The 54,968-nt window shown below is 68.0% G+C and carries 58 protein-coding genes (2 of these 58 running past the window's edge); 46 read left to right on the top strand and 12 right to left on the bottom strand.

The window, feature by feature from the left end; genetic code table 11:
* On the top strand, positions 1–4 hold the 3' portion of the coding sequence (locus ABL312_RS10010) for a hypothetical protein (RefSeq protein ID WP_349361246.1). 824 nt of this gene lie to the left of the window's left edge; the window shows 4 of its 828 coding nt (coding positions 825–828); its start codon lies beyond the left edge, outside the window; it ends in the stop codon at positions 2–4.
* Entirely contained in the window at positions 1–1,284 is a 1,284-nt protein-coding gene (locus ABL312_RS10005) for an AAA family ATPase (RefSeq protein WP_349361245.1), read from the top strand. The genes ABL312_RS10010 and ABL312_RS10005 overlap by 4 nt, the downstream gene beginning before the upstream one ends.
* Before the next feature lie 91 nt (positions 1,285–1,375).
* A complete protein-coding gene (locus tag ABL312_RS10000; protein ID WP_349361244.1) occupies positions 1,376–4,207 on the top strand; it encodes a toprim domain-containing protein in 2,832 nt (943 codons plus the stop codon).
* A gap of 56 nt (positions 4,208–4,263) precedes the next feature.
* Positions 4,264–4,782 (top strand): hypothetical protein, encoded by a 519-nt coding sequence (locus ABL312_RS09995; RefSeq protein ID WP_349361243.1) that lies wholly within the window; start codon positions 4,264–4,266, stop codon positions 4,780–4,782.
* Positions 4,779–4,988, top strand: a complete 210-nt coding sequence (locus ABL312_RS09990; protein WP_241094982.1) for a hypothetical protein — start codon at positions 4,779–4,781, stop codon at positions 4,986–4,988. The genes ABL312_RS09995 and ABL312_RS09990 overlap by 4 nt, the downstream gene beginning before the upstream one ends.
* Positions 4,981–5,427: a DUF6362 family protein gene (locus ABL312_RS09985; RefSeq protein WP_349361242.1), complete on the top strand. Its 447-nt coding sequence runs from the start codon at positions 4,981–4,983 to the stop codon at positions 5,425–5,427. The genes ABL312_RS09990 and ABL312_RS09985 overlap by 8 nt, the downstream gene beginning before the upstream one ends.
* A 414-nt stretch (positions 5,428–5,841) precedes the next feature.
* Positions 5,842–7,179 carry a DNA methyltransferase gene (locus tag ABL312_RS09980; RefSeq protein ID WP_349361241.1) on the top strand — a complete coding sequence of 446 codons (1,338 nt, stop codon included), beginning with the start codon at positions 5,842–5,844 and terminating at the stop codon, positions 7,177–7,179.
* A 34-nt stretch (positions 7,180–7,213) separates the two neighbouring features.
* On the top strand, positions 7,214–8,092 hold the full coding sequence (locus ABL312_RS09975) for a DNA cytosine methyltransferase (protein ID WP_349361240.1): 879 nt from the start codon (positions 7,214–7,216) through the stop codon (positions 8,090–8,092).
* 9 nt (positions 8,093–8,101) lie between these two features.
* Positions 8,102–8,326: a hypothetical protein gene (locus ABL312_RS09970; RefSeq protein WP_349361239.1), complete on the top strand. Its 225-nt coding sequence runs from the start codon at positions 8,102–8,104 to the stop codon at positions 8,324–8,326.
* Positions 8,327–8,380: 54 nt separating this feature from the next.
* Here the strand turns inward: ABL312_RS09970 and ABL312_RS09965 are convergent, their stop codons facing one another.
* A complete protein-coding gene (locus ABL312_RS09965; protein ID WP_349361238.1) occupies positions 8,381–8,968 on the bottom strand; it encodes a DUF3489 domain-containing protein in 588 nt (195 codons plus the stop codon).
* 95 nt (positions 8,969–9,063) lie between these two features.
* Positions 9,064–9,336, bottom strand: a complete 273-nt coding sequence (locus tag ABL312_RS09960; protein ID WP_349361237.1) for a hypothetical protein — start codon at positions 9,334–9,336, stop codon at positions 9,064–9,066.
* 120 nt (positions 9,337–9,456) lie between these two features.
* Here ABL312_RS09960 and ABL312_RS09955 point away from each other — a divergent pair, with 120 nt between their 5' ends.
* The 4 genes from ABL312_RS09955 to ABL312_RS09940 are packed head-to-tail and all read left to right on the top strand — an operon-like array spanning position 9,457 to position 13,676.
* Positions 9,457–10,005 (top strand): hypothetical protein, encoded by a 549-nt coding sequence (locus tag ABL312_RS09955; RefSeq protein WP_349361236.1) that lies wholly within the window; start codon positions 9,457–9,459, stop codon positions 10,003–10,005.
* Positions 9,956–11,950 (top strand): phage terminase large subunit family protein, encoded by a 1,995-nt coding sequence (locus tag ABL312_RS09950; protein ID WP_349361235.1) that lies wholly within the window; start codon positions 9,956–9,958, stop codon positions 11,948–11,950. The genes ABL312_RS09955 and ABL312_RS09950 overlap by 50 nt, the downstream gene beginning before the upstream one ends.
* A gap of 2 nt (positions 11,951–11,952) precedes the next feature.
* Complete coding sequence (locus tag ABL312_RS09945; RefSeq protein ID WP_349361234.1) at positions 11,953–12,159, top strand: phage head-tail joining protein; 207 nt, start codon at positions 11,953–11,955, stop codon at positions 12,157–12,159.
* Entirely contained in the window at positions 12,159–13,676 is a 1,518-nt protein-coding gene (locus ABL312_RS09940) for a phage portal protein (protein ID WP_349361233.1), read from the top strand. Before ABL312_RS09945 ends, ABL312_RS09940 begins: the two co-directional genes overlap by 1 nt.
* Here ABL312_RS09940 and ABL312_RS09935 read toward each other — a convergent pair.
* Positions 13,660–14,880, bottom strand: coding sequence for a ParA family protein (locus ABL312_RS09935; protein ID WP_349361232.1), 1,221 nt, complete (start codon positions 14,878–14,880; stop codon positions 13,660–13,662). The genes ABL312_RS09940 and ABL312_RS09935 overlap by 17 nt on opposite strands.
* A 77-nt stretch (positions 14,881–14,957) precedes the next feature.
* On the opposite strand from ABL312_RS09935, the gene ABL312_RS09930 reads away from it, so the two are divergent.
* The 4 genes from ABL312_RS09930 to ABL312_RS09915 all read left to right on the top strand — a co-directional run bounded on the left by ABL312_RS09930 (position 14,958) and on the right by ABL312_RS09915 (position 17,235).
* Positions 14,958–15,869, top strand: coding sequence for a Mu-like prophage major head subunit gpT family protein (locus ABL312_RS09930; protein WP_349361231.1), 912 nt, complete (start codon positions 14,958–14,960; stop codon positions 15,867–15,869).
* Between the two features lie 84 nt (positions 15,870–15,953).
* Entirely contained in the window at positions 15,954–16,289 is a 336-nt protein-coding gene (locus ABL312_RS09925) for a DUF2190 family protein (protein WP_349361230.1), read from the top strand.
* Complete coding sequence (locus tag ABL312_RS09920; RefSeq protein ID WP_349361229.1) at positions 16,289–16,600, top strand: hypothetical protein; 312 nt, start codon at positions 16,289–16,291, stop codon at positions 16,598–16,600. The genes ABL312_RS09925 and ABL312_RS09920 overlap by 1 nt, the downstream gene beginning before the upstream one ends.
* A 5-nt stretch (positions 16,601–16,605) precedes the next feature.
* Complete coding sequence (locus tag ABL312_RS09915; protein ID WP_349361227.1) at positions 16,606–17,235, top strand: DUF6441 family protein; 630 nt, start codon at positions 16,606–16,608, stop codon at positions 17,233–17,235.
* A 265-nt stretch (positions 17,236–17,500) separates the two neighbouring features.
* Here the strand turns inward: ABL312_RS09915 and ABL312_RS09910 are convergent, their stop codons facing one another.
* Positions 17,501–18,571 carry a serine/threonine-protein kinase gene (locus tag ABL312_RS09910; protein ID WP_349361226.1) on the bottom strand — a complete coding sequence of 357 codons (1,071 nt, stop codon included), beginning with the start codon at positions 18,569–18,571 and terminating at the stop codon, positions 17,501–17,503.
* Complete coding sequence (locus ABL312_RS09905; RefSeq protein ID WP_349361225.1) at positions 18,531–18,986, bottom strand: hypothetical protein; 456 nt, start codon at positions 18,984–18,986, stop codon at positions 18,531–18,533. The genes ABL312_RS09910 and ABL312_RS09905 overlap by 41 nt, the downstream gene beginning before the upstream one ends.
* A 207-nt stretch (positions 18,987–19,193) precedes the next feature.
* Here ABL312_RS09905 and ABL312_RS09900 point away from each other — a divergent pair, with 207 nt between their 5' ends.
* The 14 genes from ABL312_RS09900 (at position 19,194) to ABL312_RS09835 (ending at position 32,600) form a co-directional block, all read left to right on the top strand.
* Positions 19,194–19,613 carry a hypothetical protein gene (locus tag ABL312_RS09900; RefSeq protein WP_349361224.1) on the top strand — a complete coding sequence of 140 codons (420 nt, stop codon included), beginning with the start codon at positions 19,194–19,196 and terminating at the stop codon, positions 19,611–19,613.
* Positions 19,614–19,725: 112 nt separating this feature from the next.
* Positions 19,726–20,667 carry a phage tail tube protein gene (locus tag ABL312_RS09895; RefSeq protein ID WP_349361223.1) on the top strand — a complete coding sequence of 314 codons (942 nt, stop codon included), beginning with the start codon at positions 19,726–19,728 and terminating at the stop codon, positions 20,665–20,667.
* The gene (locus ABL312_RS09890) at positions 20,667–21,104 is read left to right on the top strand and encodes a hypothetical protein (RefSeq protein ID WP_349361221.1); all 438 of its coding nucleotides are present in this window, start codon (positions 20,667–20,669) and stop codon (positions 21,102–21,104) included. The genes ABL312_RS09895 and ABL312_RS09890 overlap by 1 nt, the downstream gene beginning before the upstream one ends.
* 83 nt (positions 21,105–21,187) lie before the next feature.
* Entirely contained in the window at positions 21,188–21,343 is a 156-nt protein-coding gene (locus ABL312_RS09885) for a hypothetical protein (RefSeq protein WP_155064687.1), read from the top strand.
* Positions 21,324–23,732: a phage tail tape measure C-terminal domain-containing protein gene (locus ABL312_RS09880; protein ID WP_349361220.1), complete on the top strand. Its 2,409-nt coding sequence runs from the start codon at positions 21,324–21,326 to the stop codon at positions 23,730–23,732. Before ABL312_RS09885 ends, ABL312_RS09880 begins: the two co-directional genes overlap by 20 nt.
* Positions 23,733–23,793: 61 nt before the next feature.
* On the top strand, positions 23,794–24,420 hold the full coding sequence (locus tag ABL312_RS09875; protein ID WP_349361219.1) for a DUF2460 domain-containing protein: 627 nt from the start codon (positions 23,794–23,796) through the stop codon (positions 24,418–24,420).
* Positions 24,417–25,301: a DUF2163 domain-containing protein gene (locus ABL312_RS09870; protein WP_349361218.1), complete on the top strand. Its 885-nt coding sequence runs from the start codon at positions 24,417–24,419 to the stop codon at positions 25,299–25,301. The genes ABL312_RS09875 and ABL312_RS09870 overlap by 4 nt, the downstream gene beginning before the upstream one ends.
* Positions 25,298–25,732, top strand: coding sequence for an NlpC/P60 family protein (locus ABL312_RS09865; protein ID WP_349361217.1), 435 nt, complete (start codon positions 25,298–25,300; stop codon positions 25,730–25,732). The genes ABL312_RS09870 and ABL312_RS09865 overlap by 4 nt, the downstream gene beginning before the upstream one ends.
* A 9-nt stretch (positions 25,733–25,741) precedes the next feature.
* Positions 25,742–29,710 (top strand): glycoside hydrolase/phage tail family protein, encoded by a 3,969-nt coding sequence (locus tag ABL312_RS09860; RefSeq protein WP_349361216.1) that lies wholly within the window; start codon positions 25,742–25,744, stop codon positions 29,708–29,710.
* Positions 29,711–29,763: 53 nt separating this feature from the next.
* On the top strand, positions 29,764–30,144 hold the full coding sequence (locus tag ABL312_RS09855; RefSeq protein WP_349361215.1) for a hypothetical protein: 381 nt from the start codon (positions 29,764–29,766) through the stop codon (positions 30,142–30,144).
* Between the two features lie 75 nt (positions 30,145–30,219).
* Entirely contained in the window at positions 30,220–31,296 is a 1,077-nt protein-coding gene (locus ABL312_RS09850; RefSeq protein ID WP_349361214.1) for a DUF2793 domain-containing protein, read from the top strand.
* Positions 31,297–31,308: 12 nt separating this feature from the next.
* Positions 31,309–31,599 (top strand): DUF6127 family protein, encoded by a 291-nt coding sequence (locus ABL312_RS09845; protein WP_349361213.1) that lies wholly within the window; start codon positions 31,309–31,311, stop codon positions 31,597–31,599.
* Positions 31,600–31,671: 72 nt separating this feature from the next.
* Positions 31,672–32,346 carry a D-Ala-D-Ala carboxypeptidase family metallohydrolase gene (locus ABL312_RS09840; protein ID WP_349361212.1) on the top strand — a complete coding sequence of 225 codons (675 nt, stop codon included), beginning with the start codon at positions 31,672–31,674 and terminating at the stop codon, positions 32,344–32,346.
* Entirely contained in the window at positions 32,343–32,600 is a 258-nt protein-coding gene (locus ABL312_RS09835) for a hypothetical protein (protein WP_349361211.1), read from the top strand. The genes ABL312_RS09840 and ABL312_RS09835 overlap by 4 nt, the downstream gene beginning before the upstream one ends.
* Before the next feature lie 178 nt (positions 32,601–32,778).
* On the opposite strand, the gene ABL312_RS09830 is transcribed toward ABL312_RS09835, so the two are convergent.
* Together ABL312_RS09830 and ABL312_RS09825 are read right to left on the bottom strand one after the other, a co-directional pair.
* Positions 32,779–34,137 carry an ATP-binding protein gene (locus ABL312_RS09830; RefSeq protein WP_349361210.1) on the bottom strand — a complete coding sequence of 453 codons (1,359 nt, stop codon included), beginning with the start codon at positions 34,135–34,137 and terminating at the stop codon, positions 32,779–32,781.
* Positions 34,134–34,793 (bottom strand): response regulator transcription factor, encoded by a 660-nt coding sequence (locus ABL312_RS09825; RefSeq protein WP_349361209.1) that lies wholly within the window; start codon positions 34,791–34,793, stop codon positions 34,134–34,136. The genes ABL312_RS09830 and ABL312_RS09825 overlap by 4 nt, the downstream gene beginning before the upstream one ends.
* Positions 34,794–34,937: 144 nt before the next feature.
* On the opposite strand from ABL312_RS09825, the gene ABL312_RS09820 reads away from it, so the two are divergent.
* The 8 genes from ABL312_RS09820 (at position 34,938) to ABL312_RS09785 (ending at position 42,773) form a co-directional block, all read left to right on the top strand.
* Positions 34,938–35,258 (top strand): PepSY domain-containing protein, encoded by a 321-nt coding sequence (locus tag ABL312_RS09820; protein ID WP_349361208.1) that lies wholly within the window; start codon positions 34,938–34,940, stop codon positions 35,256–35,258.
* Positions 35,251–35,928 (top strand): cytochrome b/b6 domain-containing protein, encoded by a 678-nt coding sequence (locus ABL312_RS09815; protein WP_349361207.1) that lies wholly within the window; start codon positions 35,251–35,253, stop codon positions 35,926–35,928. Before ABL312_RS09820 ends, ABL312_RS09815 begins: the two co-directional genes overlap by 8 nt.
* A gap of 185 nt (positions 35,929–36,113) precedes the next feature.
* A complete protein-coding gene (locus ABL312_RS09810; RefSeq protein WP_349361206.1) occupies positions 36,114–36,473 on the top strand; it encodes a hypothetical protein in 360 nt (119 codons plus the stop codon).
* Between the two features lie 38 nt (positions 36,474–36,511).
* On the top strand, positions 36,512–36,982 hold the full coding sequence (locus tag ABL312_RS09805; protein WP_152367699.1) for a DUF2271 domain-containing protein: 471 nt from the start codon (positions 36,512–36,514) through the stop codon (positions 36,980–36,982).
* A gap of 11 nt (positions 36,983–36,993) precedes the next feature.
* Positions 36,994–39,201: a PepSY domain-containing protein gene (locus ABL312_RS09800; RefSeq protein WP_349361205.1), complete on the top strand. Its 2,208-nt coding sequence runs from the start codon at positions 36,994–36,996 to the stop codon at positions 39,199–39,201.
* Positions 39,182–40,162: an FAD:protein FMN transferase gene (locus tag ABL312_RS09795; protein ID WP_349361204.1), complete on the top strand. Its 981-nt coding sequence runs from the start codon at positions 39,182–39,184 to the stop codon at positions 40,160–40,162. The genes ABL312_RS09800 and ABL312_RS09795 overlap by 20 nt, the downstream gene beginning before the upstream one ends.
* A 5-nt stretch (positions 40,163–40,167) precedes the next feature.
* Complete coding sequence (locus ABL312_RS09790; RefSeq protein WP_349361203.1) at positions 40,168–42,075, top strand: heavy metal translocating P-type ATPase; 1,908 nt, start codon at positions 40,168–40,170, stop codon at positions 42,073–42,075.
* Positions 42,072–42,773, top strand: coding sequence for a VIT family protein (locus ABL312_RS09785; protein WP_349361202.1), 702 nt, complete (start codon positions 42,072–42,074; stop codon positions 42,771–42,773). Before ABL312_RS09790 ends, ABL312_RS09785 begins: the two co-directional genes overlap by 4 nt.
* Before the next feature lie 179 nt (positions 42,774–42,952).
* Here the strand turns inward: ABL312_RS09785 and ABL312_RS09780 are convergent, their stop codons facing one another.
* Complete coding sequence (locus tag ABL312_RS09780) at positions 42,953–43,765, bottom strand: SDR family oxidoreductase (RefSeq protein WP_349361201.1); 813 nt, start codon at positions 43,763–43,765, stop codon at positions 42,953–42,955.
* Between the two features lie 10 nt (positions 43,766–43,775).
* Positions 43,776–44,645, bottom strand: a complete 870-nt coding sequence (locus tag ABL312_RS09775; protein WP_349361200.1) for an SDR family NAD(P)-dependent oxidoreductase — start codon at positions 44,643–44,645, stop codon at positions 43,776–43,778.
* A gap of 155 nt (positions 44,646–44,800) precedes the next feature.
* On the opposite strand from ABL312_RS09775, the gene ABL312_RS09770 reads away from it, so the two are divergent.
* Positions 44,801–45,691, top strand: a complete 891-nt coding sequence (locus tag ABL312_RS09770; RefSeq protein ID WP_349361199.1) for an AraC family transcriptional regulator — start codon at positions 44,801–44,803, stop codon at positions 45,689–45,691.
* Positions 45,692–46,318: 627 nt separating this feature from the next.
* Here the strand turns inward: ABL312_RS09770 and ABL312_RS09765 are convergent.
* Genes ABL312_RS09765 through ABL312_RS09755 form a run of 3 tightly spaced genes read right to left on the bottom strand, consistent with a single transcriptional unit; the run spans position 46,319 to position 48,282 of the window.
* The gene (locus ABL312_RS09765; protein ID WP_349361198.1) at positions 46,319–47,419 is read right to left on the bottom strand and encodes an AbrB family transcriptional regulator; all 1,101 of its coding nucleotides are present in this window, start codon (positions 47,417–47,419) and stop codon (positions 46,319–46,321) included.
* Between the two features lie 3 nt (positions 47,420–47,422).
* Positions 47,423–47,995 (bottom strand): UbiX family flavin prenyltransferase, encoded by a 573-nt coding sequence (locus ABL312_RS09760; RefSeq protein ID WP_349361197.1) that lies wholly within the window; start codon positions 47,993–47,995, stop codon positions 47,423–47,425.
* On the bottom strand, positions 47,992–48,282 hold the full coding sequence (locus ABL312_RS09755) for a hypothetical protein (RefSeq protein WP_349361196.1): 291 nt from the start codon (positions 48,280–48,282) through the stop codon (positions 47,992–47,994). The genes ABL312_RS09760 and ABL312_RS09755 overlap by 4 nt, the downstream gene beginning before the upstream one ends.
* Before the next feature lie 229 nt (positions 48,283–48,511).
* Here ABL312_RS09755 and ABL312_RS09750 point away from each other — a divergent pair, with 229 nt between their 5' ends.
* From ABL312_RS09750 to ABL312_RS09725, 6 genes are all read left to right on the top strand, one after another.
* On the top strand, positions 48,512–48,838 hold the full coding sequence (locus ABL312_RS09750; protein ID WP_349361195.1) for a hypothetical protein: 327 nt from the start codon (positions 48,512–48,514) through the stop codon (positions 48,836–48,838).
* Positions 48,835–50,253 carry an amidase gene (locus tag ABL312_RS09745; RefSeq protein WP_349361194.1) on the top strand — a complete coding sequence of 473 codons (1,419 nt, stop codon included), beginning with the start codon at positions 48,835–48,837 and terminating at the stop codon, positions 50,251–50,253. The genes ABL312_RS09750 and ABL312_RS09745 overlap by 4 nt, the downstream gene beginning before the upstream one ends.
* Positions 50,254–50,764: 511 nt before the next feature.
* Entirely contained in the window at positions 50,765–52,264 is a 1,500-nt protein-coding gene (locus ABL312_RS09740) for an aldehyde dehydrogenase (RefSeq protein ID WP_349361193.1), read from the top strand.
* Positions 52,265–52,384: 120 nt separating this feature from the next.
* On the top strand, positions 52,385–53,194 hold the full coding sequence (locus tag ABL312_RS09735; RefSeq protein ID WP_349361192.1) for an NAD(P)-dependent oxidoreductase: 810 nt from the start codon (positions 52,385–52,387) through the stop codon (positions 53,192–53,194).
* A gap of 277 nt (positions 53,195–53,471) precedes the next feature.
* A complete protein-coding gene (locus tag ABL312_RS09730; RefSeq protein WP_349361191.1) occupies positions 53,472–54,692 on the top strand; it encodes an FAD-dependent oxidoreductase in 1,221 nt (406 codons plus the stop codon).
* Positions 54,689–54,968: the start of a hypothetical protein gene (locus tag ABL312_RS09725; RefSeq protein WP_349361190.1), read on the top strand. It continues 482 nt past the right edge of the window; only the first 280 of its 762 coding nucleotides appear in the window; it begins with the start codon at positions 54,689–54,691; its stop codon lies off the right edge, out of view. Before ABL312_RS09730 ends, ABL312_RS09725 begins: the two co-directional genes overlap by 4 nt.

The following is a 54,968-nucleotide window of genomic DNA, read 5'->3' as shown; positions in this document are numbered from 1 at the left end:
ATGACCGTCACGCTTTCCGAAATGCAGAGCCGCGCCATCGCGGCCATCCGCGACTGGTACGAGACCCGCCGCCACGAGCAGCAGGTGTTCCGGGTGTTCGGCTATGCCGGCACCGGCAAGACCACGACCACCGCGCAGGCGATCGAGGCGCTGGGGCTGGCGCCGATGACCCCCGGCGCCCCGGGCGGCGTGCTTTTCGGCGCCTTCACCGGCAAGGCCGCGCTCGTCATGACGCGCAAGGGCACGCCCGCGCAGACCATCCATAGCCTGATCTACCGCGTCTCCGAGGCGACGCCGGAAGAGATCGAGCGGGTGACCGAGGACCTGGCGGAGTTGCGTCGCGAGCTGCCGCGCATGGGGCCGGCCGAGCGAGACTTCGCCATGAAGCGGATCGCCCAGCTCGAGATGCGGCTCGAGGACATCCACCAGCCCAAGTTCCTGATCAACGAGCAGTCCATCCTGCGCGACGCGGACCTCCTCGTCCTCGACGAGGTGTCGATGGTGGGCGAGGATTTGGGGCGCGACCTTCTCGCTTTCGGCAAGCCCATCCTCGTGCTGGGCGATCCGGGCCAGCTGCCGCCTGTGAAGGGCGCCGGGTTCTTCACCGAGGCCGCGCCGGACGTGATGCTGACCGAAGTGCATCGGCAGGCCGAGGACAGCGCCATCCTGCGGCTTGCTACGCTGGCGCGGCAGGGCACGCCGATCCCGATGGGCGCGCATGACGACAATGTCTGGAAGATGTCGCGCCACGAGGTCGGCCCGGCGCAGATGCTGCGCGGCGGCCAGGTGCTCTGCGGCACCAACGCGACGCGGCGCTGGCTGAACACCGCCATGAAGCGCGCGGCGGGGTTCGAGGCCGACTATCCGACCGGCAACGGCGAGAAGATCATCTGCCTCAAGAACCGTCACGATCTCGGGCTGATCAACGGCATGTTCCTGACGCTGAGCGATGTGCGCCAGGATCCTGACGACGCCTTCGCCTTCAGCGCCATGGTCGAGACCGAGGACGGCGAGAGTATCGCCGGGCGGCAGAGCTTCTGGCGTGGCGAGTATGCCGACCATATCGCCTACGACCCCGAGCGCGGGCGCCGCGAATGGCAGATCAAGCGCGGCCTGATCGAGAGCAGCTGGGGCTACGCGATCACCTGCCACAAGGCGCAGGGTTCGCAATGGGAGAACGTGGTCGTCTTCGACGATGGCTTCGGCCGCTCGGCGGCCGACAGGAACCGCTGGCTCTATACCGCGATCACGCGGGCCGAGCGGGGGCTGGTGATCCTTGCTTGACCTCAATGACGCCCTCCCGCCCATCACAGACGCGCCGCGCTACGATCTCGACCTGATCGTCGAGCGTCTGCGCGAGGCAGCCGCGCACTGGGTGCCCGACCTCTTTCCCCGCGGCCGCCGCTCCGGCGACGAGTGGCGGCTCGCCAACATCCGGGGCGACGCGCCCCGGAACACCGGCTCCTGCGTCATCACGCTGCGCGGACTGCATGCCGGCGACTGGATCGACTTCGACGGCAACCATGGCGGCGGGCCGATCAGCGCGATAGAGGAGGCGACCGGGCTCGATGGCCGCGCGCTGATCGTGCGAGCGGCAGAGATCGCCGGCGTTACCCCGGGCGCACCCGAGCGGCGGGCGCCGGCGACAACGCCGTCGCCGAAGCGCGACGCCACCCGGGAGATCGCGCATATCCTGTCCTCGGCGCAGCCGATCGCGGGCACGCCGGCTGCGGACTACCTCGCGGGCCGCGGTCTGGATGTCCCTGCCGAGGCCGATCTGCTCTTCCATCCCGACCTGGCGCATTACGAGACGAAGACCGGCTATCCGGCCCTCGTGGGTCAGGTGCGCGACCGGAACTGTGACGTCATCGGTCTGCATCGGACCTGGCTCGCGGCGGGCCCCGACGGCAGCACCCGCAAGGCGCCGCTCGACAAGGCCAAGAAGATGCTCGGCCGCGTTGCCGGCGGCGCCGTGCGGCTCGCGCCCCTCGGCGACGGCGACAGGCTGGCGCTCTCGGAGGGGATCGAGACCGGCCTCGCGGCCATGACTGCCTGCCCAGATCTGCCGGTCTGGGCCACGCTCTCGACCTCCGGCCTCGAACAGGTCGAGTTGCCGCCGGCCGCGCGGCGCATCGTGATCCTCGCCGACAGCGACGCCTCGGGCGCAGGCCTGCGCGCCGCGGATGCCGCCGCGCGTCGGCTGCGCGCGCAGGGGCGCGACGTCGCCATCGCCGTGCCGCCCGGGGAAGGCCAGGACTTCAACGATCTCCTGCTGAGCGACGGCGCAGAAGCCGTGGCGCGCGTCATCGCCGCCGCGGAGAGCGTCGTCGAGGCCGAGACGGTGATGCAGATCGGGCAGCACCGTCCGCTCAACTACCAGGGCTCCGGAGACACGGTCCCGACGCTGCGCGCCGACGAGGGCGATCTGGCGCGGGCGAACGAGCAGGTCTGGAGCCTGCTCATGGCCTCGAACCGCTGCCCCTGGCTCTTCCGCCTCGCTGGCCAGCCCACATGGGTCGTGCCCGACGACGAGGGCCGGCCCGTCGCCACCGCGCTCAACGAGGAGAAGCTCCGCCACATGCTGGCGCGGCTCGCCCGCTGGGTGCGGGTGAACGCCAAGGGCGAGCCTATCCCGGCGCCGCCGCCCTTGCCGGTGGTCAAATCGGTCCTCGCCACGCCCGATCCCGCGCTGCCCGTGCTGACCGGCATCGTGAACACGCCGGTCTTCGGCCGAAACGGCACGCTCCTCACCACGCCCGGCTATCATCCCGACGCGCGGCTCCTCTACGTTCCGGCGCCGGGCTTCGCCGTGCCGGACATTCCCGCCAGGCCCACACCGGCCGAGGTCGCCGCGGCGCGCACGATGATCTGCGACGACCTGCTCGGGGACTTCCCCTTCACCGGCGATGCGGAGCGGTCCCACGTCGTGGCGCTCCTGCTGCTGGGCTTCCTGCGCGGCATGATCGACGGGCCGACTCCACTGCACCTGATCGAGAAGCCCGCGCCCGGCACCGGCGCCACGCTGATGGTCGACGCCATCACGGGCATCCTGACCGGCGCAGGCGCCAGCGTCATGACCGAGGGGCGCGACGACGAAGAATGGCGCAAGCGCGTGACCGCAAAGCTCCGCCAGATCCCCTCCATCGTGCTGATCGACAACCTGCGCGCCACGCTCGACAGCTCGGCCCTCGCCGCCGCGCTCACGGCGCCCTTCTGGGAGGACCGCATCCTCGGTCATTCCGAGATGGCGCGGCTGCCGATCCGCTGTCTGTGGATCGCCACCGGCAACAACCCGGAGTTCTCGAACGAGTTGGCCCGGCGTCTCGTGCGCATCCGGCTCGATCCGCATACCGACCGCCCGTGGCAGCGCTCGGACTTCCGCCACCCCGACCTGATGAGCTGGGTGCGCGCCAACCGGGCGCGGCTGGTCGCGGCCTGCCTGACGCTCTGCCAGGCATGGATCGCAGCCGGCCGCCCGCGCGGCGGGCGCAGCATCGGCTCCTTCGAGAACTGGGCCCATGTGCTCGGCGGCGTGCTCGAGGTCGCAGGTATCCCCGCCTTCCTCGGCAATCTCGAGGAGATGATGGAGTCATCCGACAGCGAGGGCGCCGCCTGGAACGCCTTCATCGGCGCCTGGTGGGACCGCTTCGGCACTGCCGAGGTGACGGCCGCCGAGGTCTACGACATCGCGCTCTTCTGCGATCCGCCGCCGCCGATGAGCGGCGCCAACGAGCAGGCCCGCAAGACTAGCTTCGGGATGTCGATCGGGCGCATGCGGGACCGGGTGTTCCGGCTGGGCGATCTCCGGGTCCGGCTGGTGAAGGCCGGCACGTACCGGCGCGCCACGAAGTGGCAGCTGAAGGTGACTGAGGAGGAAAAGGCCTCCGGAGCGGCCCGCCGCAGCGCCGATGCGTGTGAGCCTCGGGCCGGTCGTGTGAGCCTCGAAAACGAAGGCTCACACGCGCAAGGCCCTGATACCAAACCGAAATGTGTACCTTGTGAGCCTTGTGAACCTTTTTCCACCCTTACGCGTGCGTGCACGCGCGTGCGCACGAAAGGAGATGCCGGAAAAGGTTCACAACCCTCACAAGGCTCACAAAGCGACGTCGTTTCAAAGGGTTGCGGGTGTGAGCCTCCGTGTGAGCCTTCCGCGGCAGGCTCACAGGCCTCACCACGCCCGGATTGGCTGCGGGAGCTCGACCGATGAGCCCCGCGCGCCGCCCCCATTCCTCCATCGAGCAGCAGACAGGAAAGGAGCCCCCGATGGCCCATGCATCTCTCACCCCGTCGCCCGCGATTTCGCCTGTGGGCGGCACGCCGGTCCTTCTCGCCCTCGACCTCGGCACGACAACGGGCTGGGCACTCCGCGCCGCGGACGGGCTGATCACCAGCGGCACGGTGTCGTTCCGGCCAAGCCGCTACGACGGCGGCGGCATGCGCTATGTCCGCTTTCGCGCCTGGCTGGAGCGGCTGGCCGCGGATGCCGGTCCCATCGGCGCAATCCACTTCGAAGAGGTACGCCGGCATGTCGGGACCGACGCGGCCCACGTCTTCGGCGGCCTGCTCGCCACCCTGACCGCATGGGCCGAGACGGCGGACGTGCCCTATCAGGGCGTCCCGGTGGGCACGATCAAGCGCCACGCCACGGGCAAGGGCAACGCGCCGAAGGAGGCCATGATCGCGGCGGCCCGCGCCCGCGGCTTCAGCCCCGCGGATGACAACGAGGCTGACGCCATTGCCATCCTGTTCTGGGCGATCGAGACGGCGGGAGGCGTGGCATGAGCAGGATGCGCTACACGCCCAAGGGCTATGGCGGCCGGCGCCGCGATCCCGAGCAGGTCAAGCGCGAGGGCTGGCACGAACAGCGGATGCTGGCGGTCTCGCTGGACGACCAGCGGCTCACATGGCCGGAGCGGGAGTTGATCCGCCAGCTCGGGGACAAGCTCTATGGCAAGCCGCCCGCTGTACGCGAGGTGCGCCATGACTGACTGGACCACCGCACAGGTGCAGGACCGCTTGGAACTCGCCGCCGACGTCTTCGCGCAGCTGCCCGGCGTGAAGCCGCAGGGCTACTTCAACGCCTGGCCCGAGTACTTCCACAGCTTCGCCGATCAGGTCGGCCAGGAGCCGCAGATGCGCCGGCCCCGGCCGAGCCCGCGCCAGATCACGGAGGCCGAGGAAGCGATGCTGTGGCTGCGCTGGCTTGAGAAGGACGACGCGCAGATCGTGTGGCTGCGAGCGAACCGCAAGCCATGGAAACCGATCTGCTGGCAGTTCGGGCTGTCGCGCACCGCGGCGACGAAGCGCTGGCAATACGGCATCGCCATCATCGTCTGGCGTCTGAACGGTCGCGTGCCATCCCGGCGCCGGTCGCAGCAGTTCGTCATCGAAAACGCGGATCGGCTGTCAAGAAAAATCATCCTTTGAGACAATTTTCCGGTGTACATCGCAGCGCCTTACAGGATCGGCGAATAAAGCTACAAAGACGGCATACTCGGGAGAGGAGCGCGCGGGACACCGCAGCCGCTGGCTTCCGGGGTCCACCGAGGGGTCCAGCCGGGGTCCATGCCGCCAACCCATTGAATTCAATGGTTCCTTCCTGGCGACTATGTATGCTGGCGGGCTTGGCGCGATATTTCGCCAGCGACAGGGCCGGATTTTTGGGAAGCCACCGGAGTCCAGCGTCCAGCCGCGACGCCTGAAACCCTCGTAAAATCAAATATCTGACGGGCCGCGCGGGGTGGATACCCCGCGGATGCCGGAGTCCGGCCGGAAGCCGGTGGAACCGTCCGTGCCGGAGTCCACCCGGCGGATGCCGATCGACCATCGACAGGAACCTGCATGACCCTCGCTTTCGCCCCCGAGCGGATCGAGACCTGGCCGCTTGCGCGCCTGCAGCCCTACGCGAAGAACGCGAAGGTGCACGGGCCCGACCAGGTCGCGAAGATCGCCGCCAGCATGGCCGAGTTCGGCTGGACCGTGCCGTGCCTCGTCGGTGAGGACGGCGAACTGATCGCGGGCCATGGGCGCGTGCTGGCCGCGACGCAGCTCGGACTGACCGAGGCGCCTGTGATCGTGCTCGGCCACCTGACCGAGGCGCAGCGCCGCGCCTATCGGATCGCGGACAACAAGCTGACGGAACTGGGCAGCTGGGACGAGGCCCTGCTGTCGGCCGAGCTGCAGGACCTGCTTGCGGACGACTACGACCTCTCGCTGGTCGGCTTCTCCGACGGCGAACTGGACAAGCTGCTGGCTTTCGATCCGGACGGGGGCGGTGAAGAAGAAGGTGGCGCCCGGGGCTCAGTGCCGCCGGTGACCATCCCCGAGCCGCCGCGCAATCCCGCCTCGCGGACCGGCGATCTCTGGATCCTTGGCGATCACCGGCTGCTTTGCGGCGACTCGACCTCGCACGACGATGTCCGCCGCCTGATGAATGGCGAACGAGCGATCCTCTTCGCCACCGACCCGCCGTATCTCGTCGATTACGACGGATCGAACCACCCGACGCGGAACAAGGATTGGTCGCAATCCTACGGCGTCACCTGGGATGACAGCAGCCAGGGGGCCGACCTCTACGACGGCTTCATCGCCGCGGCCGTGGCGGAGGCGATTACGGACGACGCCGCCTGGTACTGCTGGCACGCCTCGCGCCGCCAGGCGATGCTGGAGGCCTGCTGGGAAAAGGCGGGCGCCTTCGTGCACCAACAGATCATCTGGGTGAAGGACCGCGGCGTCCTGACCCGGTCGCATTACCTGTGGAAGCACGAGCCCTGCTTCATGGGCTGGCGCCGCCCGAACCGCCCGCCGAAGGTGGCGGAGGAGACGCTGCCGTCCACTTGGGAAATGCCGTCATTTGCGAAGGACGAGCGTCCCGACCACCCGACGCCGAAACCGCTCGACGCCTTCGGAATCCCGATGCGCCAGCATGTGGCGCGGGGCGGCCTCTGCTACGAGCCGTTCTCGGGCTCCGGCTCGCAGATCATGGCGGGCGAGGCCAACGGTCGCCGCGTCTTCGCGATGGAGATCAGCCCCGCCTATGTCGATGTGGCCGTCGAGCGCTGGCAGGCCGAGACCGGCAGGGACGCGACCCTCGACGGCGACGGCCGGACTTTCGCTGAGGTGAAGGCCGAGCGGCTGGGCGAGACCCCGGCCGCGGCCGAGGGGGCCCACGCGGCCTGACGTCGTGCATGGCGTGGCTCTACCTGCCTCCGGCATGCATGCCGGTGCCGGCGACGCGTGCCTGTTCGGCCTCTCGCTCTGCTCCGGCGCCGGCGGTCTCGACCTCGGGCTGCTCCTGGCGCTCCCCGGATATCGCACTGTGGGTCATGTCGAGCGGGACGCCTACGCCGCGGCCATCCTCGTGGCGCGGATGGAAGACGCGGCCCTGGATTGCGCACCTGTCTGGGACGACGTTGCCACCTTCGACGGCCGCCTGTGGCGCGGCGCGGTGGACATCGTCACTGCGGGCTATCCGTGCCAGCCGTTCTCCGTCGCGGGAAAGCGCCGTGGTACTAACGACCCGCGCCATCTCTGGCCGCATGTCGCCCGCATCGTCGGCGAGGTCGAGCCGCCCTTCGTGTTCCTCGAGAACGTCGCCCATCATCTCCGCCTCGGCTTCCCCGAGGTCGCCGGAGGACTGGTCGGCATGGGCTACCGCCTTGCGGCAGGCCTCTTCACGGCGGCGGAAGTCGGCGCGCCCCACAGGTGCGAGCGGCTCTTCATCCTCGCCATCCGCGAGGGGGAGGAGCTGGCCGACCCCGCGCGCCTGCTCTGGGACGCGCTCGAGCGGTGGCAACCGGACCGAGATGATGCGGATCTGGATGACGCCGACGGCGCGGGATCACAAGGACGGGGCAACGAGCCTCGCGAACACGCCGGTGAACGGTCTGCTTGGCCGCCAGGTCCTGGTGACGCCGACGGCTGGCGGGCGTTCCTGCGACACGCCCCGAACCTTGAACCCGCTGTTCGTCGAGGCGCTGATGGGCTGGCCCACCGGGTGGACCAGCTTCGGCTCTGTGGCAACGGAGTGGTCCCGCTGGTCGCGGCGCATGCGCTCCGAACTCTCGCAGCTGAACTGCTGGCCGATGGATGAGGGCGCGCGATGAGGCAGAGCCGGGCCATGTCGCTGTTGGAGGCTATCGCCAACGTGGCGGTCGGCTACGGGGTCGCCGTCGTGACGCAGATCCTGATCTTCCCGGTCTTCGGGCTGCACACGACGCTGGCGCAGAACCTGAAGATGGGCGCGGTGTTCACGGTGGTGAGCATCGCGCGCTCCTTCGCCCTGCGGCGGCTGTTCGAGGCGATCCGGGTGCGCGGAGCACGATGAGATACCGCCGCCCCTTGCGGGACGGCGGCCTTGGGACCGTCGTTTTGTGCGGTGTCAGTCGCTCGGCAGGCTGTAGACCCGACCGCGGCCCTCGACCTTCTCCGAGGTGACTTCGAGCCCGAGCTTCTTCTTGAGCGCGCCGGCGAATGCCCCGCGCACCGTGTGCGGCTGCCATCCCGTTTCGGCGACGATCTCGTCGATGGTCGCGCCGCCGTCGCTGCGGAGCATCTCGATCAGTTTCGCCTGCTTCGTGCCCGTGCGCGGTGTGCGCGCCTTGGGCGCGGGAGCGGCGTCGGCGGGAGCGTCCTGCGAGGCCTCCGCGCTCGGCGCTTCGTCGGCGCCCGTGGGCGCGCAGTCGCCGCCCTCCGGCTCAATGCCGATGGCGGCGAGGCCTGCATCCGTGATGTGCAGAAGAATGGCGTTGCCGTCCGCGTCGTTGCGCCAGAACCGGTTGAGCGCTGCGTCGGCCTTGGTCTGGCTGTCCGTCGTTGTCTCGGTGATCAGGCCGCGGGAGAGCAGCGCGCCGACCACCTTGGCGGCGGCACCACCGCGGAGCGAGCCGGGAAGCGGCAGGACGTTGCGGTCCTCGCGTTGCGCGGCCGCGCTGAGGATCACGAGCTGGGTGTCGGAAAGCTTGGTCATGGGGTCGTCTCCGTGTTCGGGCCCGCGACATGCGGCGCCTTCTACGACCCCGAGCCGCGCAGGGCGCGCGGCGGGAGTTCCGGCTGGGCCGGAGATCATTCGGCGTGTTCGCCCTCGCCGAAGGCGCTGTCGGTGATGCGCTTCAGGAGGCTGGCGTATTGTTCGAGGGTGCCGACGTCGGCCCAGTTCACTTCGTCGGGGTGGGCGTTGAAGTGGTCGTCGCTGAGCGCCTGCAGCCGGGCGAGCATCTCGTCGATCTCGGCCTTCTTGCCGATGAAGGCGTTCAGGGCGGCCTCGCGGTTGCGCCGGGCCTTCTCGGCGCGGAGTTCGTGGCGCGGGGTGGTGATCGGGTTCAGGCGGGTGTTCATCGTGGTGGCTCCGGGTGAGTTGCATCGTCCTTGTGGGATGGACGTTCGCTCCACGCGTCCGGCGTATCAACTCGATAAGCGCCTGACTTTGAATGATAATCGGGGCTGGCGATGCAGGGCATGAGCGAGCGCCAGTACGCCGCCCATGTCGGGCTGTCGCGCGGCGCGATCCAGAAGGCGAAGACCGCCGGCCGGCTGGTCCTCCACGAAGACGGCAGCATCGACGCCGCAGCCTCGGACCGGCTGCGGGCGGAGGCGACTGACCCGTCCAAGACCAGGAAAGCGCCGGCGACCAAGATGAAGCCTGTGCCCGAGGCGGCGGTTTCCGCCGTCGGCGACACCCTCAAGGAACAGGGTCTCGCGGCCCCCGTAACGGGCGGCGGCACGACGTTCCTGCAGGCGAAGACGGCGCACGAGGTGCTGAAGGCGCAGGAGCGGCGCATCCGGCTCGCCAAGCTCAAGGGCGAGTTGGTCGACCGCGACCGCGCCACGGCGTTGGTCTTCCGGCTCGCGCGCGAGGAACGCGACGCGTGGGTGAACTGGCCGGCGCGGGTGGCTGCGCTGATGGCGGCGGAGTTGGGAACGGAGACGGCGGCCATGCAGAAGGTTCTGGAGGCCCATGTCCGCGCCCATCTCGAGGAACTCGCCCAGCCCCGGATCGCCCTCTGAGGACATCGCCCAGTTCGACGGGGCGGAGGCGCTGCTCCGGGCCTGGGGTCGCGGCCTCACGCCCGATCCTTGGCTGACCGTCTCGGAATGGTCGGACACGCATCGCTGGCTGAGCTCGCGCGCGAGCGCCGAGCCCGGCCGGTATCGCACCGAGCGGACGCCCTACATGCGCGCGATCATGGATGCGCTCTCGCCCGGCGATCCCACCCAGCGGGTGGTGTTCATGAAGGCCGCGCAGGTCGGCGCGACGGAGGCGGGCAACAACTGGATCGGCTTCGTGATCCACCACGCGCCCGGGCCGATGCTGGCGGTCCAGCCGACGGTGGAGCTGGCCAAGCGCAACTCGCGCCAGCGGATCGACCCGCTGATCGAGGAGAGCCCGGCGCTGAAGGAACGGGTCCGTCCGGCGCGGGCGCGCGACAGCGGCAACACGCAGCTGTCGAAGGACTTCCCCGGTGGCGTGCTGGTGATGACCGGCGCCAACTCGGCGGTTGGGCTGCGCTCGATGCCGGCGCGCTACGTCTTCCTCGACGAGGTCGACGCCTATCCGGCCTCGGCCGACGAGGAAGGCGACCCGGTCGGCCTCGCCGAGGCGCGCTCGCTGACCTTCGCACACCGGCGCAAGGTCTTCCTGGTCTCGACGCCCACGATCCGCGGCGTCAGCCGGATCGAGCGGGAATACGAGGCGAGCGACCAGCGGCGGTTCTTCGTTCCGTGCCCGCATTGCGGGGCGATGCAGTGGCTGCGGTTCGAGCGGCTGCGCTGGGAAAAGGGCAAACCGGCGACGGCGGCGTACACCTGCGATGCCTGCGACGAGCCGATCGAGGAGCACCACAAGCCGGCGATGCTGGCGGCGGGCGAATGGCGGGCGACCGCCGAGCCGCGCGACGCGCGGACGGTGGGGTTTCATCTCTCGGCGCTCTATTCGCCGCCGGGGTGGAAGAGCTGGGCCGACATCGCGCGGGACAAGGAGACGGCGGCGGGGTCCGACGAGGCCGAACGGGTGTTCCGCAATACGGTGCTCGGCGAAACCTGGATCGAGACCGGCGACGCCCCGGACTGGCAGCGGATCGCCGAGCGGCGCGAGGACTGGCCGGCGGGGACCGTTCCCGCGGGCGGGCTGTTCCTGACCGCCGGCGCGGATGTGCAGAAGGACCGGATCGAGGTCGATGTCTGGGCCTGGGGCCGCGGGCTGGAAAGCTGGCTCGTCGATCATGTCGTGATCGAGGGCGGCCCCGCGCGCCCGGAGAGCTGGGAGGCGCTGACCGATCTGCTTAGCCGCAACTGGCGGCATGCCGGCGGCGCGGAACTGGGCCTCGCACGGCTCGCCATCGACACGGGCTACGAGACGGCCGCGGTCTATGGCTGGGCGCGCTCGGTCGGCTTCGCACAAGTGGCGCCGGTGAAGGGCCTCGAGGGCTTCAACCGAGCGAGCCCGGTGTCGGGGCCGACCTTCGTCGACGCTACCGCGGGCGGGAAGCGCCTGCGCCGGGGCGCGCGGCTCTGGACCGTGGCCACCTCGACCTTCAAGGCCGAGACCTACCGCTTCCTGCGGCTGGCGCGACCGACGCCCGAGGAGCTGGCGGAAGGCGCGGCGTTCCCGCCCGGCACGGTGCATCTGCCCGGCTGGGCCGATTCCGAGTGGATCCGGCAGCTGACGGCCGAGCAGCTGGTGACGGTCCGCAACCGGCGCGGCTTCGCGAAGCTCGAATGGCAGAAGCTCCGCGAGCGCAATGAGGCGCTGGACTGCCGGATCTACGCCCGCGCCGCCGCCTGGATCGCGGGGGCAGATCGCTGGCCCGAGGCGACATGGGCCGATCTCGAAGCGCAGCTCGGCGTCCCGAGCGGCATGGACAGCCCGGCCGGTCTGATCGGGCGGCCCGACGCGGGAACGCAAGGCAAGCGCCGCTCCGACTGGCTCGGACGGCGGGAAGGATGGTTCTGACAATGGCGGACTGGACGGAAGCGGAACTCGCGGCGCTCCGGCGCGCCTATGCGAGCGGGACGACGCGGGTGAGCTACGACGGCAAGACGGTGGACTACGGCTCGGCCGAGGACCTGCTCGGGCGCATCCGCACCATCGAACGCCAGATCGCCGGGGAGACGGCACGCCCCATCGCTGGCTTCGCCGGCTTCTCGCGCGGGGATCGCTGATGGTCTCCTGGCTCGACAGGGCCATCGCGAGCGTGGCGCCTCGCGCGGCCACGCGTCGCGTGCTTGCGCGGCAGGCCTTCGAGGGGCTCGCGCGCTCCTACGAGGGTGCGGCCCGCGGTCGGCGCACGGATGGCTGGCATGCGCCGGGATCCTCGGCCGACGCCGAGATCGGCCGGGCCGGGGCGCTGCTGCGCGACCGGATGCGGGACCTGGTGCGGAACAATCCGCATGCCGCGAAGGCGGTCTCGGTGCTGGTGAACAACATCGTCGGCGCCGGGATCATGCCGCGCGCCGCCAGCGGCGATGCCGCGCTCGACCGCGAGGTGGACCGGCTCTTCGAGATCTGGGCGCGGGGCTGCGACGCGGACGGCCAGCTCGACTTCTACGGGCTGCAGACGCTCGCCTGCCGCGAGATGGTCGAGGCCGGCGAGGTTCTGGTCCGCCGCCGCCCGCGTCGCCCCGGCGACGGCGTGATGCCGCCGGTCCAGCTGCAGCTGCTCGAGGCCGACTTTCTCGATGCCACCCGCAACGGCGCGTTCGGCGCGGGCCAGGCGGTGCAGGGGATCGAGTTCGACGCGCTCGGCCGGCGCCGGGCCTACTGGCTCTTCGGCGCGCATCCGGGCGACGCGAGCCTCAGTCTGACGGGTGGGCTCGCCAGCCGCGCGGTCCCCGCGACCGAGATCGCCCATGTCTACGAGAAGCAGCGCACGCAGGCGCGCGGCGTGCCCTGGGGGGCGCCCGTCATCCGCGCCCTGCGCGATCTCGACGACTACGAGGTGGCCGAGATCGTGCGCAAGAAGACCGAGGCCTGCGTCACCGCCATCGTCTTCGGCGACGAGGAGGCGCAGCAGGGCATCGCGCCCGCTGTGGTCGACGCGGACGGCAACCGGGTAGAGCAGTTCGAGCCGGGCCTCATCGCCTATGCCCGCGGCGGCAAGGACATCCGGTTCAACCAGCCCGCCGCGACCGGCGGCTACGGCGAGTACAAGCGGGCGAGCCTGCACACCATCTCGGCCGGCTTCCGGGTGCCCTACGAGTTGCTGACCGGGGACTTGTCTCAGGTGAACTATTCGTCGATCCGCGCCGGCCTCGTGGAGTTCCGGCGGATGATCGACGCGGTCCAGTGGCAGCTCTTCATCCCGATGTTCTGCGCGCCAGTCTGGCGCTGGTTCACGGAGGCTGCATGGGCGGCGGGGCGCATCCCGACGCCAGACGTGCCGGTGGAATGGTCGCCGCCGAAGTTCGAGGCGGTCGATCCGCAGAAGGACGCGATGGCCGATCTCTTGGCCATCCGCTCCGGCACCATGACGCTCGCCGAGGCCATCGCCCGGCAGGGCCGCAACCCCGACGCGGTGCTGGCCGAGATCGCGGCCACGAACGCCAAGCTCGACGAGTTGGGCCTCGTGCTCGACAGCGACCCGCGCCGCGTCACGAAGACCGGCAGTGCGCAGGCCAATGCGCCAGCCGACCCCGCGAGCGATTCGAAACTCGTCGCCTCAGTCAAACGAAGTTTTTGATCACATATTCTGCAAGCTTATCGTACTCGGCGTCGATTTTCTTCATGAGATCAATCTGATTGGGAGCCCAACGTCCCTTCGCATAGTTTTCTCGAGTCGGTTTCACATTGGGAAGAAATTTTATTGGAACGTTTTGCTGAAGGCTGTCGGGAGCCATGACGTTCATGTCCTCCACTTCAGCACAAGGATTTTCATTTACAAAGTTTGGCACGGCCTCGTAGAGGCTGATGTCTTTCTTCAGTGGCGCAATCAAATGGTTCTCGACCGAATTTTTCACCTGTTCGAATTGAGCCTGATCTGCGCCAAGCTTCTTGCCTTTTCTTGTATCGAATCCGTTAAAGATCCAGCCGCCAAACTTTGGCTGACCTTTTGTGTCAACATATGTGTCTCCTGAGTTTGTGCGTTTATACCTCTTAAGCCCTTGATCCCAATCGTCTGCAAAAATCGGCAGAACCTCGCCAATGAGACCTACACAATACGCTGAGAATCTGTCTGCCGTACACGGGACAACAAAGTAATCAGACGAATATAGGGCTGATCTCACAATTGAGCCGAACGATGGGGGCAAGTCAATTAAGACATAGTCATAAGGGGTGTCGTCTTGGCCATTACCGGCATCCGCAACCAAGCTCGGTGTAAGAAACCTATAGAGACCCGACCCACCAATAACGTCGGTGCCCACGTTGAGAATATCAGAAAACGCGTTCAGCCAGAAATCACCAGGAACGAGGTCGAAGGAATTCCCGTCCTGGCATTTTGGGGAGGCAATATAGGGCGTTCCCTGTCTACTTTGCTGAATGAACGGGAGAACAAATGATCGTATTGTTGAACCAAACTGCCGGCCTGCGGTTGGCTTCAGGAGTTTCTCGAATTCCTCGCTCCCCAGCGCAGCAATTGAGAGGTTGCACTGTGGGTCAAAGTCGATTAGCAGTACCCGCTTTCCTTTGTTTGCAAGGCTTACTGCGAGGTTCCATACAGTCGTAGTCTTTCCAACGCCGCCCTTGTTATTAAATAGCGAAATTGTGATCGTCATTATTCCAGCCCTCTTTTTAAGCCATTGCTCTATGGTTTTGCGGTGGAATACCGGTCCCGCGGACAAGTCCTCAACGGGTGCCGGGAAGTCAGCGAAACGCCGTCTCCAGTTGCCAACCGCTGAAGTCGACACGTTTGCAATCCTTGCGATCTCAGCGATGCCAATCAGCACGTACGTCACCTTTCACTTTTTCTCTTTGTGCGTGATGCGCACAGGCGCGTCAAGTCCTCTGTGCGTTTTGTGCACAGATGCTTTCGCGCGACGAGGTGGCGACGCGCGCGCTGCACTCGACCTCGGACTTTCCCGAGATCCTCGCCGCCGTTACCAACAAGACGCTGCGCCAGGCCTACGAGGCCTATCCGCGGACCTTCCCGCTCTTCTGCCGGCAGGTTCTGGCAACCGACTTCAAGGCCATGCACCGCGTCCAGCTGGGCGAGGCGCCGCAACTCCTGAAGGTCGGTGAGAGCGGCGAGTTCAAGCGCGGCACGCTCGGCGAGAGCAAGGAGAGCTACCGCATCGAGACCTACGGGCGCGTCGTCGCCATCACCCGTCAGGTGCTGATCAACGACGATCTCGACGCCTTCACCCGGATCCCGGCGATGTACGGCAACTCCATCGCGCAGCTCGAGAGTGACGTGGTTTGGGACATCGTGACGTCGAACCCGGCCATGGCCGACGGCACCGCGCTGTTCCATTCGACCCACAAGAACCTCGCCGGTTCGGGCGCGGCGCTCGGGGTCGACAGCGTGGGCCTCGCGCGGGCGGCGATGCGCAAGCAGACCGGCCTCGACAAGAAGACGGTGCTGAACATTCGGCCGGCCTTCCTGATCGTGCCGGCAGCGCTAGAGCTGAAGGCCGAGCAGCTGGTCGCCCAGAACCTCGTGCCCGCGCAGAGCGGCAACGTGGTGCCGCAGTCGATCCGGACGCTCTCGCCCATCGCCGAGCCCCGGCTCGACGCGGCCAGCGAGACGGCCTGGTATCTCGCGGCCTCGCCGAACCAGATCGACACGATCGAGTACGCCTATCTCGAGGGTCAGCAGGGTGCCTACATCGAGACCCGCAACGGCTTCGACGTCGACGGCGTCGAGATCAAGTGCCGCCTCGACTTCGGCGCCAAGGCTATCGACTGGCGCGGCCTCTACAAGAACCCCGGCGCGTGAGCCGGGCCATCCCCTGAACCCTGATCCCTGACACACGGGCGGTCCCGATGGGCCGCCCTTCGTCGTTCAACGCGGAGTCCCATCATGAAAAACTACGTCCAGCCCGGCACCACTCTCACCCTGACCGCGCCCTACGCCGTGACCTCCGGCGACGGCCTGCTCGTCGGCTCCATCTTCGGTGTGGCGGCCGGCGATGCCGCCAGCGGCGCCACCATCGAGGCCGCACTCACCGGCGTCTTCGACCTCACCAAGATCGGCTCGCAGGCCTGGACTGTCGGCGCCAAGATCTACTGGGACGACACCAACAAGCGCTGCACCACGGTCGCGACCGACAACACCCTCATCGGCGTCGCCGTAGAGGCGGTGGCCGGAGGGGCCGGCGACACCATCGGCCGGGTTCGCCTCAACGGCAGCTTCTGATGACCGCCTTCGCCGCCGCCCTCGACGCGCTTTTCGCCGACGCGCATCTCGCACGCGACGTCGTCTACACCGCCGAGGGAGGCACGCCCGCGCTGGTCCGCGCGATCCTGCGTCGGCCGGACGACGTCACCGGCTTCGGCGAGGCGCGCATCTGGTCGGAGACCACCCGGCTGGACCTGCGGCTCGCAGAGGTGGCGAACCCGCGTCCCGGCGACCGCATCGAGATCGACGACGAGGCCTTCCTCATCCAGGGCGAGCCCGTCCGTGACCGCGAGCGGCTCGTCTGGACCGTGGACCTGCGCCCGGCCTGACCGCCATGAAGCTGAAACTCGACATCACGCCCGACCTCGTCGCCGCCATGGCCGCCGAGGTGAAGGCGGGCGAGAAGGCCGTGACCGCTGCCATGCGCGAGGCCGGCACCGGGCTCAAGACCGCCTGGCGCGGCCAGATCACCGGCGCGGGGCTCGGCCGGCGGCTCGCCAACTCGATCCGCAGCCAGACCTACCCGAAGGCCGGCGAGAGCCTGAACGCCGCCGCGCTGGTCTGGTCCAAGGCCCCGGTCATCGTCGGCGCCCACGACACCGGCCCGCTGATCCGCTCGAAGGACGGGTTCTGGCTTGCGATACCGACCGAGGCCGCTGGCCGAGGCCTGCGCGGCGGCAAGATCACCCCTGGCGAGTGGGAGCGCCGCCGCGGGTTCCGCCTGCGGTTCGTCTACCGCCGCCGGGGCCCGAGCCTGCTGGTGGCGGAGGGACGGCTGAACAGCCGGGGGCTCGGCGTCGCGTCGCGGTCGAAGACCGGCCGCGGGCGCACGACGGTGCCGATCTTCCTGCTGGTCCCGCAGGTCAAGCTGCCGAAGCGATTGGGTCTTGAGCGTGATGCCGAGCGGGCGCTCGACAGCTTGCCGGGGCTGATCTTGGCGAACTGGGTGGAAGGACACGTGTAGTCGACAAACGCGTACTTCAGCCCTTTTTTCGTTCTTCCGGTGGGTGGATCCCATTCGGAGGCTTTGGCTTCCCCGGAGCCAGAGCGCCGCAGTTATGGACGCTTAGTAGGCTTCGGCAAGCTACGCCAGTCGAGATACCCAGCGTGCACGGGTTTGGTGAAAAAAGGCGACGAGAAATCCAAAGCGACCACACGCGACGGTCGGCCCTTCGGTGCCGTTACCTCTCGACGCTTATACTTCTCCGGATTGTTCTTGGTCTTGGTCATCAATTTTGCCTCAGAACTCCCTCTATGTCGCGACGAGTCATCCTCGGGCGGCACAGATCCCGCTTTCTGCGCGGCTGTCCACCAGCTGCCGTCGTGGTGAACTCCGTCGAACCATCTTGGTTCACCACGAAGCACTTCTGAGTTCCAGCTTCGTTCTTAGTCCACATCTTGTTAACAACGCCCTTCTCCAAACGCCAGTCTAAACTGTCATCGACGGCGGCGAGGGCATTAGCCACCGCGAGCGCGGAGCTGAATCGAGCGTCAGGATCGGGTTCAAGACACTTGGTGATCACGCGTCGCAACCGCATCGGTACGTGCTCATGAAAGGCTTGCCGGTCTGGGAACGTCCCTGCCTGGATCTCTGCCGCCAAGGTGGCCACATCAAGTCCACCGCCTTGGGTGAATCGCGCGAACTGCAAATTAAACGCATCGTTGCCAATCGCCATGCGATAAAGGGTAAGGCCGACTTGATAAATATCGAACCGTAGATCGAATGGTGGTTGTCCTGTCGCTTCCGGAGGCGCCATGCGGATGTATAGTCCATTCGGAACTGCGACTCCCAGATGCACTTGCTTGGCGAGACCAAAGTCTGAAAGCATCGCCTCACCTCTATTGGAAAGCAAAATATTGTCAGGCTTTATGTCGAAATGAATTAAGCCCTTGCTATGAATGTTGTGCAATCCACTTAACAACTGGCAGCCCAGGCGAATGATCTCACGTGTGGTCAAATGGGCGGCTTCCATCATACCCTTGACCGATCCTCTTCTGTAAAATGGCATCGCAATGTAGATGTTATCTGCGTCCTCGCAGGCATAGTGAATCTGCACGACATTCTGATGTGCTGTTGCATAAAGCGACTTTGCTTCATCAAAATATTCGCTCACGTCGCGTAGTTGTGCTTTGGCTATGGTCTTCATGACGATTTCAGCGCCAAGCTGCACATCATTGACTACCCAAGTCGTTGAATTTCTACCGTCGGCGCCAATTTCGCGGAGCTCCTCGAAGGCCAGTTCAGCTCTTTTGTAAGGCTTAAGCATTGACCGCCCCCTTTGCGCAAAGGACTGCTTCACGCTCCTCCTTGCTCATTTTGTCCCAATTCTCAATGTTTGGGTCTTGGTCACCGTCTACCAGTGGTTTGAATTCAGTCCGCGGAAGCCCGAGACGCGACATGATAGATGATACATGACCAATGTAATAAGACTCTAGATCACTACTTGCAAAAGACTCCTGAATGACACCTTCCATTTCGATACGGCCGATGTTCATGCGTCGCGCGCTCGGCTCGGTAGTCCGAATGCCTGCACGATGCACACCGTACTCGCGCAAAATATCTAGAAGATTGCTTCGCACGTATTTCAATGCATCAGGTGTATCGAACGCTACTGGTATTAGGATCGCGTCGAGATTAACGACTTCGTCATTATCAGAATCATAGACGGCAAATGTCACAGCGCCGGGTGATACGCGTATACCAATTGTGATCATGTAAACTCCGCAATTATCGACCATTGGGCGGCATTTTCAGTTGTCTTGCAACCCTTTCTTGACCGAAGGCCCGGCCCAGCAGCCTTCGGGTCCCGGCTCTCCTAGGATAAATGGAGAGCATGCCTTGCGGGAAGCTCCCTCACAGTAGGACAGACCGCTCAAGTCTAAGTCTTGTCCGGCGCCAGTACATCGAGGTGTTTAGGTCGCATGCCCACCCCACGGGAAACCATACTCACCGCGCTGCACTCGCAGCTTTCGGCGCTGCCCGCCACGGCCCTGCGCGGTGAGGTGCTGCCAGAGCGCGTGCCGGCCGATGGGCTGCTGATCCTGCGCGATGGCGAGCCGGGGGAGCCGGAGGTCACGCTGTCGCCGCTCGCCTACCACTACCAGCACCGCGTCGATATCGAGGCGGTCGTGCAGGGTGCCGACCGTGACGCCGCTTTCGACACGCTGACGGCCAGCATCGGTGCTGCACTCGCCGCCGACCGCACGCTCGGCGGCCTCTGCGAATGGGTCGAGGCCGAAGCGCCGCGCCCGGTCGATCTGCCGGTCGAGGGCGCGGCCAGCCTGAAGGCGGCGGTCATTCCGGTGGTTCTTCACTATTCGACAGCCGATCCGCTGGGATGACCTCGCGGCCAGCCTGAAGGCCGCGTTCGTCTGATCCGCCTCACTCCCAGTCGTGCTGTACTATTCCACGGCCGATCCGCTGGCCTGACCCAACCGACAACAGGAGATCACCATGGCACGAGCCCAGGGGGCGCGGGCGCAGATGGCGCTTGCGTTCGAGACCGTCTATGGCACGCCGCCCGTGGGCGGTTTCACCAAGATGCCCTTCGCCAGCACATCGCTCGGAGCGGAGCAGCCGCTGCTGAACTCGGAGCTTCTTGGTTACGGCCGCGATCCGCTGGCGCCGATCAAGGACGCGGTGACGGCGGACGGCGACGTCGTCGTGCCGCTCGACGCCGAGGCCTTCGGCTTCTGGCTGAAGGCCGCCTTCGGCACGCCGACGACCACCGGCGCGGAAGCTCCGTACACCCACGAGTTCCAGTCGGGGTCCTGGACGCTGCCGAGCATGTCGATCGAGACCGGCATGCCGGAGGTGCCGCGCTATGCCATGTATTCCGGCTGCGTGCTCGACCAGATCACCTGGCAGATGCAGCGCTCGGGCCTGCTGACCGCGACGGCCCGGCTGGTGGCGCAGGGCGAGACGGTCGGGACCACGACGAGCGCCGGGACGCCCGCCGCGCTGGAGCTGAAGCGCTTCGGTCATTTCAACGGGGCGATCACCCGGAACGGGACCGCCCTCGGCAATGTGGTCTCGGCCGAGATCACCTATGCCAACAACCTCGACCGGATCGAAACCATCCGGAGCGATGGCCGCATCGACGGGGCGGACCCGTCCATCGCGGCGTTGACCGGCCGGATCGAGGTGCGCTTCGCCGATCAGACGCTGGTGACGCAGGCGATCAATGGCGAGGCCTGCGAGATGGAATTCGCCTACGTCCTGCCGTCGGGCGAGAGCTTCACCTTCACCGTGCACGCCGTCTACCTGCCGCGCCCGCGGATCGAGATTTCAGGGCCGCAGGGCGTGCAGGCCACTTTCGACTGGCAGGCGGCGCGCGACAGCGTGGTCGGCCGGATGTGCACCGCCACCCTCGTGAACGACGTGGAGAGTTACTGATGTTGACGCTCGACCTGACCAACGCACCGCGCTGGCATGATCTCGCGCCCGGCGTCCGGGTGCAGCTGCGACCGCTGACGACCGCGCTGATGGTGGCGACCCGCAGCGATCCGGCCGTCGAGGCGGTGCCCGAGGAGGCCTCGGACGAGGAACGCGCCGTCGCTTTCGCCAAGGCGCTCGCGCGGCGGGCGGTGCTCGCCTGGGAGGGCATCGGCGATGCGGACGGCGATCCCATCGAGCCGAGCCCCGAGGCCATCGATGCTCTGCTCGATGTCTGGCCGATCTTCGAGGCCTTCCAACTGACCTACGTCTCGAAGGGCCTGCTGCTGGAACAGGAAAAAAACGCCTCCGCGCTCTCGCCGAGTGGTCCTTCGGCGGGGGCGACCGATATTGCCAAGCCTGCGCGCAAGCGTGCGAAGACTGCCCGGCGCGGCTGAACCGTCCGGAAACCCCGGAGGGTTGGCAGGTCTGGGACCTGGTCGGCCGCCTCGGCGGTCAGCTCCGTGTCCTGCCCGGCGCGGTGATCGGCTGGGACATGTCGGCGGCGCTGGCGCTCGGCAACGCGCTCGGCGTGCCGCCGCTGGCCATGGCCGAACTTCTGCCCGTCATCGAAGCGGTGATGGTCGCCAAGCTCAACGAACAGATGGATCACTCCCATGGCGGAAAAACGGGTTAGCGTCCGCCTTGCGGCGGTCGGTGGTCGGCAGGTGCGCGCCGAGCTGGAAGGTGTCGGAGAAGCCGGATCGCGCGGCTTCGGCCGTCTCAGCCGCGAGATGGAGGCGGCGAACACCCGACTCGCCGGTTTCGCGCGCAGAGTGCGCGTGGCGGCTGCAGCTGCGGTCGCTGCCGCCACGGCTGCCGGCGTTGCCATGGTCCGCTCCGGCCTGCAGACGGTGGATGCGCAGGCCAAGCTCGCCCAGTCCCTCGGGACTACCGTCGCCTCGATCCAGATGCTGGAGCGCGCGGGCGAGCTGGCAGGCGTTTCCATGTCCGGCATCGAGCAGGCCACGAAGGATCTGACGCGCCGTCTCAGCCAAGCGGCCGCCGGGACCGGTCCCGCCGCAGACGCGCTCGACCGGCTGGGGCTTTCGGCCAACGAGCTGATCGCCCTGCCGCTGGACCAGCGCGTCGGCGCGATCAACGCCGCGATCGAAAGCTTCGTGCCCGCCGCAGAACGCGCCGCCGTTGCGGGGCAGCTCTTCGGTGAGGAAGGCTCCATCGCCATGTCGCGGATCGACACCGCGACGCTGCGCCAGGCGACCGAGGACGTGCGCGCCTTCGGGGTCGTGGTCTCCGAGCAGGACGCCGACCAGATCGAGCGGACGAACGACGCCATCTCTCGGCTCGGTCTGATCTGGCGCGGGCTGTCCAACCAGCTCGCGGTCGCCGCGGCCCCCGCGCTGGAAGCCGTCGCGGATGCCATGGCGGCGGTCGCCAGCCGCACCGGGCCGCTCGGCATCGCCATCCGCGGCCTCTTCGACAACATCGGCCGCCTGACCACCTACGCCGCGACTTTCGCGGCCTTCCTCGCGGGACGTTGGGTCGCCGGCATGGCCGCTGCAGCGCTCTCGGTCCGCGGCCTTGCCACCGCTCTCGTCGTGCTAAGGGGCGCGCTGATCCGGACCGGTATCGGCGCGCTGATCGTCGGCGCGGGCGAGCTCGTCTATCAGTTCACCCGTCTCGTCTCCGGCGCTGGTGGGTTCGGAGAAGCGATGTCGCTCCTGAAGGACCTCGCTGTCGAGGTCTGGGAGCGGATCCGCATGGGCGCGGCGGCGGCCGGCGCGGCGGCCACGGCGATGTTCTTCGACCTGAAGGCTGACGCGGCCTCGGGCATGCAGAGCGCCATCGAGAGCGTGGTGGGCTTCGGCAACACCGCCGCGAATACCTTCGAGGGCGCCTACGAGGCGATCAAGGCGATCTGGGGCTTGCTGCCCGCCGCCATCGGTGATCTGGCGTTTCAGGCGGCCAACAGCCTGATCGACGGCGTCGAGGCGATGCTGAACGGGGTGGTCTCGCGGATCAACACGTTCATCGGCGGGATAAACCAAGGGCTGGAAGCGCTTGGCTCCGAGCGACGCATCTCGATTATCCCGGATCTTGAGCTGGGCCAGATCGAGAACCGGTTTGAGGGGGCAGCGACGGCCGCGACGACCGCGGCACAGGCGGCGTTCGACCGGGCGTTCGAGGACAACCCGCTCACCGCGCCCGATCTCGGCCTGACCGACGCGGCGAACCGCGCGCTCGAGTCCGCCAACGTCTACCGAGGCGCTGCGCGCGATCTGGCGGAAGGGGCCCGCTCCCCGCTGGAAAGCTGGCAGGCGCTCCGCGATGCCGTGCGGGGAACCGACGAGGGGAGCGCCGATGCGCTGGCCGAGGCAACTGCCGCGGCGGAGCGGTTCGAGACCGCGCTCGACGGCGCCGGGCGGGCTGCAACCGACGCCGGCGCTGCCGCGGGTGTTGCGGCGGTTGCGGCCGAGCCCAAGGCGGTCACCGGCTGGCAGGCCGTCACTGCGGCGCTGTCCGATTACGCCAGCAAGGCCCGCGACATCGGTGGCGACATCGGTCAGAGCCTCGTCGGCGCCTTCCAGTCGGCGGAGAACGCGATCGGCCAGTTCGTGCGGACCGGCAAGCTGAACTTCCGCGATCTCGTCACCTCGCTGCTGGCCGATCTCGCCCAGCTCGCGGCGCGGCGGTTCATCCTCGGGCCGATCGCAAACGCGCTCTCCGGCGTGTTCTCCGGTGCTGGCGGCATCTTCGCCAACGTCCTGCATGCGGGCGGGATGGTCGGATCGGCCGGACCTTCGCGGATGGTCCCGGCCATGGCCTTCGCCGCTGCCCCCCGAATGCACGGTGGCGGCATGGCGGGCCTCCGCCATGACGAGGTGCCTGCGATCCTGCAACGCGGCGAACGGGTGCTGTCGCGCCGAGAGGCGCAGCGCTACGGCGCGGGCGGCGGCGTCAACGTCACCATCATGGCCCGCGACGCCGAGAGCTTCCGGCAGTCGCGCACGCAGGTTGCGGCGGACATCGCCCGCGCGGTGTCGCTCGGGCGGAGGGGCATGTGAGTGCGACCCCGCAAGTGGGAACCGGTTGCGGGGGCCAGAGCACGAACCATGGAGAGACTTGATGGCGTTTCACGATGTCCGGTTTCCCGACAACATCAGCCGGGGCGCGCGGGGCGGGCCGGAGCGGCGCACGCAGATCGTCGAGCTCGCCTCCGGCGACGAGGAGCGCAACGCCAGCTGGGCCAACTCGCGCCGTCGCTACGATGTCGCCTACGGCATCCGGCGCGCGGACGATCTGGCGGCGGTGGTCGCCTTCTTCGAGGCGCGGAACGGTCGCCTGCACGGCTTCCGCTTCAAGGACTGGGGCGATCACAAGTCCTGCCTGCCGTCCCAGACGCCAGCGCCGACCGATCAGGCGATCGGCACCGGCGACAGCACGACGACCGCCTTCCAGCTGGTCAAAAGCTACGCCTCGGGCAGCCAGACATGGGTGCGGACGATCACCAAGCCCGTCGCGGGCACGGTGCGCGTCGCCCTCGATGGCGCGGAGCAGCTCAGTGGGTGGTCCGTCGACACGACCACCGGCGTCGTCACCTTCGGCGCCGCCCCGGGCTCCGGCGTCGCCATCACCGCGGGCTTCGAGTTCGACGTGCCGGTCCGCTTCGACACCGACGTGCTCGACGTGACGCTCGACGTCGAGCGGCTCGGCTCGATCACCTCCATCCCGCTGCTGGAACTGCGCCGATGAAGACACTCTCGCCCTCCCTTCAGGCCCATCTCGACGAGGGCACGACGACGCTCGCCTGGTGCTGGCGGATCGCGCGCGCCGACGGCGATACCTTCGGCTTCACCGATCACGACCGGACGCTGAGCTTCGACGGCACGGATTTCGAACCCGAGAGCGGGCTGACAGCGTCCGAAGTGCGCTCGGGCCCGGACCTGTCCGTCGACGCGCAGGATGCCGAGGGCGTGCTGACCTCGGACCGGATCAACGAGACCGACATCCTCGACGGCCGCTGGGACAACGCCGAGGTCGAGGTCTGGCGGGTCAACTGGGCCGATACGAGCCAGCGCGTGATGATGCGGCGCGGGGCCATCGGCCAGATCCGGCGCGGGCGGCTGGCCTTCGTCGCCGAGGTGCGCTCGCTCGCCCATGTGCTGGGCCAGACGGTCGGGCGGACGTTCCAGGCGACCTGCGATGCCGCGCTCGGCGATGGGCGCTGCGGAGTCGATCTGGAGGATCCCGCCTACAAGGGCGCGGGCGCGGTGATCGACCTGCTACGCGACCGGTCCTTCACCGCCTCGGGCCTCGGCGGCTTCGCCGCCGGCTGGTTCACCTTCGGCACGGTCGAATGGTCGAGCGGCGCGAACGCCGGGCGGCGCACCGAGGTGCTGGGCCATGACGTCACGGATGGCATCGCGGTGCTGACGCTGCTCGAGGCGCCGGTGCTCGCGATCGTCGAGGGCGACGGCTTCACGATCCGCGCAGGCTGCGACAAGCGGATGGAGACCTGCGGCGCAAAGTTCGCCAACACCGCCAACTTCCGAGGCTTCCCGCACATCCCCGGCCAGGACGCCGTTCTCCGCTACGCCACCAAGGATGGCGGGCACGAGGGCGGCGTGCTGTGACCTCCGCCGATCCCGCCCGCGTCATCGCCATCGCGCGGTCCTGGCTCGGCACGCCGTACCACGACCAGGCGAGCCTGCGCGATGTCGGCTGCGACTGCCTCGGGCTCGCGCGGGGCGTCTGGCGCGAGGTCGTCGGCCCTGAGCCATTCCCGATCCCGCCCTACAGCCGCGATTGGGGCGAGACGGGCCCGCGCGAGGTTCTGGCGGAAGGCGCGCGGCGCATGATGATTGAGGCACCTCCGGTAGAGGCCGGCCCGGGCGCGCTGGTGCTGTTCCGCATGAAGCCGCGCGCCATCGCCAAGCATGTCGGGATACTCACCGCGCCTGACAGCTTCCTCCATGCCTACGAGCGGCTCGGCGTGATCGAAGAACCGCTCACCCTGTCCTGGCGCCGGCGCATCGCCTTCGCCTTCCTGTTCCCGCAACGCTGAAGCATCCCTATGGCCACTCTCGTTCTCGGCGCGGCTGGCGCCGCCATTGGCGGCAGCATCGGCGGCGCGATTCTCAGCGTGAGCGCTGCCACCATCGGCGGTTTCGTGGGATCGACCATCGGGTCGGTTGTCGACAGCTGGATCGTCTCCTCGCTCGCGCCCACCCAGCGCATCGAGGGACCGCGGCTCGACAGCCTCCGGATCACGTCCTCGACCGAGGGCGCCGTCATCCCGCGCGTCTACGGGCGCATGCGGATGGGCGGCAACGTGATATGGGCGACGGACTTTCGCGAGGAGACCAGGACCACGACGCAGGGCGGCGGCAAGGGCGGCGGGGGTGGCGGAAAGGTCAAGACCACCGAATACCTCTACTACGCCACCTTCGCGGTCGCGCTCTGCGAGGGCCCGATCACCGGCATCGGGCGCATCTGGGCGGACGGCAAGCTGCTGGACACCGCCGGCATCACCTGGCGCTGGTATCCGGGCGACGAGGCGCAGACAGCGGACCCGTTCATCGCGGCCAAGATGGGCGCGGCAAACACGCCGGCCTATCGCGGGACGGCCTATGTCGTCTTCGAGGACCTGCCGCTCGGCAACTACGGCAATCGCCTGCCGCAGCTTTCCTTTGAGGTCTTCCGCCCACTCGCGGATCCCGACACCGCCGAGGGGCTGACGCGGGCCGTCACAATGATCCCAGCCTCGGGCGAGTTCACCTACGCGACGCAGGGCATCCGGAAGGGCAGCGGCGGGGCGCAGACGCCTGAGAACCTGAACGCGCTCTCGGACACCGCCGACATGGTGGTGGCGCTGGACCGGCTGCAGGCGATGGCGCCCAAGGTGGAAAGCGTCAGCCTCGTGGTCGCCTGGTTCGGGAATGATCTGCGGGTGGGCGACTGCACCATCCGGCCGGGCGTCGAGGTCTCGGAAAAGACCACGAGCCCGCAGACCTGGTCGGTCAACGGCGTATCGCGCGCCGCCGCCCATCTCGTCAGCCGCGACGACCAGGACCGCCCGGTCTATGGCGGCACGCCGTCCGACTTCGCGGTGGTGCAGGCGATCCAGGAGATGAAGGCGCGCGGACTGCGGGTGACCGTCTATCCCTTCATCCTGATGGACGTGCCGCCCGGCAACACGCTGCCGAACCCGTATTCCGACAACGCCGCCGAGACCGGCCAGCCCGCGTTCCCCTGGCGCGGCCGGATCACCTGTTCTCCGGCAGCGGGGTTCGCCGGGACCGTGGACAAGACCACCACGGCCGCAAGCCAGGTCGCGGCGCTGTTCGGCGCGGCGACGCCCGCGAGCTTCAGCGTCTCGGGTCAGTCGGTTTCGTGGACAGGTGCACCGGGCGACTGGGGCCTGCGGCGCATGGTGCTGCACTACGCCCATCTTTGCGCCGCCGCAGGCGGGGTGGACGCCTTCCTGATCGGCACCGAGATGCCGGGGCTGACGACGATCCGCTCGGGCGCCAGTACCTATCCGGCGGTGCAGGCCTATCGGGACCTGCTCGCGGATGTCCGCTCGATCCTCGGTGCCGGGACGAAGATCGGATACGCGGCGGACTGGAGCGAGTATTTCGGGCACCAGCCGGGCGATGGCAGCGGAGACGTGTTCTTCCACCTCGACCCGCTCTGGGCCGATCCGGAGATCGATTTCGTCGGGATCGACAACTACATGCCACTCTCCGATTGGCGTGATGGGTTCGAACATGCCGACGCGGCCGAAGGCTGGCCCGCGATCTACGACCGCGCCTACCTGCAGGGGAACATCGCCGGTGGCGAAGGCTTCGACTGGTTCTATGCCAGCGCAGCGGATCGCTCCGCGCAGGTTCGCACTCCGATCACCGATGGCGCCGCCAGCAAGCCGTGGGTCTTCCGCTACAAGGATCTGCGCAGCTGGTGGTCGAACGCCCACTACAACCGCCCGGGCGGGGTGGAGAGCGGGACGCCGACGGCATGGACGCCGCAGTCCAAGCCGATCTGGTTCACCGAGTTGGGCTGCCCCGCCATCGACCGGGGGACGAACCAGCCCAACGTCTTCTTCGATCCGAAGTCGTCGGAGAGCTTCACGCCGCATTTTTCACGGGGCTGGCGCGATGATGCCATCCAGCGGGCCTATCTCGAGGCGACATATCTCTGGTGGGGCGACGCGGCGAACAACCCGATCTCCGCCGTCTACGGCGGCCGGATGGTGCACGTCCCCGAATGCGCCGCCTGGACCTGGGACGCGCGGCCGTACCCATTCTTTCCGGCGCTGACCGACGTCTGGACGGACGGGGCGAACTGGCGGCTCGGGCACTGGCTGACCGGGCGTCTCGGCGCGGTGTCGCTGGCGGCTCTGGTTCGGCACCTCTGCCTGCGTGCCGGGCTGCCCGAGTCCCGGATCGACGTTTCCGGCCTCTGGGGCGCGGTCGAGGGCTACGCGATCACGGCGCTCGAAAGCCCACGTGCCTCAATCACCACGCTGTCGCGGCATTTCGGCTTCGACGCCGTCGAGACCGAGGGCGTGATCCGTTTCGTGATGCGCGGCCGGGCCTCCGTCGCGACCCTCGCGCCCGACGATCTGGTCGCCGGTCGTGAGGGCGACGTGCTGGAACTGACCCGCGGCCAGGAGACCGAACTGCCGCAGGCGCTCAAGTGGCAGGTTGCCCGCGCGGACGAGGATTATGACGCGGCGCTCGTCGAGGCGCGGCGCATCACCGTGGACACGACCCGGATCGCCTCCGAGTCCTTCCCGATGGCGGCGCCGCCGGAAGAAGCCGAGCGCCGCTGCCGCCGCGCGTTGATGGAGGCGTGGGTGGGGCGCGAGACGGCGGCGTTCCGATTGCCGCCCTCGCGGCTCGCGCTCGATCCGGCCGATGCGATCCGCCTAGCGCATGACGGACGGCTGGTCGATCTGCGGCTCGTCTCCATCGCCGACGCCGAGGCGCGCGGCATAGAGGCGGTGCGCCAGGACCGGGAGGCCTACGATCTCCCGCCCGGCGCGCCGCGGCCCTCGGCGCTCTCGCAGGCCGTCGTCTTCGGCGTGCCCGAGGCGGTGCTGCTCGACCTGCCGCAGCTGACCGAGGACCAGTCCGCGCATCGTCCCTTCGCAGCGGCGCATGCCGTGCCGTGGCCGGGCGAGATGGCGGTGTTCCGCAGTCCGTCGACGGACGGGTTCGAGCTGCTGACCGCGTTCGGCAGCCGCGCCCGGATCGGGGCGCTGGTCGCCGATTTCTACGCTGGCCCCACCTCGCGCTTCGACCTCGGTAATGCGCTGGTCGTCGATCTGCTGACCGGGACGCTGGAAAGCGTCACGGACCTGACCCTGTTCGGCGGGGCGAACGCGCTCGCCATCGAGAGCGCGCCAGGCGTCTGGGAAATCGTGCAGACGGGCGCGGCGGAATTGCTGGCGCCGGGTCGGTACCGGCTGACCCGGCTCCTGCGCGGTCAGCGCGGCACTGAGGGCGCGATGGGCAACCCGGCTCCGGCAGGCGCGCGGGTGGTGGTGCTCGACGACAGCCTCGCAACGCTGCCGATCGCCGAGGCCGACCTTGGGATCCCGTGGAACTGGCGCATCGGCCCGGCCAGCCGTCCGGTCAGCGACGAGACCTATGTCGCGCAGGCCTTCACGCCTTCGGGCGTGGGGCTGCGGCCGTTCTCGGTCGCCCATGTCGAGCAGCCGTGGCGCAAGCCGCGTGCGCCCGGCGATCTGACGATCCGCTGGACGCGCCGGTCGCGCGCACTTTCCGCCGACAGCTGGGGTGGGCTCGAGGTGCCGCTGGCCGAGGAACTCGAAGCCTATGATGTCGAGATTCTCGACGGCGCCACTGTGAAGCGGGTGCTGAGCACGGCCACCACCAGCGCGGTCTACACCGCCGCCCAGCAGACCGCAGACTGGGGCGAGCTACTCGCCCCCGGCGACACGCTCGACATCCGCATCCGTCAGCTCTCCGCCCTTTTCGGGCGGGGTGCGCCCAAGACCGTAACGCTGAGCTTATGAGGTGGCGCAATGAGTTCTGGCACTATGCGCGATCGGCGTCGTAGACTCGGGTCATGCGCCCCGAGGACGAAGACCGGATTGCCGCCAAGCTTGCCAGAGTGATGGCCGTGGCCTGCGTGCGCAACACGCAGCTCGAGACCCTGCATGCCGGTCTCACGCCCGTTTCGCACACGGGCGATGGCAGCGACGTCATCGTGGAGGACGCTGCGGGCCGACGCATACCCTGGTCCGAGGTCTCGCGGATCAATGACGACGAGATGCGCGCACTGATGCGCGAGATCGTGGACCGGCTCTACACCTTCCATCTGAGGATCGACGATCCCGCATTCCGAGCCGAGATCGACCGCTGGGCCGCGATGACCGCGAAGTGGGACGCGCCGAAGCCTGACCCGGTTCTCTCGGCCATACCGGCAGAGAAACCCGAAAGCGGGTAGCCCGCCACCGCCCATCGCCGCGCCATTGCTCGCCGTCTGCCATGCAGGCGGCGTTCCTCGTTCTGGAGACCGCCCATGTCCGACACCACGACCCATCTGCTGCTCCCCTACATCCTGGCGGCGCAGGCCCAGAAGCACGTCACCCACAATGAGGCGCTGCGGATCCTCGACGGGCTCGTCCAGCTCTCCGTGCTCGATCGGGACCTGACCACGCCGCCCGGCAGTCCCGCCGATGGTGAGCGATACATCGTCGGCTCGGGTGCCACCGGCGACTGGGCGGGCTGGGATCTGAACGTCGCGCTCTGGACCGATGGCGCCTGGCTCCGCCTGCCACCGCGGACCGGCTGGCGGGCCTGGGTCGAGGATGAGGGCCTGCTGCTGGTCTACGACGGCGCGGGCTGGATCGGAACCACACCGGCGGCGCTGCAGAACATGGCACTGCTCGGGATCGGCACCACGGCCGACGCTTCGAACCCGTTCTCGGCCAAGCTGAACGCGGCGCTCTGGACGGCGAAGACCTTGGCTGAGGGCGGCAGCGGCGATCTGTTCTACACCATGAACAAGGAGGCGGCGGGCGACGATCTCGGGCTGACGCTGCAGACCGGCTTCGTGACCAAGGCGCTGGTCGGCCTCTTCGGCTCGGACCGGTTCCGGCTCGCAGTCTCGGCCGACGGCAGCACCTTCTTCGACGGGCTCAGCGTCGACAACGCCAACGGCATCGTCGACCAGCCCCGGCTGCCGTGCTTCAAGGCGTACACGAACTACGATAATTACGTCGGCATCGGGACCTGGACGAAGATCGGCCTCAACAACACCGACTACAACGACCAGGGCGCGTTCGATGCCGCGAACAACCACTTCGTGGCCCCGGTCGACGGAACCTACCTCTTCGGCGCAACGCTGCTCTACAAGATCAACGCCAGCGCCACAGCCCGCATGCGCGGGCGGCTCGTCCTGAACGGCACGACGGAAATCCGCGGCTCCCTCGGCGAAATCTCAGCCACCCACGTCTCGCTCGCCACCGCGATCTGGCTGCAGACCATGGTGCCTCTGATTGCGGGCGATACCGTTGAGCTGCAGGGCTATTTCCGGGTTGCGGACGGATATTTCGCCGCCGATCACACGTCCTTCTGGGGCACGAAGATCGGCTGAGGGAGGCGCGCCATGGCACCCCAAAGACCCGAGGACGGTTTCGTCCGCATGCCGGAGCACGAGTTCGAGGCGATCCTAGCGCGCGCCGCCGAGGAAGGCGCCAAGCGCGCGCTCGCCGATGTCGGGCTCGAAGGCGACGAGGCCGCGCTCGACATCCGCGACCTGCGCTCGATGCTGGACTTGCTCCGGTTGGTGCGCCGCACGGCTGTGCAAACCGTCGTCCGCGCTGTCACCACCGCGATCCTGCTCGCGCTGCTCGCCGGCGCCGCCATCAAGCTGAAGGTCTTCGGCAACGCCCCGTAGCCCAAGCCATCCGACCTGTTCGTCCCACCGCACCCGCCCTCGAGGCGGTTTTTTTCGTTTCTGGAGGACCCCATGACGACGACCTTCCACAGCCATTGGCGCGACGTGCCTGAGAGCGCCTGGCGCTGGTCAAACTTCAGCCCGGCCGAGATCGCTTGCCGGGGCACTGGCAAGCTGCTGATCAACGAGCCCGCGCTCGACAAGCTGCAGGCGCTGCGCGACCGGCTGGGCAAGCCGCTGATTGTCCGTTCCGCCTATCGCAGCCCCGAGCACAACCGTGCGGTCGGCGGCGCGACCCGGTCGAAACACCTCGACGGCGCCGCCTTCGACATCGCCATGGCGAACCACGACCCGGTGGCCTTCGAGGCGGCGGCGCGGGACGTCGGGTTCCTCGGCTTTGGCTTCTATCCCCGCTCGGGTTTCATGCATGTCGATCTCGGCCCTGCGCGGCAGTGGGGCGAGCGCTTCCCGTTCCGGGCGACTGCCTTCGCCGAAGAAACGCCACCAGCGCGCGAGGTTTTGGCCGACAGCCGCACCATGAAGGGCGGTGGCGCGGCGGGCGTCGCCACGCTGGGTGCGGCCGGGGTCGAGGTGGCGCAGAGCGTCCTGGCCGATACGCAGTCCGCCATCCTGCCGCTGGTGCCGTATCTCGACACGCTCCGCTGGGTGCTCATCGCGGTGGCGCTCGGCGGCATCGCGATCACGATCTACGCCCGTCTCGACGATTGGAAGCGAGGGCGGCGATGATCGCCGGGCTGCTCACCGGGATCGCCGCGAGCCCGTTGACGCGGGCGGCGCTGCGCTACGGCGCCACCGGGCTGGCAGTGCTCCTGTTCCTGCTTTCGCTTCGGCGCTCCGGGGAACGCACGGGCCGCCTCGCCGAACGCCTTGAAACCTCGGAGAAGATCAATGACGTCCAACGCCAGATGCTGGAAGCGGCAACTCGCCGCCCTCGCGATCGCGACGAGCTTGCTGAGCGGCTGTGCGACGGTCGGTTCTGACGGTAACAGGCCGGGGGCCTGTCCGCCGGTCGTCGAGTACAGCAGGGAGTTCCAGGTGCGCGCGGCAGAGGAGCTGGACCTCCTGCCAAAGGGCTCGGCGATCGCGGAGATGATGAGCGACTACGCGGTGATGCGGGAACAGGCGCGGGTGCGCTGATCCTCCGGCACTTGTCGCGGATTACGCATCGCGCCCGGCGCTGAACCCAGGGCTATCGGTCGGCAAAATGAGTGATGCCTCGAAGCCGGAAGATCCACCAGGTCGCGGCGATTTCAGAACGAGAGAGCTTCCGATCCGGTTCGCGATGGCCGCAACGATAGCGAGGCCAAGTCCGCTACCGTCGGCTTTCGCGTTCGCCCTTTCGAAGCGCGCCGTGAGGCGGTCGAGAGTGTCGCGCGGGAGGATCGGGCCATCATTCGCGACGGAAAGCAGCCCGTCTGCGGTCAACGTGACGTCGATCGTCGTGTTCTCGGCTCCGTGACGGAGCGCGTTTTCCATGAGGTTGCGGCACAGAATGGCGAAGGCGTCCGGGTCGATATCGGACATGACGGCTTTCCCTGGCAGCCCAAGCGCGATGCGGTCCTTCGCAATGGCGCGTCCGAGATCGTCTACCACCACACGGGCGACCGCCCTCAGGTCTGCGCTCCGGTCCATCCGCAGCCGCCCGCCTTCGGCCCGGGCAAGCTGCATGAGGCGTTCGGAAAGCCGGGTCAGGCGCTTGAGCGTCGCCTCAATCTCGGCGGCACGCGCTTCGGTGGCCGGCTCCTGCGTCTCCGCCCTCAGCCGCTGCGCCTGAGCGATTGCGCCGGCCAGCGGAGTTCTCAACTCATGGGCCGCGTTCGCGGTAAAACTGCGCTCGGCCTCGAACGCCTCGCGCAAGCGGGCCAGAAGGCCGTTGAGCGTCTTGGCCAGTGGTCCGATCTCCGTCGGCAGATCGCTGGAAGGAACCTCCGACAGGTCGCGGGCGCCGCGCGCCTCCAGCCGAGCGCGGAACCGACGCAGCGGATCTAGGCTGAAGCGAACGGCAAGAATGATTGCCATCAGCGCGATCGGCAGCATGATGAGCAGCGGCAGGCCGAGGCCCATCTGGATCTCACGCGCGACCGACGCGCGATGGGCAAGCGGCTCGGCCACGGTGATCCGGATCGTTTCCTGAAGCGCCGCGTCGCTGTAGAAGCGGTGGGTGGCGGTCTGCCGAAACCCGGGGCCGTCCCAGGGCGGGAATACCGCCGCGTCGGCCGCGTGGGATTGCAGCAGAATGCGCCCCTCGGCATCCCGGACGAGGTAGGTGAAGAACTCTTCATGCTCTCGGATCGGCGTGAGCCGCTGCGTGATCCCCTGATCTTCGCGGCCCACGATGTCGGTCACCGCCAGCGGGAGGATGCGTTCAGCAGTCTCCCGCAGGGCGCTGTCGAAGATCTCGTCCAGCTCGCCTCGAACGATCACGGCCGTCACCGTCGCCGCGAGCAGCCACAGCACCGTCAGCGCCAGACCGAGCGACAGGCCAAGGCGGCCCTGAAGGCTCGCAGGCCATTTCATGGACGGCCCAGCCTGTAGCCCATGCCGCGCTCGGTCTCGATGACCGAAGCCCCGAGCTTCTTGCGCAGGCGGCTGACATGGACCTCGATGGTGTTGCTCTCCACCTCGGCGTCGAAGGCGTAGAGCTTCTCCTCCAGCTGCGCCTTGGACAGCAGTTGACCGGGGCGTGCGAGGAAGGCGTCGAACAGCGCCCATTCCCGTGCCGTCAGTTGCACGGGTTTGCCGTCCCGGTGAACGCTGCGCGCGGCGAGGTCGATTTCAAGCGGCCCGTGGCTGACGATGGGGTTCGGGTTGCCGCTGTAGCGCCGGGCGACTGATCCGATCCGCGCGGAGAGCTCGGCCAGATCGAAGGGCTTCACGAGATAGTCGTCGGCGCCCGCGTTCAGCCCCTCGATCCGATCCGACACCTGGTCGAGCGCGGTCAGGATGATGACCGGGGTCACGTCTCCGCGCGCGCGCAGGCTCTTCAGGAAGCCGATCCCGCGACCGTCCGGCAGCATGAGGTCGAGCAGGATCAGGTCGTAGGACGTGGATTTCACAGCGTCGCCGGCCGCATCGAGGCGCATCACCCAATCGACCGACTGCCCATCGGCCGCGATCTGGTCGCGCACCGCCGCGCCAAGCACCGTGTCGTCCTCGATCAGCAGGATCCGCATCCTCGTCCCCGTCCTCTTCCGATGACCCTCCATGATCCGTCTGGCTGACACGAAGCTGAAGCGGCGGGGCACGTCCCTTCAGGCTGCCGTCAGCTTCGCCGCGCATCAATTGCATCAAGATGGCCGCATCGAGGAGTTTGGCCCATGAAGAAGACATTGACAATTCTCGGCTTTCTCGCGGTCTTCCCGGCCGGAGTCGCGCTGGCGGACGACGACTGCTTCGTGCCGATGGCCGACTGGCAGCCGCGCGACGCCGTCGCCCGATTGGCCGAGGAAAACGGCTGGACGGTGCGCCGGATCAAGATCGACGACGGCTGCTACGAGATCGACGGCCGCGACGCCGAGGGGCGCCGGATCGAGGTGACCGTTCATCCGGCAACGCTCCAGGTGATCGAGTTCGAATACGAGGACGAGGACGACGACGATCGCCCCCGCCGGGATCGCGAAGGAGGCGACGATGACTGACGCAATCTCACACCAAGGGCCAGAGATGAGCACGGGGCCGAGCAGCAAGGTCCGTGTCTGGGATCCGCTGGTCCGCGTGTTCCATTGGGGCCTGGTCGCAGCCTTCGCGACCGCATGGCTGACTGCGGACGAGCTGCAACCTGTCCATGAGTTCGCAGGCTACACCGTCGCCGCACTTGTGGCCTTCCGGCTGGTCTGGGGCCTCGTCGGCAGTCGCTACGCGCGCTTCGCCCAGTTCCTGAAAGGCCCCGGCGAGACGCTGGCCTATCTCGGGGACATGACCCGCGGACGCGAGCGGCGCTACCTCGGCCACAACCCGGCGGGCGCGGGGATGATCGTGGCGCTGCTGGTCACGCTGTCGGGCACGGCCTTCACCGGCTGGCTCATGGAGGACCAGACCCGTCTGGCGATGCTTCCGTCCATGCCCGCCATCGTGGCGCCCGCCTGGGCCGACGACGACGGCGACGGCGACGAGCGGGAATACGGCGAACGGGGCGAGGTCGAGGGTCCGCTCAAGGAAGTCCACGAGACGCTCGCCAACCTGATGCTGCTGCTTGCCGCGCTGCATGTGGGCGGCGTCGTGCTGGCCTCCTTCCGCCACCACGAGAACCTGGCCCGGGCCATGGTGACGGGCGACAAGCGCGCTCCCGGTCCCGGCGACATCGCCTGACGGAACCCAACCCGAAGGCCGACCGTCCCTTCGGCCCCCCTGGCCTCGCCCTCACGGGCGGGGCCTTTTTCCGTCCGAAGCCACTTTCTTCCTGACAGCAAGCTGAAGCGGGAATCGCCGACGCGTCAGGAAGCCCTCAGGTCAGATCTCCAGATTGTCTCCAGCAGACAAAAGGAGACCCTGCCATGAAGAAGACCCTGACACTTCTGGTCGCGTCCACGGCGCTGACCGCCGCGATCGGCGTCCCCGCCTGGAGTGCGATGCAAGCCCCGGCCGATAGCGTCCTTCGGCCCATTGCCGCGCTCTTCGATGACTCATCGCAAGCCATGCCGCTCGTTCTCGCAAGCGACGATGACGACGACGACGACCGCTGGCGGGACGGCTCGCGTCGCGACCACGATGACGACGATGACTGCGACGACGATGATGACGACGACGACGATTGCCGCGGTGGCGCTCGCAATCCCGCGCCCGCCGGCACGGTCGCCCCTCCGCAGAACGGCCTCTTCGGGAACGGCGCTCCGCCGCAGGTTCAGGTGAACTGAACCGCTCTCAAGCTCCTCTCCGAACAAGGATCAACCCGATGAAGTCGCTTCTCGCAACGCTCGCGCTCACCACCGCGCTGACGCTCCCCGGCCTCGCCATGGCGAGGCCTGTGACGCTCACCACGACCCTCAACAATTACGGCGGCGACGGGGCCTATCTCGCGCTCTACGTCACCGATACCTCGGGCGCTTACGTCGGCAGTCTCTGGATGGCTGGCGGCAAGTCCAAGTACTACGAGCACCTCAGCGACTGGTACCGCGCCACCGGCGGCGACACTGCGCAGGTGAACGGCATCACCGGCGCCAGCGTCGGCGCGGGCCGCACGCTCGAGATCACGCTCGACCTGGCCGACGCGCTCTTCGACGCGGGCTACACGCTGCACATTGACGCCGCCGTCGAGGACATGCGCGACAGCCCGAACGAGGTGGCCGTCCCGCTCACGACCGATGGTGCGGGCACGCCGGTGACCGGGCGCCGGTACATCGCCAGCTTCGCCTACGACATGTGAGGAGCGGGGCCATGATCCGTGCACTCCATCGCTGGCCGGGTCTTCTGGCCCTCGCGCTCGTCACCATCCTGAGCCTGAGCGGCGCGGCTCTGTCGGTCTTCCCTGCGGCCGAGCGCATCGCCGCGCCGCAGGCGGAAGCCGGACTGACGGTCGCCGCCCTCGCGGACCGCATCCAGACGGTCTATCCGGGCGTCGAGCAGATCCGCCGATCACCCTCGGGCCGGATCACCGCCTACTGGTTCGATCAGGGCGCGCCGGGGGCCGCCGTGATCGACCCGGCGACGGGTGAGGGCGTGGCCTCGGCCGACCCGAACCAGGCCGAACGCTGGCTGACCAACCTGCACCGGTCGCTCTTCCTCGGGGATGGCGGCCGCATCGCAATGGCTGCAGGGGCTGCCGCGATGCTGATCCTCTCGCTCTCCGGCGCGGCGCTGGTCGCGCGGCGGACGGGAGGCTGGCGACACTGGTTCGCGCGCTTGCGCGGACCGCTTGCCGGGCGGCTGCACGTCGAGATCGCCCGGATCGCCGTCGTCGGCCTCGTTCTGTCCTCCACGACTGCCCTCTGGATGACAGCGTCCACCTTCGATCTCCTACCGGACGGAGGCCCCATCCCGTCCATGCCGACCGACGTCAGTGGAGAGACCGGGTTTGCGCTGGACCGAATGTCCACGCTGCAGCAGACGCCCGTCGCCGAGTTGCGCGAGCTTAGCTTTCCCTATCCCGGCGACACAACGGACGTCTTCACGCTCAAGACCGACCGGGGCACCGGATATCTCGATCAGGGCACCGGGGCGCTGCTGGCCTGGGCCGACCTGACCGGCTGGGAACGCGTTTCGGAAACCATCTACATGCTGCACACCGGACAGGGCGCGGCAGCGCTGGGGCTCGTGCTGGGGCTCATGGCGCTCGGGGTTCCGGCCATGGGCGCGACCGGCGTGCTGGTCTGGCTGGCCGGCCGGCGCGGTCGACCGCGCATCCGGGGCAACCAGTCCGCGGGGCGGGCCGAGACGATCCTGCTTGTCGGGAGCGAGGGCGGCAGCACCTGGGGCTTTGCCGCGACGCTTCACGCCGCGCTGACGCAAGCCGGGCAGAGTGTCCATGTCGGCCCCATGTCGGGCTTCGCTCCGGAGCGCTACGCTGCGGCCCAGCGGATCATCTTGCTCGCCGCGACCTATGGCGACGGCGCGGCGCCGGCCTCGGCGAAGGGCTTTCTCGACCGGCTGAACGCGACCGACCGCGCGCCGGACATTCCTCTTGCGGTACTCGGCTTCGGCGACCGCAGCTTTCCGGCCTATTGCGCCTTCGCCAGGGACGTCGCGGCGGCGGCGCAGGCGAAGGGTTGGCCCGAGCTTCTGCCGCTCGACACCATCGACCGGCAATCGCCGCAGGATTTCGCGCGCTGGGGCCGGGCGCTCGGATACGCTCTCGGGATCGAACTCGAACTGTCGCACCGGCCTGTCCAGCCGCAAACGACCACGCTGACCCTCGTCTCGCGGCGCGACTACGGCGCCGAGGTGCAGGCCCCGACGGCGATCCTCCGCTTCGCGCTTCCCCGCGTTGCGCTCTGGCAACGGTTGCTCGGGGGCGGGTTCGCACGGTTCCAGGCGGGTGACCTGATCGGCATTCTGCCCGAAGGAGGCGCCGTCCCGCGGCTCTACTCGCTCGCCTCTGGGCGCCGCGACGACTTCATCGAGATCGTGGTCAAGGAGCATCGCGGCGGCCTCTGCTCGGGTCAGCTCACAGCGCTGGAACCTGGCGACACGGTGAGCGCTTTCCTGCGCCCCAACCCCGGCTTCCGTCCGGGCCGAAGCCGGGCGCCCCTGATCCTGATCGGCGCGGGGACCGGCATCGGGCCGCTCGCGGGCTTTGTGCGCGCCAACACGCGCGGAAGGCCGATCCACCTGTTCTTCGGCCTGCGCCATCCCGACAGCGATTTCTTCTACGGCGAGGAGTTCCCCGGATGGCAGGACGAGGGGCGTCTGACACGGCTGGTCACGGCCGTCTCGCGGGGGGCGCGTCCCCATTACGTCCAGGACGCGCTGCGCGGCGAGGCCACTCAGGTCGCGGAGCTCATCCGCAATGGCGCGCGCGTGATGGTCTGCGGCGGACGAGACATGGCCGCCGGCGTGGCCGAGGTGCTGGCCGAGATCCTCGCGCCGGCCGGGCTGACGCCGGCGGTCCTGAAGGCGGAGGGGCGGTATGTCGAAGATGTCTACTGAGCGCGCGCGCATCGCTCTGAACGGACCGACCATGGGCACGCGCTGGTCGGCGCTGTTCTTCGCGGAGCCAGACTTCGACCCGGCCCCGATCCGCGCGGCGCTGCAGGCGGCCGTGGAAGAGGTGGACGGACAGATGTCGACCTGGAACGCGGGCAGCGACCTGATGCGGCTCAACGCGGCGCCGGTGGGAGAATGGGTGGAGGTGCCCGCGCAACTCGCTGCGGTCTTGCGCCTCGGCCTGGAGATCGGGCGCGCCACGGGCGGGGCGTTCGACATTGGCATGGGCGACGCGGTGACGGCCTGGGGCTTCGGGCCCGGGGACGCCGCGCCGGATGGCATCCGCGCCGCGATGACCGCCTCACGACGCCCGGCACATGAGGCGCTGGAGATGGACGGCGCCCGCGTGCGCAAGGCCGCAGCCCTGAAACTCGACCTCAACGGCATCGCCAAAGGCTATGGCGTGGACCGGCTCGCCGAGACCCTGCGCCATCATGGGATTTCAGATGGACTCGTCGGGATCGATGGCGAGATGCGTGCAATGGGCCTCCGGCCGGACGGCGAAGCCTGGACCATCGCGGTCGAGGCGCCGGACGCCGAGCGCCGGACGCCGCATTCGATCCTCGCGCTGCAGGATGCCGCCGTCGCCACCTCGGGCGACTACCGTCACTGGGTCGAGGTGCAGGGGCGCCGCCTGTCGCACACGATGGACCCGAGGCGGGGCGCGCCGCTGATCGCGTCGCCGGCCTCCGTCACCGTCGTGGCTCGAACCTGTGCCGAAGCCGATGCCTGGGCGACGGCCCTCATGGTGCTTGGGCCGGACAAAGGTGCTGCGCTCGCAAGACGAAGCGGGCTCGACGCCCTGTTCCTCTTGCGCGATGATGATGCCAGCGCACGGGGCGTGGGAGTAGGACGACTATTTTCCGAAGAGCCAGCGGCAATCGCCTCAGCCGAGGGGAGATAGGCCGCATGGAGACGACACGGACCGACCGCTTGAAGACCGCTATCCTGCTCATTGCCGCGACCGGCCTGATTGCGGGACTTGCCTTCTACTTTTCCGGCCGTCCCGACGCTGCGAACCTGATCTGGATCGCCGGCGTCGTTCCCGCGCTCGCCGCACTCGTGGTGGAGATCCTGCGCAGCCTGCGCTCCGGCGAGGTGGGCCTCGATATCGTCGCCGCGCTGTCGATGTCGGCGGCTCTCGTCTTCGGCGAGACGCTCGCCGCGGCGGTCGTCGCGATCATGTACTCAGGCGGCACCTTCCTCGAAGCCTTCGCCGAAGGCCGCGCCCGGCGCGAGATGCATGACCTTCTCTCCCGCATGCCCCGGACCGCGACGCGCCACCGCAACGGCGGGCTGGAGGAGGTCCCGCTCGACGACATCGCGCCCGGCGACCGTCTTCTGATCCGGCAGGGCGACGTCGTGCCCGTGGACGGCACGGTGGCCTCCGAGACGGCCTTTGTCGACACCTCCGCGCTGACCGGCGAGTCACTTCCGGTGCGGCTGGCGCGCGGGGCCGAGGCGATGAGCGGCTCGACCAACGCGGGCGAGGCCTTCGACCTCACGGCGACGCACGAGGCGAAGCACAGCACCTATGCCGGGATCGTCCGGCTGGTGGAGGCGGCGCAGGCGTCCAAAGCGCCGATGTCGCGGCTGGCCGATCGCTGGTCGCTGGGCTTTCTCGCGGTGACCGTCGGGATTGCCTTCGCGGCCTGGTGGTTCACCGGCGACCCGATCCGGGCCGTCGCCGTGCTCGTCGTCGCCACCCCTTGTCCGCTGATCCTCGCGGTGCCGGTGGCGCTCGTCGCCGGTCTGTCGCGGGCGGCGCATTTCGGGGTGCTGATCAAGGGCGCGGGACCGCTGGAGACGATGGCGCGCATCCGAACGCTGATCCTCGACAAGACCGGCACGCTGACCGACGGCCGGCCGAAAATCGTCTCGATCGACAGCCACGACAGCATGGCGGAGGACGATATCCTGCGCCTCGCGGCATCGCTCGACCAGGCCTCCAAGCACCCCGTTGCGCAGGCCATTGTCGCCGCCGCGAAGGCACGGGGCTTCACGCTGCCGGTTCCGTCGGACGTGGCGGAGATCCCGGGCGAAGGCGTCGTCGGCCATGTCGAGGGCCGCAAGGTCATCGTCGGGGGGGATGCCTTCGTCGCGTCCCGCGTCGGACGGCGGCCCGGCGATCATTCCGTCATCGCTGCCGGCTCGGTCCTCGTCGCCGTCGCCGTCGACGGGCACATGGCAGGGCACCTCGTCATGTCCGATCCCCTGCGCGACGGCGCGGGCCAGATGCTGGACGGGCTGCGGCGCGAGGGGATCGCGCGTATCCTGCTCGCCACCGGAGACCGCGCTGACGTGGCCGAGCGTGTCACCGAAGGGCTTGGGCTCGACGGTCTGCGGGCCGGGCTGACGCCAGACCAGAAAGTGTTGCTCGTCCTCAGCGAGCGCAAGCACGGGCCCGTCATGATGGTGGGCGACGGGGTCAACGACGCTCCTGCACTCGCTGCGGCCGATGTGGGTGTTGCGATGGGGGCGCGCGGGGCCGCTGCATCGGCGGAGGCGGCGGACGTCGTGCTGCTGGTCGACCGTGTCGACCGGCTCGGACCGGGGATCGAGATCGCGCGCGGTGCGCGCCGCATCGCCGTCGAAAGCGTTGTCGCCGGGATCGGCCTATCGGTCATGGGCATGATCGCGGCCGCCTTCGGATACCTCACCCCGGTGCAGGGGGCGCTCCTGCAGGAAGTCATCGATGTCGCCGTGATCCTGAATGCCCTCCGCGCGCTGTGCATCACGCCCCAGGAACCCACCATTCCTAATCCAAAGCCAGCTTCGGGCGGGCAAGCCGACAAACTCCAGGGAGCCACGCCATGAGCCGCCTTGCGCATTCCGAAATCCATATGGTGCATCGCATCGGCTGGCTACGGGCCGCCGTTCTCGGCGCCAACGACGGGCTCGTCTCGACTGCGAGTCTCGTGGTCGGCGTCGCCGCAGCGGGATCCGGAAAGCCGGAGGTCCTGATAGCGGGGCTGGCTGGCCTCGTGGCCGGTGCGATGTCGATGGCGGCAGGCGAATACGTCTCGGTGAGTTCCCAGACCGATGCGGAACAAGCCGATCTTGCCCGCGAGACCCGCGAGCTGGCGGAAACGCCTGAGGCAGAGCTCGAGGAGCTCACCCGGATCTACGTAGACCGGGGGCTGGATCGCGACCTGGCGGAAAAGGTGGCCCACCAGCTGACAGAACGCGACGCGCTCGGATCGCATGCCCGCGACGAACTCGGCATCTCCGAGACCGTTACGGCACGCCCGATCCAGGCGGCGCTGGTCTCGGCTCTCACATTCGCCGTGGGTGCGGTCGTTCCGCTGATCGTCGTTCTATTGGCGCCCGAAACTTCGATCGCGCTGTTCGTGGCGGCATTGACGATCGTGGGCCTCGCGGTTCTCGGTGGGCTGGGCGCATCCGTCGGCGGCGCTGGTGTCGTTCGGGGCGCTGCGCGGGTCACCCTCTGGGGCGCTATCGCAATGGCTGCGACAGCAGCGGTGGGAGCGCTGTTTGGCGTCACGGTGGGGTAGCAGTTTGTGGGGTTCTGGTTGGAGTTGGGGTGGATGTCAGGCTCATCCGCCCTTCCACGTTTCGCGACCGGGATCGAACGCGTTCCTGACGAGCGCAAGAGTAGCGGCGGGCCGTTCTGCCCGTGCCCTGACGCACCGCGTCCGCCAACTCTGGTGTGTGGTTGCTCTACAGGCTGACGTCAGCTCCCCATCAGGTCCTTGATCCCGCCTATGAACGTCTCGTCGTCCTTGCCCTTTCGGTCGTTGAGCAATGCCTCGGCATCGGCGCCCGCGCGGAACCGGAGGCGGTCCCCGGTCTCGTTTACGGCCTGCCAGATGACCTCCGCGACCACCTCGGGCGCGGAGGGGTCCGAGGCCAGCTTGCCGAACAGCCGCCCCATCGCCTCGGCGGTCGGGGCGTAGTCCGAGAGCGTCTCGTCCATCGCGAAGTCGAAGGAGCGGCCGCCGAAATCCGTCCTGATCATTCCCGGCTCCACGATCCGCACACGGATGCCGAGCGGCTCCAGCTCGTAATGCAGCGCCTCGGACAGGCCTTCGACCGCGAACTTGGTGCCGTGGTAGAGCGTCCCGAGCGGGAAGGTGATCTGCCCGCCGATGGACGAGATGTTGACGATGGTGCCCGAGCGGTTCTCGCGCATGTGCGGGAGCACCGCCTTCGTCACCTCCAGAAGGCCGATCACGTTGGTGTCGAACTGGCGGCGGATGCGCTCGGCCGAAAAGGCCTCGAGCGGGCCGTAGGCACCGTAGCCCGCGTTGTTGAGAAGCACGTCGATCCGACCAAACCGGGACAGCCCGTCAGCCACGGCGGCGGCGATGGAGCCCGGGTCGGTCACGTCGAGCCGGGTGACGTGGACGTTGTCCAACGAGGCCAGATCCGCCCCTGCGGAGGGATCGCGCATCGTGGCGACGACGTTCCAGCCCTCGGACTGGAAGCGCAGGGCGGTGGCCTTGCCGATTCCGGAGGAGGCGCCGGTGATCAGGATGGTCTTCATGTCTTTCTCCTCAGGCGTTCAGGTCGAGCATCCGCTCGATGCCGAAACTGGTCAGGACGGTGCGCGTCACGTCGTGCAGCACGTCGTTGTAGCGTTCGATCTCGGGGCCCACGCCGGTATGGTCGACGACCGTGCGGAAGGGTTTCTGTCCGTGAGGCATGTCGAGCAGCGCCACCACTGCCTCGGCGATCCGCTCGGGTCGCTGCGCAGGGGTTGCGTCGAGCATCTGGGCAAGGCCGGCCGCCGACATGGCCGGCACCTGCGCGAAGTCGCCATAGCCGGCCTCGCGGCCAGGATCGCTCGGCGTGACCAAGCCGTCGAAGAAGGCCGTCGGCATCGCACCGGGCTCGATGAGGCAGGACTCGATTCCGAAGCCCGAGAGCTCCGTCCGGTAGCATTCGACGATGGCCTCCAACGCCCATTTCGACGCGGAATAGGTGCCGTAAAAAGGCGTCGCGATCCGCCCGATCAGGCTGGAAGTGTAGAGGACCGTGCCGCGCCCGTTCGCCCGCATGTGCGGCAGGACGGCGCGCATCACCCGCTGCACGCCGGTGACGTTCACGTCGAAAACGCGGGCCATGTCCTCGGGCGACATCAGTTCCTGGATCCCGTAGGAGCCGATCCCGGCATTGTTGAACAGAACGTCGAGACCGCCGAGCGCCGCGATGGCTTCGGCCACGCCAGCTTCGGTGCCGCCCGTATCGGTCACATCCATCTGGACGATCCGCGCACCGGCGGCCTCCAGTTCCGCCAGCGTTCCCGCATTCGGCCCCGCGCGGCTGCGCACGCTGCCCGCCACCACGTGCCCGCGAGCCATGAGCGCCAGCGCTGTCGGCTTGCCGAAGCCGCCCGCGATCCCCGTGATCAAGACCTTCGCCATGGTCGTCCTCCTCGTGTGTTGATGGATCGACCCTAGTCCGATGGTGACGGCCAATCTTTCACGATTGACCGAATTTTTTGCCTGATCCTCCAAGTGGAGAAGTTATCGTACAAAGCAGCAGGTGCGCTGTGCTAGAGGGGCGCAGGGAGGAAAGCATGACTCACGAAGCCCTCTTGCAGCATGTATCGGCCCTGCTCGACCGGGAAGGACCGGCGCAAGGTGCGCTCGCACATGGCCCGAGCGGCCTGCATTTCCTGCGGTTCTGCGCGCCGAGCGGGCAGGATGCGACCGTCTATCGCCCGCTTCTGTGCCTCGTGCTGCAGGGCGCCAAGGAGGTCGGCACGAGCAAAAGAACCCTGCGCGTGGCCGACGGCCAATCCCTTGTCGTCAGCCATGCCCTGCCCGTCGTCTCGCGCATCACCGAAGCGGCGCCGGATCGCCCCTACGTCGCGTTGGTCTTCCCGATCGACCTCGACCTCCTGCGCGGCCTTGCCGCCGACCTGGTGGGGGCGCGCGCCACGGGTCAGCCGGACCCGTTCTCGATCTCACTCTGCCAGACCGATCCGGAGATGGAGGAGGCGCTCTTGCGATACCTGCGCCATTGCGAGGGCGAAGACTCGCGCCGCCTGCTGGCCCCAATCGCGGCGCGCGAGATCCATGCGCGGCTCCTCCTCGGCCCCCATGCCGAGACGTTGCGGAGGCTCCTCTGGCACGAGACGACGGCCAGCCGCATCTTCCAGGCCACGCGCGAAATCCAGTCGGACCTCGCCCGCCCGCTGGTGGTCGGTGATCTCGCGGAGCGGGCCGGCATGAGCAGTTCCGCCTTCTTCGAGCATTTCAAGGCGGTGACCGGCACGTCTCCGCTGCAATACCAAAAGGACCTGCGCCTGTTGCGCGCCCGCGAAGCCTTGCGCAGCACGAACGGGAAGGTCTCCGAGATCGCCTTCGGGGTGGGTTACGAAAGCTCGGCCCAGTTCTCACGGGAATACGCCCGCAAGTTCGGCCGCGCGCCAAGGCAGGACCGCGTGGCTCATGCGGCGGAATAGCCGTGGGTCCTCGACGTTTTGTTTTGGGTGGCAGTCGCCTCTTGTGCGGATAGCGATCTCAAATATGGTCTAGCAAATAGAAACAATGGTTTATGGGGTAGAGAACGTTCGCCCCCGGTCCCGTCCCCTCCGCCATTCTCTGACTTCGCGCCGTCGCCCTTCGGGCTTCGCTCCAGTCGGGACCTCGCATCGGCTCGGACGGCTCTTCGCCTTGCGAACCCGTCGGGTTCGAGCTTTCTCTCGGAAGCTCCGCCATTTTCATTTGCGTCTTGCCACCGCCAGACCGAAGCGCAATGGCTTCGGGCTCGAGTTTCGTCCGTCCCCCCCTTGGCCATTCGCAATAGCGAACGCGTTCTGCCGATCGGGCTGCGGCCGGGTGTTTTCGTTGTTTTCGACGAGTATGCGGGAGGGGCCGCGGACCTGCTCCGGCGCCACGCGGGCCGGAAACGGTGTCTCGGGGGCGGCAGTCTTCGGACCTCAAGCAATGGCCCGTACCAGCTGTAATCTCTTACCTGGTTGTTCATCCGGATCGACCGCCCGACGCTGATTGTTGCGAGACAGTCAGCCGGGAGGGGGAGAGAGGCAATTGCCGAGGCGTTTGCGCACGACGTGCTCCGTCGCGGCGCGTCACGCGCGCGGCATGCGCCCGCGTCGGTTCAAGACGGCGCAGACCAGCCGGAAAACCAGGCTCGACAGGCTGATGGCGATGACGATCCGGAGGACGTGATGGGTCGTCACGAAGACCGGCGAAATGCCGAGCGAGATCGCGATCAGGCTCATTTCGGCGAGCCCGCCGGGTGCGAAGGCCAGAAACACTGCTTCCGGCGTGGCAATTCCCGATGCCGACAGGGCGATGGCGATGAGGCCGGCGAGGCCGAGCGACAGGCTCAGGGCGACGAGGGCGAGGCCGAAGCCATGCGCGAGCGTGCACCGACCCTGGCCGACGAAGCGCAGTCCGATGCCAAGGCCGAGGATGACCTGGGCCGCCATGACCAGGACCGTCGGGACGCTGGCGTTCGTCAAACCGCCCGCATGGATGGCCGCACTCGCGAGAAACGGCCCGATCATGATGGCCGCCGGCAGGCGAAGGGCGCGGCCCGCCACAGTGCCGACGAGGCCGGAGGCGGCCAGCAGCACGGCGTCGCGCACCGTCAGGCTGCCGTTCTCGGGGGCGGCAAGACTGGCACCCGCAGCGCTGCCGACGCTCTGGCCGGTGACGAAGGTGAACAGGACGGGAATGATGAGCACGCTGAGCGCGATGCGGCTGAAATGCTGCATGCTCATGAGGGCGACCGTGCCGCCGCGGCTCTCGCCGATCAGCACCGACTCGATGAGCCCGCCGGGGCTTGCAGCGAAAAAGGCCGTCGGCAGATCGTAACCGCCGAGACGATGAAACACGGCGAAATTGACCAGCTGCAGCGCCAGGATGAACGGCACCAGCAGCAGGAGGCTCGGCCACCACTGGCCGAGAGCGGAGAAGACGTCGGCGCTGACCCCCGCGCCGATCATGACGCCGATCACCGGCACGGCAGCCAGACGGATCCGTTCGGGAAAGGCCGGCGGCTTGCCCGCGATCCTGAGGCCGCTGACGGCGAGCAGGGCGGTGCCGATCAGGGATCCCAGGAGCCACGGTAGAGGCAGACCGAGGACGCTCGCGCCGAGCCCTCCCGCAGCAGCAACGGCAAGCGTTGCGGTGGCGACGAAAACCTTGCGCAAGCGACGGGCCAAGGCTCAGCCCCGCCCGGCCCAGCGACCGGCAATGCCGGCATCGATATCGAACAGATCGAGCAGCCGGCCGACCGAATGGTCGATGATCTGGGTGATCTGCGTGGGCCGGGTATAGAAGGCCGGCACCAGCGGCGCAACGATCGCGCCGGCCTCCGTGACGGCCGTCATGGAGCGCATGTGGCCGAGATGGAGCGGCGTTTCCCTGAGGCCGAGCACCAGCCTGCGACGCTCCTTGAGGACGACGTCGGCTGCGCGGGGCAGAAGCGACGACGTCACGCCGGTGGCGATCTCGCCCATCGTGCGGATCGAGCAGGGCAGGATCAGCATGCCGCGCGTGCGAAACGAACCGGACGCGATCGATGCTCCGACATCGCCGACCGGATGGCAGTGATCGGCGAGCGCCTTGACGTCGCGCGGTGCGATGTCGACCTCGGAGCGCATGGTCATTTCCGCCGATTTGGTGACCACGAGATGGGTCTCGATGCCAAGCATGCGCAGGATTTCCAGGGCCCGAATCCCGTAGATGACCCCGGACGCTCCCGAAATGCCGATGATCATGGGTGGCGATGCGGTCATGAAGGAACCACGCGTTGATCGAAAGTGGCGGATTGCGGGATCGCACCAGTCCGGGCGAAGGCCGGTTGCATGAACGTCTGCATGCCGGCGGGTCGGACGACGGCAACGGGCATGAGCAGGTTGCGCAAAAGCTGACCGGCACCGCCGACGACACTATGCTGCAAGATATTGAGCGTGAACGCGTTCCTTTCGATCGGACGGCTTCGGCCGATCGGAAATCGCATCTTGCGCCGGCTGTCATGCGCCGGGGCACGGCCTGCCGGCCAGGCCGGTTGTTCGCTCTCCATGCGCTGTCTTCCTCCCTGTCCTTCGCAATCGCCCAAGGGTCTGCATCGACCCGGTTGGCGCAACGGGACGTTGTCCAAAAAGTGTTGACACTTTAGTCAAGGCCGTGCCGGATGGAAAGGCCCAAGCTGGCAGGGCCCGGGCGGGGAAGGCCTGTACGGCCGGGCGCGCGCCATGCCGGTCCATCGAGAGGCGGGGGAGAGGGGCGGGAGAAACGGGAGGAAACCGGGCATGATGTCAGACGATACCGACACGACCGAAGGCCGGGAGGCCGCCGGCTTGCGGACGGGCGGACCGGGGACGACGGACCAAGAGCGGACAGGGCCGTTGACGGCGAAGGTCCGGCAGGCGGGCCCGGTCGCCAAGGTCACGGGGCGTTCGGCGGGACCGGGCGGTGGACACGATCGCCGTGTCGGGTTCGATCCCGGCATTGCCCTCGATCCCACGGCCGAGCCGGCCTACCGGTTCGTGCCGGACGTCGCGCCAGACTTTGCGCCAGACTTTGCGCCAGACGTCGCGCCGGACGTCGCGCCAGACAATGGGCCGGGCGCATCATGACCTGCTGTCCGACCATTGCGGAGGCCGGTCGCCTCCTGCGCGCCGGTGCGATCACCAGCGTCGACCTGACCCGGCTTCATCTCGACCGCATTGCGCGGCTCGATGATCGGATCGATGCCTATCTGACCGTTATGGAGGAGCCGGCGCTTTCCGCGGCCGAGCGGGCCGATGCCGCTTTTCGCGCCGGCGTGGATCATGGCCCGATGCACGGCATCCCCTATTGCCTGAAGGATATCTTCGATGTCGCGGGCATGGTCACGACATGCCATTCGCGGATCGTGCCCGAAGAGCCGGCGACCGCGGACGCCGCCGTTGTCGCCCGGCTCGCGGCGGCCGGAGCCGTTCTCCTCGGCAAGACCGCCCTTCACGAGTTCGGCACCGGCGGCCCGACCTTCGACCTGCCTTTCCCGCCGGCGCGCAATCCCTGGAACCGGGATCATCATCCGGGCGGATCGACCAGCGGGTCGGGCGCCGCGGTCGCCGCCGGGCTCGCAATGGCGGGGATCGGCACGGATACGCTGGGATCGGTGCGCAGCCCTGCCACGGCCTGCGGCCTCGTCGGCCTGAAGCCCACCTATGACGCGGTGCCGCGCCGGGGCTGTTTTCCGCTTGCCTTTTCGCTCGACCATGTCGGGCCGCTGACCCGCACCGTGGACGATTGCGCGCGCGTCATGGATGTGATCGCCGAGCCCGCCCGAGGGGGCGGCTCCTATGGCGCGGAACTCGGGCGCGATCTCGAGGGCCTGCGGATCGGCACGCTCGACGCCTTTCACGCGGCGGCCGGGGGAGCGATCGATCCGGAGATCGAGGCGGGTTTCGACAATGCCCTTGCCGCCCTGCGCGATGCCGGCGCCGAGATCGTCGCGCTCGACGATCTGCCGCCCTTTGATGCGCTTCAGGCCACGGCGCTGACGATCCACCGCGCCGAGGCCCATACGGTGCACCGGGCCTGGCTTGCGGAACGACCCGACGACTACTGCGCGATCAGCCGCGAAAAGCTGCAGGCCGGTGCCGCCCTCAGCGCGTCCGACTTCATCGTCGCTCAACAGGCGCGCGCCGAACTCATCGCGCGCTATCGGCGCGCGACAGCGGCGGTCGATGCCGTGGTCGGCCTGTCGTCCTTCACGCTTCCCTGCCGGATCGACGATCCGGCCGCGCTCGCCGCGACCTATCGGCGCCATATGCGCACGCCCTTCAATCTCCTGGGCGATCCGACGCTGTCCATGCCCGTCGGAGTGTCGCGGACCGGTCTGCCGCTCGCCGTTCAGCTTTCGGCGCCTGCTTATGGCGAGGCGCGCCTGCTACGGATCGCCGACGGTCTGGAGCGGGCTCTCGGCCGGATGAACGCACCGCCGGGTTTCGCCTGGGAGGAAGCGTCGTCAACCGCATTGCCGGATTCAACGACGCGATCGTGATCCTAAAATGTTGACACTTTTAGTTTGTGGCGGGTTGAGCGCGCGAAAGACCGCAATCGAGCGCGGGTGCGCTGCCTCTTGTCCGGACGCTTGTCGGACATCCGGGCCGGACACGCGCAATGGGGCGCCGGATTGGCGGGGTGGAATAAAAAAATGAATATAATCAGATAAATATATCGAAGCCTTGGAAATCATGTCCGCAGCGACCGTCGTCCCCGATGCATGCTGTTGCGCCAGGAACACGCGCTCACGGCTTTTGCGTGAGCAGGATGTCACGAGCCATCGCTGCGTCATGTTGACCCATGTTGCAGCGTTGTGATAGCAAAGTGTTAACAGAATGAGGCGAGTTCGCGGAGTGAGGCGATGCGGGTGCGGCCCGCGCGGCGCGGTCGTCGCTGCCTTGCGGCTGTGGAGGGCCGCGCGGTTGCGGTGCGACGGGACAATCGACGCGGGTTCTGCGCGGACCGTCGGCTCGATGCGGGAGGACAGGAATGACGATGGGGGAGGGACGATGAAGCTGCCGCTTGCTGACAGCGACATCCGGCAGACCGTGACGGCGCTGATCGATGGGGTGCCGGTGCGCGGCGGTGGGGCCGAGATCCCGGTCTTCTATCCGGCAACCGGCGGCCGGGTCGCGACGCTGGTCGAGGACGAGGCCGCCGATATCGACCGCGCCGTCGCCGCGGCGCGCCGCGCCTTCGATCGCGGACCGTGGCCGCGTCTCGGCGTCGAGGAGCGGCAAGACCGTCTCTGCCGGTTCTCCGAGGTCATCGAGGCCAACATCCCGCTTCTCGCCGGCCTCGAATGCCTCGACACCGGCAAGCCCATGCGCGATCTCCTGACGCGCTATCTGAAGCGCACGGCGCGTTGCTTCCGTTTCTTCGCCGAGTATATCGGCCAGTCTTCCGGTGTCGTCTACGACCAGGTGAAAGGCTATCGCACGGTCGTGGCGCGTGAGCCCATCGGCGTCGCCGCCCTGCTCGCGCCGTGGAATTCTCCGATTTCGCTCGGCTCCATGAAAGTCGCCGCCGCGCTGGCATTCGGCAATACCTGCGTGCTGAAGCCGTCCGAGCAGACGCCCTCGGCGCTTGTCCGCCTGGTGGAACTCCTGCACGAGGCGGGGCTGCCGGAGGGCGCCGTCAATGTCGTCAATGGACGCGGGCCGGTGACGGGTGCGGCGCTCGTTGCGCATCCGGACGTCGACCTGGTCTCCTTCACCGGGGGCACGGAGACCGGCCGCGCCATCATGGCGTCCGCGGCCCGCAATCTCATACCCTGCATGACGGAACTCGGCGGCAAGTCCGCCAACATCGTCTTCGCCTCCGCCGATCTCGACCAGGCGCTCGATGGCGCGCTGCTCGGCATCTACACCAATGCCGGTCAGCAATGTCTCGCCGGCTCGCGCATCCTGGTGGAGCGGCCGGTCTTCGACGCCTTCGTGGCGCGGTTCGCCGAGCGGGCCGAGCGTATCCGGCTCGGCGATCCGACCGACGATGCGACCGAGATGGGGCCGGTGGCCTCCGAGCAGCATATGAACCGCGTCCTGTCCTATGCCGAACTCGCGCGGAACGAGGGCGGCCGGCTCGTGACGGGCGGTGTCCGCGACGAGAGCCTGGGCAATGGCTATTTCGTCAGGCCGACGGCCGTGGTCGCCGCGTCCAACGAGACGCGCGTGGCGCAGGAGGAAATCTTCGGCCCCTTCGCGACCTTCCTGCCCTTCGACGGGATCGAGGAGGCGGTGGCAATCGCCAACGGCACCGATTTCGGCCTCATGTCCTATGTGTGGTCGGACCATCTGCCGACCGTCAACGCCGTCGTTCCGCGCCTGCGGTCCGGTGGTGTCATGGTCAACGCGAGCATGATGCGCGACCTGCGCGCGCCCTTTGGCGGCTTCAAGGAATCGGGTGTCGGCCGCGAGGGCGGCGCGGCCTGCGAGCGCTTCTACACGCATGAGAAATTCGTCTCCACCCGGCTCGCGCCGGGGCCGTTGCGTCAGCTCGGCGCGGCTTAGTGCGGGGGCCAGTTGCCCGGCTTGTCCGGCAACGCCGTGCTCCAAATTGTCGAGCCTGCGCGAAGTCCCTTCGCTCAGGCGAGCCCGTCCGGAAGGACAAGCGCCAGGGGAGCTTCGGCAATGCCGTCTGTCGGGATCGTCGGGTTGGGGCGGATGGGGATGGGGATCGCTCTATCCTTGCTCCGTGCCGGCTTCGACGTGCAGGGCGTGGACGCAAACCCGGCAACGGCCGAGGCCGGGCGGCGTGCCGGCGTGACACTTCGTGCCAGACCTGCCGACCTCGCCCGGTGCTGCGACCTGATCGTGGTGATGGTCGGCTTCGAGGCGGAGGTGGAGCTGGTCCTGTTCGGTGACGGCGGTCTGGTCCCCGCTGCCCCGGCCGGCCTGATCATCGCGATCGCGTCGACCGTTCCGCCCGCCGCGATCAAGCGACTGGGCGCGCGTCTTGCCGACACGGGGGTCGTGCTGGTCGACGCGCCGGTCTCGCGCGGCGAGGCGGCGGCCGCCGACGGCACACTCCTGATGTTTGCCGGCGGCCCGGATGCGGCGGTCGCCGCCTGTCGCCCGGTCTTCCAGAGCTTTTGTTCCGACATCGTTCATGTCGGTCCGCTCGGTGGCGGCCAGACCGCCAAGATGATCAGCAACATGATCCTCTGGGCCTGCCTCACGGCCACGGTCGAGGGGCTCGATCTCGCCGAGGCCATGGGTGTCGACCGGGAGCGCCTTCGCGCGGCGCTGGCGCTTGGCAGTGCCGACAATTGGGCCTTGCGCACCCGCGCCGACGAACGCGGCATGCTGTGGGCGGAGAAGGATCTGATGATCCTGCTGTCCGAGGCCGATGCCGCCCGGCGCGCCCTCCCGCTCGCCGGAGCGCTGAAGGAGGCGGTCAAGGCCCTCAAGATCGCACGCGGTCTGCCAATGCCGGACTGAGCCGGTCGGTCGGCCGCATGTCCCGAGCTCGGTTCATGTCAGTGTCGACAATACATTTGGTTTTAACTTGATCGTTCTGGGGATGAACGCAATTCTATTGAGCAAATTGGCGCAGAAAGAGAAGTTTTCCTTCTGAAGACCTTGCATCCCTCCGTCCAATCGGCAAAACTGTCTACAGTTAAGTCTTTCAAAGGTCGTGCGAGCGGAGGGAGTCCGGTGCGTCTGACGCGCGCGGGCGGTGGCTCTGCCGCCAATAGACTTCGCGGGAGGGAACAGGATGATGTCAGGCGCGCGACATGCCGCCATCGCGAACCGGGTCATCGTTGCGGGGGCGGGGCCGGTCGGACTATCCGTTGCCGTCGCGCTGGCCGATCGCGGTGTGCCGGTCCTCGTTCTTGAAAAGCGCGACAGCCTGACGGCCGCCTCGAAGGCGTCCACCTTTCATCCGTCGACGCTCGAGATCCTCGATGCGCTCGGCGTCATCGAGCCGATCCTGGCGGAAGGCCAGCGCATCGACCGGATCCAGTATCGCACGATCGATGCGGGGATCATCGCCGAATACGATCTCGGGCTTCTGGCCGGCGAGACGCGCTATCCGTTCCGCCTGCATCTCGAGCAGTCGCGTGTCACGCCGCTTCTTCTGGCCCGCCTTTCCGGCCACGAACACGCCGAAGTCCGCTTCGGTGCCGAGGTCGCCGACGCCGTGAACGAGGGCGGGGGCGTGGCGGTCACGGTCGTGGGCTCTGCCGTCTCCGAAACCGTGCGCGGCCGGTATCTGATTGCCGCCGACGGTGCCCGTTCGGCCATTCGCGACCGGCTGGGGATTGCCTTCGACGGCAGCGCCTATTCCACCAAGGTGCTGCGCCTGATGACAGATATGGACCTTGAGGCCTGGCTGCCGGGTCTGGCGCCGGTCACCTATGTGTTCAACGGCGAGGCGTCGATCAGCCTGCTTCGCATGCCGGATTGCTGGCGCATCATCCTTCGCCTGCCGGTCTCCGTGCCCGACGAGGAGGCGCTGCAACCCGACTGGATGCTGGCGCGGCTGCGCGAGGTTCTGCCGATGGCCGACGGGCTGCCGCCACTGCTCAATACCGACATCTATTCGGCGTCGAAGCGTGTTGCGTCGCGCTATAGGGACGGTGCGATCTTTCTCGCCGGCGACAGCGTGCACGTCACCAATACGCGCGGCGGCATGAACATGAATTGCGGGCTGCACGATGCCTGGCAACTCGCCGCCGCCATGACCGAGGCGATGAAGACCGGTCGTCATGCCGCTCTCGACGCCTATGCCGAGGAACGCCACCGCATCGCCACCGACTTTCTGATCCCGCGCACCGACCGCAGCGTCGGGGATGCTGCCACGTGGCTGGAAACCGTCAGCGCCCGCGCCGCCGATCCGGAGGCGACCCGCGCCTTTCTCGTGGAAGGCGCCATGCTCGATATCGCGCCGCGCCCCTTCGGCGCCGGTGCCAGGTCAGGGGAGGCCGCGCAATGACGACAACGCTGAAACGCAGGGCAATCGTACCGCCCGAACTCGAGCTTCGCCGACGGCTCGCCGTGGCGACGCCGCCGGCCAATCCGACGGTCGAACCGGAACTGCACTATCTTCTGCCCGCCGGAGTGACCCTCTACACCACGCGCCTTCCGGTGTCCGCCTCGACGCGTCTCGAGACCCGCAATGAAGGCTATGTCCGCAACTACGACGCGCTCTATGAAAGCTTCGGCGCGCTCAAGCCGTCCTCGCTGCTGATCGGTCTGACCGGCCCGAGCT

Source organism: Stappia sp. (assembly GCF_040110915.1).
Lineage (GTDB): Bacteria > Pseudomonadota > Alphaproteobacteria > Rhizobiales > Stappiaceae > Stappia.
The sequence above is the reverse complement of the archived record's forward strand: the minus strand, read 5'-3'. Positions and strand labels throughout refer to the sequence as shown.

Excerpts from the sequence above, each read along its gene's own strand:
- ABL312_RS09995 (WP_349361243.1), top strand. The coding sequence starts at position 4,264 with ATGGCCCATGCATCTCTCACCCCGTCGCCCGCGATTTCGCCTGTGGGC.
- ABL312_RS09750 (WP_349361195.1), top strand. The coding sequence starts at position 48,512 with ATGATGTCAGACGATACCGACACGACCGAAGGCCGGGAGGCCGCCGGC.
- ABL312_RS09895 (WP_349361223.1), top strand. The coding sequence starts at position 19,726 with ATGGCACGAGCCCAGGGGGCGCGGGCGCAGATGGCGCTTGCGTTCGAG.
- ABL312_RS09890 (WP_349361221.1), top strand. The coding sequence starts at position 20,667 with ATGTTGACGCTCGACCTGACCAACGCACCGCGCTGGCATGATCTCGCG.
- ABL312_RS09940 (WP_349361233.1), top strand. The coding sequence starts at position 12,159 with ATGGTCTCCTGGCTCGACAGGGCCATCGCGAGCGTGGCGCCTCGCGCG.
- ABL312_RS09980 (WP_349361241.1), top strand. The coding sequence starts at position 5,842 with ATGACCCTCGCTTTCGCCCCCGAGCGGATCGAGACCTGGCCGCTTGCG.
- ABL312_RS09730 (WP_349361191.1), top strand. The coding sequence starts at position 53,472 with ATGATGTCAGGCGCGCGACATGCCGCCATCGCGAACCGGGTCATCGTT.
- ABL312_RS09805 (WP_152367699.1), top strand. The coding sequence starts at position 36,512 with ATGAAGTCGCTTCTCGCAACGCTCGCGCTCACCACCGCGCTGACGCTC.
- ABL312_RS09860 (WP_349361216.1), top strand. The coding sequence starts at position 25,742 with ATGGCCACTCTCGTTCTCGGCGCGGCTGGCGCCGCCATTGGCGGCAGC.
- ABL312_RS09915 (WP_349361227.1), top strand. The coding sequence starts at position 16,606 with ATGAAGCTGAAACTCGACATCACGCCCGACCTCGTCGCCGCCATGGCC.
- ABL312_RS09815 (WP_349361207.1), top strand. The coding sequence starts at position 35,251 with ATGACTGACGCAATCTCACACCAAGGGCCAGAGATGAGCACGGGGCCG.
- ABL312_RS09950 (WP_349361235.1), top strand. The coding sequence starts at position 9,956 with ATGTCCGCGCCCATCTCGAGGAACTCGCCCAGCCCCGGATCGCCCTCT.
- ABL312_RS09770 (WP_349361199.1), top strand. The coding sequence starts at position 44,801 with ATGACTCACGAAGCCCTCTTGCAGCATGTATCGGCCCTGCTCGACCGG.
- ABL312_RS09785 (WP_349361202.1), top strand. The coding sequence starts at position 42,072 with ATGAGCCGCCTTGCGCATTCCGAAATCCATATGGTGCATCGCATCGGC.
- ABL312_RS09780 (WP_349361201.1), bottom strand. The coding sequence starts at position 43,765 with ATGAAGACCATCCTGATCACCGGCGCCTCCTCCGGAATCGGCAAGGCC.
- ABL312_RS09855 (WP_349361215.1), top strand. The coding sequence starts at position 29,764 with ATGCGCCCCGAGGACGAAGACCGGATTGCCGCCAAGCTTGCCAGAGTG.
- ABL312_RS09850 (WP_349361214.1), top strand. The coding sequence starts at position 30,220 with ATGTCCGACACCACGACCCATCTGCTGCTCCCCTACATCCTGGCGGCG.
- ABL312_RS09755 (WP_349361196.1), bottom strand. The coding sequence starts at position 48,282 with ATGGAGAGCGAACAACCGGCCTGGCCGGCAGGCCGTGCCCCGGCGCAT.
- ABL312_RS09900 (WP_349361224.1), top strand. The coding sequence starts at position 19,194 with ATGCCCACCCCACGGGAAACCATACTCACCGCGCTGCACTCGCAGCTT.
- ABL312_RS09810 (WP_349361206.1), top strand. The coding sequence starts at position 36,114 with ATGAAGAAGACCCTGACACTTCTGGTCGCGTCCACGGCGCTGACCGCC.
- ABL312_RS09930 (WP_349361231.1), top strand. The coding sequence starts at position 14,958 with ATGCTTTCGCGCGACGAGGTGGCGACGCGCGCGCTGCACTCGACCTCG.
- ABL312_RS09905 (WP_349361225.1), bottom strand. The coding sequence starts at position 18,986 with ATGATCACAATTGGTATACGCGTATCACCCGGCGCTGTGACATTTGCC.
- ABL312_RS09820 (WP_349361208.1), top strand. The coding sequence starts at position 34,938 with ATGAAGAAGACATTGACAATTCTCGGCTTTCTCGCGGTCTTCCCGGCC.
- ABL312_RS09970 (WP_349361239.1), top strand. The coding sequence starts at position 8,102 with ATGAGGCAGAGCCGGGCCATGTCGCTGTTGGAGGCTATCGCCAACGTG.
- ABL312_RS09775 (WP_349361200.1), bottom strand. The coding sequence starts at position 44,645 with ATGGCGAAGGTCTTGATCACGGGGATCGCGGGCGGCTTCGGCAAGCCG.
- ABL312_RS09990 (WP_241094982.1), top strand. The coding sequence starts at position 4,779 with ATGAGCAGGATGCGCTACACGCCCAAGGGCTATGGCGGCCGGCGCCGC.
- ABL312_RS09840 (WP_349361212.1), top strand. The coding sequence starts at position 31,672 with ATGACGACGACCTTCCACAGCCATTGGCGCGACGTGCCTGAGAGCGCC.
- ABL312_RS09760 (WP_349361197.1), bottom strand. The coding sequence starts at position 47,995 with ATGACCGCATCGCCACCCATGATCATCGGCATTTCGGGAGCGTCCGGG.
- ABL312_RS09795 (WP_349361204.1), top strand. The coding sequence starts at position 39,182 with ATGTCGAAGATGTCTACTGAGCGCGCGCGCATCGCTCTGAACGGACCG.
- ABL312_RS09870 (WP_349361218.1), top strand. The coding sequence starts at position 24,417 with ATGAAGACACTCTCGCCCTCCCTTCAGGCCCATCTCGACGAGGGCACG.
- ABL312_RS09975 (WP_349361240.1), top strand. The coding sequence starts at position 7,214 with ATGCATGCCGGTGCCGGCGACGCGTGCCTGTTCGGCCTCTCGCTCTGC.
- ABL312_RS09945 (WP_349361234.1), top strand. The coding sequence starts at position 11,953 with ATGGCGGACTGGACGGAAGCGGAACTCGCGGCGCTCCGGCGCGCCTAT.
- ABL312_RS09735 (WP_349361192.1), top strand. The coding sequence starts at position 52,385 with ATGCCGTCTGTCGGGATCGTCGGGTTGGGGCGGATGGGGATGGGGATC.
- ABL312_RS10005 (WP_349361245.1), top strand. The coding sequence starts at position 1 with ATGACCGTCACGCTTTCCGAAATGCAGAGCCGCGCCATCGCGGCCATC.
- ABL312_RS09845 (WP_349361213.1), top strand. The coding sequence starts at position 31,309 with ATGGCACCCCAAAGACCCGAGGACGGTTTCGTCCGCATGCCGGAGCAC.
- ABL312_RS09925 (WP_349361230.1), top strand. The coding sequence starts at position 15,954 with ATGAAAAACTACGTCCAGCCCGGCACCACTCTCACCCTGACCGCGCCC.
- ABL312_RS09790 (WP_349361203.1), top strand. The coding sequence starts at position 40,168 with ATGGAGACGACACGGACCGACCGCTTGAAGACCGCTATCCTGCTCATT.
- ABL312_RS09965 (WP_349361238.1), bottom strand. The coding sequence starts at position 8,968 with ATGACCAAGCTTTCCGACACCCAGCTCGTGATCCTCAGCGCGGCCGCG.
- ABL312_RS09985 (WP_349361242.1), top strand. The coding sequence starts at position 4,981 with ATGACTGACTGGACCACCGCACAGGTGCAGGACCGCTTGGAACTCGCC.
- ABL312_RS09825 (WP_349361209.1), bottom strand. The coding sequence starts at position 34,793 with ATGCGGATCCTGCTGATCGAGGACGACACGGTGCTTGGCGCGGCGGTG.
- ABL312_RS09830 (WP_349361210.1), bottom strand. The coding sequence starts at position 34,137 with ATGAAATGGCCTGCGAGCCTTCAGGGCCGCCTTGGCCTGTCGCTCGGT.
- ABL312_RS09880 (WP_349361220.1), top strand. The coding sequence starts at position 21,324 with ATGGCGGAAAAACGGGTTAGCGTCCGCCTTGCGGCGGTCGGTGGTCGG.
- ABL312_RS09745 (WP_349361194.1), top strand. The coding sequence starts at position 48,835 with ATGACCTGCTGTCCGACCATTGCGGAGGCCGGTCGCCTCCTGCGCGCC.
- ABL312_RS09955 (WP_349361236.1), top strand. The coding sequence starts at position 9,457 with ATGAGCGAGCGCCAGTACGCCGCCCATGTCGGGCTGTCGCGCGGCGCG.
- ABL312_RS09920 (WP_349361229.1), top strand. The coding sequence starts at position 16,289 with ATGACCGCCTTCGCCGCCGCCCTCGACGCGCTTTTCGCCGACGCGCAT.
- ABL312_RS09960 (WP_349361237.1), bottom strand. The coding sequence starts at position 9,336 with ATGAACACCCGCCTGAACCCGATCACCACCCCGCGCCACGAACTCCGC.
- ABL312_RS09835 (WP_349361211.1), top strand. The coding sequence starts at position 32,343 with ATGATCGCCGGGCTGCTCACCGGGATCGCCGCGAGCCCGTTGACGCGG.
- ABL312_RS09800 (WP_349361205.1), top strand. The coding sequence starts at position 36,994 with ATGATCCGTGCACTCCATCGCTGGCCGGGTCTTCTGGCCCTCGCGCTC.
- ABL312_RS09740 (WP_349361193.1), top strand. The coding sequence starts at position 50,765 with ATGAAGCTGCCGCTTGCTGACAGCGACATCCGGCAGACCGTGACGGCG.
- ABL312_RS09875 (WP_349361219.1), top strand. The coding sequence starts at position 23,794 with ATGGCGTTTCACGATGTCCGGTTTCCCGACAACATCAGCCGGGGCGCG.